The following is a 56,514-nucleotide window of genomic DNA, read 5'->3' on the forward strand; positions in this document are numbered from 1 at the left end:
CGGCCGTCCGCGGACGGCCGGGTCCCGCGGGGACCGGGGACGGGCGTGCGAGCCTGGGACCCGGCGCGGCAGGGACCGGAGGGACGGCGAGGTGGACGTGCGGTGACCCCGCTCCCCCCCGGGGTGGACCCGGCGGGCCCCGACGGCACGACGTTCACGGACGCGGTCCTGCTGGCCGGCCTGCCGGTGCAGTCGTCGGCGTCGCTGTGGGACCTGGCCACCGACGCGCTGGTCGTCGACGCCACCACCACGTGCGCCGAGCTCGACGGGCGGCTGCGCACCGGCGCACCGCACGAGCACTCCAGCGTCGTGGTCCTCGACCGGGCCAGCGGAGCCGTGGGCTCCGTGCAGCGGCAGCGCTTCGAGCACGCCCTCAGCGGGCCGTTCGGCTTCGGCCGCGCCCTGCTGGCCCGCCGCACGGTGGCCCAGGTGACCGACTTCGACACCCGCGTCGTGCCCGGCGACGCCACGGTGGGGACCGCGCTGGAGGTCGTCCTGGAGCGCCCGCGCGAGCGCCGGGCCGACGACCTCGTCCTGCGCCGCGGGGACGGCTGGCGGGTGCTGCCGGTCGCGGTCCTCATGGAGGCGGCCGCCGGCCGGATGGCCTGGCACGCCAGCCGCGACCCGCTGACCGGGCTGGTCAACCGGGGCGCCTTCTTCAGCCACCTGGAGCGGATCGTCGCCTCCGTGCCGCCCGCGGACGCGGGTGCGGACGCGGGTGCGGACGCGGACGCCGGCAGCCGGGTCGGCGTCGTCTTCGTCGACCTCGACCGGCTGAAGACCGTCAACGACACCCTCGGGCACGCCGCCGGCGACGCGCTCATCCGCTCGGTCGCCCGCAGGCTGCTCGACGCGGCGCGCCCCCAGGACGTCGTCGCCCGCCTGGGCGGTGACGAGTTCGCCATCGCCTGCCTGGTGCCCGGCCGCGACGACGAGCAGGCCGCGCGGGCGCTGCACGCCCTCGCCGAGCGGCACCTGGAGGCCGTGCGCCGCGACGACGGCGAGCTGGACCCGCGCGCCCGCAGCACCGCCAGCATCGGCGCGGCGCTGTCGGTGCGCCTGCCCCGGCGGATCCGCGCCGACACCCTGGTGCGCGAGGCGGACACGGCGATGTACGCGGCCAAGCAGGCCGGCGGGGACCGCATCAGCACGGTGTCCGCCGTCGGCGACGGCCCCGGCGCCGCCGCGGGCACCCGCGCACCGCTGTCGCTGCAGCAGGCGCTGGCGGAGGGCGAGCTGGTCCTGCACTACCAGCCGATCGTCGACGCGCGCACCCGCGACCTGCTCACCGTCGAGGCGCTCGTGCGCTGGCAGCACCCCGCCCGCGGCCTGCTCGGCGCCGGGGACGTGCTGGCGGCCGCGCGGGCCGAGCACCTGGAGGTCGCGCTGGACCGGTGGGTCCTGGGCACGGCGCTGGGCCAGCTCGCCCGCTGGCTGCCGCTGCGCAGGCGGGGCGCCGGGGTGCCGCCGCTGGTGAACGTCAACCTCTCGCCCGCCAGCCTGGGCACCCCCGACCTGGCCGAGCGGGTGCTGGCGCAGGTGCGCGCCGCGGGCTGCACCCCCGGGCAGCTGCGCCTGGAGCTGCCCGAGACGGCGTCGCTGTCCACGCTGGAGTGCGCGGTCCCGCAGCTGAACGCGCTCGCGCGGGCGGGGGTCGCCCTCGTCGTCGACGACATGGGTGCGGGCGCCTCCAGCCTGCGCAACCTGTCGACGATCCCGGTGGCGGGCATGAAGATCGACCGGTCCTTCGTGGCGGGCGTGCTCACCCGCGGCGGTGACCGCGCCGTGGTGCAGATGCTCACCAACCTGGCGGTCGGCCTGGGGCTGCGGGTGACGGCCGAGGGCGTGGAGACCGCCGCCCAGGCGGAGGAGCTGCGCCGCCTGGGGGTGAGCGCGCTGCAGGGGTTCCACGTCGGCCGACCGGTGCCGGCCGAGGCGGTGGTGGCCGGGGTCCCGGCACCGCGCGCGGGCGAGCGCCGCTGACCCGGCAGCCCGGCCGGACACCTCTTGGCACTCCGGCGCCGGAAGTGCTAAAAGCGGAGTAGCCGGCGCTCCTGCTGCGCGGCAACACCTTTCGGCCTGATCGCTGGAGGATGCCCATGACGCTCTCCGACGTCCCCGTCGTCCCGCGCCCCGCTCCCGCCCCGCGGGACGCCCTGCGCATCGCCGTCGTCGCCCCGCCCTGGTTCGCACTGCCCCCCCGCGGCTACGGCGGCATCGAGTCCGTCGTCGCCGACCTCGTCGACTCCCTCGCCGCCCGCGGCCACGAGGTGACGCTCGTGGGGTCCGGGACGCACCGCACCCGGGCCGCCCGGTTCGTGCAGGTCTTCGCCGAACCCCCGTCGGCGCGGGTGGGCGAGTCCGCGCCGGAGGTGCTGCACGCAGCCGCGGCCGCCGAGGCGCTGGAGGGCCTGGAGGTCGACGTGGTGCACGACCACAGCCTCGCCGGGCCCCTGCTGGCCCGCGGGCGCGGGACGCCCACCGTCATGACGATGCACGGCCCCGTCGACGGCGAGCACGGCGAGTACGTCCGCCGCCTCGGCGACAGCGTCGACGTCGTCGCCATCTCCGACGCCCAGCGCCGGCTGAACCCCGGCCTCAACTGGGTCGGGCGCGTGCACAACGCCGTCGACGTCTCCAGCTTCCCCTTCCGCGCGGACAAGGGCGACCACCTGCTGTGGCTGGGGCGGATGAACCCCGAGAAGGGGCCGCACCTGGCCGTCGACGCCGCGCGCGCATCGGGTCAGCGCATCGTCCTGGCCGGCAAGTGCAGCGAACCCGGGGAGAAGCGGTACTTCGAGCAGGCCGTGCGCCACCGCCTCGGCCCGGACGCGGAGTACGTCGGCGAGGCCGACGCGGCCCTGAAGCGGGAACTGCTCGCCGGTGCCCGCGCCCTGGTGTTCCCCGTCCAGTGGGAGGAACCCTTCGGCATGGTGATGATCGAGGCGATGGCCTGCGGCACACCGGTCGTCGCGCTGCAGCGCGGGAGCGTCCCGGAGGTCGTCGCGCACGGCCGCAGCGGTCTGGTCGTCCGCACGCCCGAGGAGCTGCCGGCCGCGCTGCGCCTGGCCGCCGACCTGGACCCGGCCGCCTGCCGCGCGCACGCGCAGCAGCACTTCGACCTGCCGGTGATGGCCGAGGGCTACGAGCGGGTGTTCCGCATGATCGTCGAAGGCGGGCGCGGTGTCGAGGCCCTCACCCGCTCGACCGGGCGGGAGGCGACGGCATGAGCACCGGGCTGCCGGGCACCGGGGTCCCCGGGGCGGGCGCCCCGGTCGCGGAACCGCTCACCGGTGGTGACGTCACCCTCGTCGAGGGCGCCTCCTTCTGCGTGAGCGACGCCGCCGGCGACATGCACCCGCACCGCCCGCACGGGGTGTTCTTCCGCGACACCCGCGTCGTCTCGGGGTGGCAGCTGCTGCTGGACGACGAACCCCTGCAACCGCTGAGCGCCCACCTGCCCGAACCGTTCTCCGCCGTCTTCACCACCCGGGCCGCGCCGCGGCCCGGGCTGGCCGACGGCACGCTCGTCGTCGAGCGGCGGCGGATGGCGGCCGACGGCCTGCGCGAGGACGTCGTCGTGCGCAACTACGGGCTGGAACCCGCCGGGATCGGCCTGCAGCTGGTCGTCGAGGCGGACTTCGCCGACCTGTTCGACGTCAAGGAAGGCCGTGCGGGCCGCCGCACCGTCACCCAGCGCACCCCGCGCGGGGAGGACCTCGTCCTCACCGTCGCCCACGGCGGCCGCGGCCGCGGTGTGCGGGTGCGCGGCCAGGGCGCCACCGCGCTGCCGGGGGCGCTGCTGTGGCGGGCGGTCGTCCCCGCCCACGGCGAGTGGCGCACGACGATCGAGGTGCTGCCCTCCACCGAGGACGGGGAGGTCGGGACGTCCTTCCCGCTGGACCGCCCGCTGGAGTCCACCGCTCCCGCGCAGCGGCTGCGCGAGCGCCGCCGCGCCAGCCCGGACGTCACCTGCGACGACCCCGTCCTCGCCCAGGCGCTGCGGCGCAGCGTGCTCGACCTGGGCGCCCTGCGCATCGCCGACCCCCGGCGCCCCGGCGCCGACGTCGTCGCGGCGGGAGCGCCCTGGTTCATGGCGCTCTTCGGCCGCGACTCGCTGCTGACGAGCTGGCTGGCCCTGCCCTTCGACCCGGGCCTGGCGCTGGGCACGCTGCAGACCCTCGCGGACCACCAGGGCCGGCGCGTGGACCCCATGAGCGAGGAGGAACCGGGCAAGGTCCTGCACGAGGTGCGCCTGGGGGTGGACGCCGACCGGGCCCTGGGCGGCAGCAGCGTCTACTACGGCAGCGTCGACGCGACCCCGCTGTTCGTCGTCGTCCTCGACGCGCTCGCCCGCTGGGGGGCTCCCCTGGAGGAGGTGCGGGCGCTGCTGCCGGCGGCCGACCGGGCGCTGGAGTGGGTCCGCGAGCACGGCGACCTCGACGGCGACGGGTTCGTGGAGTACCGGCGCAAGACCGACCGCGGGCTGCTCAACCAGGGCTGGAAGGACTCCGGCGACGCCGTCTCCTTCGCCGACGGCCGGCTCGCCGAGGGACCGATCGCCCTCGTGGAGGTGCAGGCGTACGTGTACGGCGCCTACCGGGCCCGTGCGCACCTGGCCCGCCTCGTGGGCGACGAGGGCGCGGCGACGCGCTGGGAGCAGCTCGCCGAGCGGCTGCGCCGCGACGTCGACGAGGCGTTCTGGATGCCCGGGCGCGGTTGCTACGCCCTCGCCCTCGACGGGCGCAAGCGGCAGGTCGACGCCCTGGCCTCCAACCAGGGGCACTGCCTGTGGACGGGGCTGGCCGACCCCGGGAAGGCGGCCCAGGTCGCCGAGCACCTGCTGTCCCCGGCGATGTTCACCGGGTGGGGCGTGCGCACCCTGGCCTCGACCGAGGGCCGCTACAACCCCGTGAGCTACCACAACGGCTCGGTGTGGCCGCACGACAACGCCCTCATCGCGAGCGGGCTCGCGCGGTACGGGTTCACCGAGGCCACGCAGCGGATCGCGACGGGGCTGCTCGGCGCGGCGGCGGCGACCGGTGGGCGCCTGCCGGAGCTGTTCTGCGGCTTCGAGCGGGGCGAGGCGCCCGCTCCCGTGCCCTACCCGACGTCCTGCTCGCCGCAGGCGTGGGCGGCGGCCACCCCGATCGGGCTGCTCACGGCGCTGCTGCGCCTGGACGTCTGCCTGCCGCACGGGCGCTGCAGCACCGACCCCGCGCTGCCGGCGCACTGGGGCCGCGTGCGGCTGTCCGGGCTCGGCTGGGGCGAGGAGGGCGTCGCCGTCGACAGCGCGGCACCGGGCCCGCGCCCGCTGTCCGCCGTCGCGGGCTAGCGGCCACCGTCCCGGCGGCGGCGCCCCGCACGGGGCGCCGCTGACCCGGACGGGTGGCCGGGTCTGCCCGCCGGCCGCCGGCGCGGGGAGCATGGCCGTTCCGCAGGTGCCCGGCGCGAAGGAGCGGTCATGAGCACGGTCGACGAGGACGTCCCGCGAACCCCGCCGGGCACCCGGCCGGGCGCCCTGGCGGACGCGGAGGTCGCGGCGGTCTTCCGCAGCGTCCAGCGGCTGCACGAGCTGCTGGCGGAGCTGCGCCCGGACCTGCTGCCGCGCCTCGACGGCGCCCGCTCCGACGCCTTCGCGGCGGTGGGCGGCGGCCTCGCCGCGATCCACGGGATCCACGCGGTCCACGCGACCCGCGGACCCGGCTGACGCGGGGACCGGGGGCGAGCCCCCCGGGGGGTGAGCGCGGGGGCACTGGCGGGCCGGGGTGACGGGGTGCAGCATCATCGTCACGACCGACCGCCGCCGGAAGAGGAGCCATGACGCACCCGCGCGCAGGACAGCACGCCGAACCCTCGGACCTCATCGACGTCGCGCACGTCGTCACCGCCTACTACGCGACGCAGCCCGACCCCGGCGAGGTCGCCCAGCGGGTGTCGTTCGGCACGTCCGGGCACCGCGGCTCCAGCCTGGACGCGGCGTTCAACGAGCAGCACATCCTCGCCACGACCCAGGCGATCGTCGACCACCGCCGCGAGCAGGGCTACGACGGGCCGCTGTTCCTGGGGCGCGACACCCACGCCCTGTCCGAGCCCGCGTGGACCTCCGCGCTGGAGGTCCTCGCGGCCAACGACGTCACCGTGCTCGTCGACGACCGCGACAGCTGGACGCCCACGCCGGCCGTCTCGCACGCGATCCTGCGCGCCAACCGCGAGGGCTCGGGAGCGGGGTCGCGGATCCGCACGAGCGGTCCCGGCCTGGCCGACGGCATCGTCGTCACCCCCTCGCACAACCCCCCGCGCGACGGCGGTTTCAAGTACAACCCGCCGAACGGCGGGCCGGCCGACACCGACGCCACCGGCTGGATCGCGCAGCGGGCCAACTCCTACCTGGAGTCCGGCCTGGACGGCGTGCGGCGCGTGCCGTTCGCGAGGGCCCGCGCCGCCGCGCAGGGCTACGACTTCCTGGGCACCTACGTCGACGACCTGCCGAACGTCCTGGACATCGACGCGATCCGCTCGGCCGGGGTGCGCATCGGCGCCGACCCGCTGGGCGGGGCGAGCGTGGAGTTCTGGCAGGAGATCGCCGAGCGGCACCGCCTCGACCTCACCGTCGTCAACCCCCTCGTGGACCCGACGTGGCGGTTCATGACGCTGGACTGGGACGGCAAGATCCGCATGGACTGCTCCTCGCCGTCGGCGATGCACTCCCTCATCGACCGGCGCTCGGAGTTCCAGGTCGCCACCGGCAACGACGCCGACTCCGACCGGCACGGCATCGTGACGCCGGACTACGGCCTGATGAACCCCAACCACTACCTCGCGGTGGCGATCCAGTACCTGTTCGGCACCCGCGAGGGCTGGCCGTCCGGTGCCGCGATCGGCAAGACCCTGGTGTCCAGCTCGATGATCGACCGGGTCGCGGCGAAGCTGGGCCGCGAGCTGCTGGAGGTCCCCGTCGGGTTCAAGTGGTTCGTGCCGGGCCTGCTCGACGCCTCCGTCGGCTTCGGCGGCGAGGAGAGCGCCGGCGCCTCGTTCCTGCGCCGCGACGGCTCGGTGTGGAGCACCGACAAGGACGGCATCCTGCTGGCGCTGCTGGCCTCGGAGATCATCGCCACCACCGGCCGCACCCCCAGCGAGCACTACGGCGACCTGGTCGCCGAGTTCGGCCGCCCGCAGTACAAGCGCAGCGACGCGGCCGCCACGCGCGAGCAGAAGGCGACGCTGGCGAAGCTGTCGGCCGACCAGGTCACCGCGGACTCGTTCGCCGGTGAGCGGATCGTCGCCAAGCTCACCGAGGCCCCCGGCAACGGCGCGAAGATCGGCGGTCTGAAGGTCGTCACCGAGAACGCCTGGTTCGCCGCCCGCCCCTCCGGCACCGAGGACGTCTACAAGATCTACGCCGAGTCGTTCAAGGGCTCCGACCACCTGCGCCAGGTCCAGGCCGAGGCGCAGGAGCTCGTCGACGGGGTCCTCGCGGGTTCGTGACGGTGGCGTCGTGACGAGGATCGACCAGTGGACGTGGGCGGTGCGGTTGTTCAAGAGCCGTTCCGTGGCGGCCGCCGCGGTCAAGGCGGGGCACGTCCGCCTCAACGGCGAGCGCGCCAAACCCGCCACGACCGTCCACGAGGGCGACGAGGTCCGCATCCGGGCCGAGGGCTACGAGAAGGTGTTCGAGGTGGTGCGCCTGCTGGACAAGCGGGTGGGCGCACCGCTGGCCCGGGAGGCCTACGTGGACAACTCCCCGCCACCACCGCCGAAGGACGAGTTCTTCGGGGCGTTCGGCACCCGCGACCGCGGCGCCGGGCGCCCCACCAAGCGCGACCGGCGCGAGATGGAGCGCCTGCGCGGGGGCCGGGCCCAGGACGCGCCGGCCGAGGACGGGTGGGGCTGAGACCCGGCCGGTGGCGCGCCGCGGCCGATGGGGGCACGGTGGGCGCGTGGACGGGACCGAGCGGGACGTGGCCGGGCGGGACGCGGCCGGGCAGGACGTGGCCGAGTACGACGTCGTCGTGGTGGGCGGTGGGCCGGCGGGGACGTCGGCCGCCGTCCGGGCGGCCGAGCTGGGGGCGCGCACCGCGCTGCTGGAGGGGCGCCGCACCGGCGGGACGTGCGTGAACACCGGGTGCGTGCCGACCCGGGTGCTGGCCAAGACCGCGCGCCTGGTGCGCGAGGTGCGCACCGCCGCCGAGCACGGCATCGCGGTGCCGCAGCAGACGATCGACTGGCCGGCCACCGTCGCCAGGGTCCGCGCCACCGTGGAGCGCGTGCAGGCCGCCAGGGCGGACGCCGAGCGCCTGGCCGACCTGGGCGTGGACCTCGTGCTGGAAGGGCCGGCCCGCTTCGTCGACCCGCACGTGCTGGAGCTGACCGGCAGCGGCCGCCGCGTGCGCGGGGAGAACGTCCTGCTCTGCGTGGGCGGGCGCTCGCGCCGCCTGCCGCTGCCGGGCGCGGAACTGGCGACCTACCCCGAGACGGTGCTGGACCTGCCCGCGCTGCCGCGGCGGCTGGCCGTGGTGGGGGCCGGGAACACCGGCGCCCAGCTCGTCACGGTGTTCCGGGCCCTGGGCAGCGAGGTGCTGCTGCTGGACCTGGCCCCGCGCGTGCTGCCCACCGCGGACGCCGACGTCTCGCACGCGGTGCACGCGGCGTTCGAGGAGCAGGGCGTGCGCGTGCGCACCGGGATCGAGGGCGTGGACTCCCTGGCGCGCCGCGCGGACGGTGCGCTCGACCTGGCGTGGCGCGAGGACGGCGGGCAGCGGGTGGAACCCTTCGACGCCGTCGTGCTCAGCGTCGGGTGGCCCGCGGCGGTGGAGGGCCTGGGGCTGGAGCGGGCGGGTGTCGAGACGGGCCGCTCGGGCATCGTCGTCGACGAGCACCTGCGCACGAGCGCACCGCACGTCTTCGCCGCCGGGGACGCCAACGGGCGGTCGATGCTCGTGCAGGCGGCGCACGCCGAGGCGGAGGTCGCCGCCGAGAACGCCGTGCTCGGCTCGCGCCGGCGCGCCCGGCACCTGCTGCTGCCCAGCGGCGGGTTCACCGACCCCGACTACGCCGGTGTCGGACTCACCGAGGAGCAGGCCCGCGCGCGCGACGCGCGGTGCCTGGTCAGCACCGTGCCGTTCGCGCAGATGGAGCGCCCCCTCATCGACGACCGGACGAGGGGTTTCCTCAAGCTCGTCGTGGACCGCCGCCGCGAGGTGGTCCTCGGCGCGCACGCCGTGGGCGAGGAGGCCGTCGAGGTCGTGCAGGCGGTGACGACCGCGATGGCCGCGGGGGTCGACGTGGCGACGCTGGCCCGGGTGGAGTTCGCGTACCCGACGTACAGCGCGGTCATCGGCGAGGCGGCCCGGCGGGTGCTCCAGGAGGTCCCGCAGCCGTGGCGGGGTTCCGCCGCCGCGCCCGACCCGGCCGCCCCCACCGCCGCCGGGGCGCGCTGACGGGGCGCGGGCACGGGGTTCAGCCCTTCGGCAGCTCCCGCAGCCAGGCCTCCACCTCGGCGAGGGTGAGGACGGGACCGTTCTCGCCGAAGGCGATGCGGGCGTCCTTCGCCCCCGGCTTCCCGCTGGTCAGCAGGTAGCCGGGGTGGCGCTTCGTGGGCGCCTCCAGCGTCCAGCCCTTGGCCCCGGCGGTGCGGCGCAGCGCCTCGAAGCGCGCCTGCTCGTCAGCCGACACGGGTGCACCCCTCGGGCGGGTGCTCGGCGGTGGCGATGACGGCCTCCAGCTGGTCGCGGGCGGCCGCGAGCTCGGCCAGCTGCCGGTCGATGCGGTCGCGCTCGGCGGCCAGGCGCCGGCGCAGCTCGGGGGTGGAGGTGCCCGTGTCGACGCACGGCAGCACCTCGGCGATCACCCGGCTGTTCAGGCCCGCGGCGTACAGCTGCTGGATGATCCGCACCCGCTGCACGGCGGACTCGTCGTAGCGGCGCTGCCCGCTGGGGCTGCGCCGGGCGGGCAGCAGCGACTGCTCCTCGTAGTAGCGCAGCGCCCGCACGCTCACCCCGGCCTGCGCGGCCACGTCCCCGATGCGCACTGCTCCCCCGTCCGGTGGGTCGTCCCCGCCGCCGACTTGCCTCTGACGTCGGCGTCAGGTCCTAGCGTACCCGCATGCAGATCACCGGAGCCACCGCGCTCGTCACCGGAGCCAACCGCGGCATCGGCCGCCACCTCGCCGCCCAGCTGCTCGAGCGCGGCGCGACCGTCTACGCGGCCGCCCGCCGCCCCGAGAGCGTCGACCTGCCGGGCGCGCGGGTGCTCGCCCTCGACATCACCGACCCCGAGGCGGTCGCGGCCGCCGCGGCCGCCGCCGGCGACGTCGACCTCCTCGTCAACAACGCCGGCATCTCCACCGGCGCCGGCCTGGCCACGGGCGACCTGGAGGGCGCCCGCCGCGAGATGGACGTGAACTTCTGGGGAACGCTGGGGATGGTGCGCGCCTTCGCACCCGTCCTCGCGGCCAACGGCGGCGGCGCGATCGTCAACGTCGCCTCGGCGCTGTCCTGGTTCGCCTTCCCCGGCGCCGGCGCGTACGCCGCCTCCAAGGCCGCCGTCTGGAACATGTCCAACGCCGTGCGCCTGGAGCTGGCCGGCCAGGGCACCCTGGTGACCTCCGTGCACCTGGGTGCCGCGGACACCGACATGATGGGCGACTACGACGGCCCCAAGACCGACCCGGCGGACGTCGCGCGCGCGGTGCTCGACGGGGTGGAGGCCGGCCGGATCGAGGTCGTCGTCGACGACTGGAGCGAGATGGTCAAGGCGAGCCTGGCCAAGGACCCCGCGGAGTTCTACGAGCGCCTCCTCGGCCGCTGAGCCGCGCGCCGGCGTGCGGGCCGCCCGGTGCACCCGCGGCGGCCCGCGCCCGGCCCGGTAGCGTACGACGGGCATCATCGGACCCCCGGAGCAGTTGGAGTCGGACATGAGCAACGCCCTGGGCGCCACCACGAGCGCCGGCCCCACCGTCTTCGTCGTCTACGGCGCCACCGGCGACCTCGCCAAGCGCCTGGTCATGCCCGGTTTCGCCGCCCTCGCCGCGGCCGGCCTGCTGCCCGAGCAGTGGGTCCTCATCGGCAGCGGCCGGCGCGCGATGCCCGACGACGACTACCGCGAGCACGTGCGCCGGGGCCTGCAGGAGTTCGGCAAGGTCGGCGACGACGTCGTCGAGGGCATCCTGCCGGGGCTGCGGTTCGCGGGCGGCGGCTTCACCTCCGACGACGCGGGCGAACTGCTCGACGCGATCGCCGCCGCGCGCTCGGAGATCGGCGAGGACGCGCAGCTCGTGCACTACCTCGCGCTGCCGCCGTCCACCTTCGAGGACTACACCCGCGCCATCGAGGCGCACGGCCTCGCCGAGGGTTCCCGCGTGGTCTACGAGAAGCCGTACGGCACCTCCCCGGAGTCCTTCGAGGAGCTCGACCGGCTCGTGCTGTCGGTGTTCGAGGAGGAGCAGGTCTTCCGCATCGACCACTTCCTCGGCAAGGAGGCGACCCAGCAGCTGCACGTGCTGCGCTTCGCCAACCGCATGTTCGAGCACCTGTGGAACAACCGCCACGTCGCCCAGGTGCAGATCGACGTGCCCGAGACCCTCGGCGTCGACGAGCGCGCGAAGTTCTACGACGAGACCGGCGCGACGCTGGACATGCTCGTCACCCACCTGCTGCAGGTCGCCGCCGAGGTCGCCCTCGACCCGCCGGCGCAGTGGACCTCCGACGGGCTGGCGCAGGCCCGCGAGGCGGTGCTGGCGAAGTTCCGCGCCATCGACCCCGCCGACGTCGTCCTGGGCCAGGGCAGCGGGTACCGGGAACTGCAGGACGTGCGGGAGGGTTCGGACACCGACACCTTCGTCGCCGCGCGCGTGTGGGTGGACACCGAGCGCTGGTCCGGGGTGCCGTTCGTGCTGCGCACCGGCAAGAAGATGGCCGAGTCCCACCAGCACGTGACGCTGGTGCTCAAGCCGGTGGAGAACAGCCCGCAGCAGGGCCACGGCGAACCCGAGACGATCACGTTCACCCTCAGCGGCAACGGGACCGTGTGGGCGGGGGTCACCGCCCGCCGCCCCGGCGTCTCCGACGACCTGGTGCCCGGCCGGCTCTCCCTGGACCTGGCGGACCTGCCCAACGCCGAGCCCCTGCCGCCGTACGCGGCGCTGCTGCGCGACGTCCTCATCGGCGACCGCGCGCTGTTCACGACCTCGAACGGGCTGCGCGACGCGTGGCGGGTGGCCAAGCCGCTGCTGGACCAGCGCCCCGAGCTGGTGACCTACGAACCGGGCACCTGGGGCCCGGAGCAGGCCGACCAGCTCGCGGCCCCCTACGGCTGGCTCACCGAGCACCGCGACCGCTGAGCCGGCGCTCCGGGAGGAGGCGGGCGCCGCTCGGCGAGACCGCGCCGTGGCGGCGGGTTACCGTCGAGGGGCCGGGTGCGACCAGCCGCCCGCCACCCCTCCTGGAGCCCCGTGGACCTCGACCACCCGTACCGCGACCCCCGCGACGGCGGCACCGCCCGCACCGCCGAGACCGCGGGGGCCCCGCCGGCACCGGAGGAGTTCGCTCCGGTGCACGGGACGGTCGACCTCACCACCTGCGACAGCGAACCCATCCACGTCCCGGGCGCGGTGCAGCCGCACGGCGTGCTGCTGGCCGTGGAGCGGGCCGGGCACCGGGTCGTCGTCGCCTCCGCGAACACCGCCCAGTTCCTCGGCCGGCCGCTGGAGCAGGTGCTCGGGCGGACGCTGGCCGACCTGCTGGGGCCGGAGCTGGCGGAGCAGGTGCGGGCCGCGGACGCGCTGGAGGACCTCGCCGAACCCCTGGTGGCCACCGTGCCCACCCCGGCCGGGCCCGTGCCCGTCGACGCGGTGCTGCACGTGTCCGGGGAGCGCCTCGTCGTCGAGCTGGAACCCGTCGGCCACGCGGCGGGTGCGGCGACGGTCTCCTACCGCTCCACGCGCGCCGCGGTGACGCGGCTGGCCGGCAGCACCGGCATCGACGGGCTGTGCGCGCGGCTGGCCCGCGAGGTGCGGCAGCTGACGGGCTTCGACCGGGTGATGGTCTACCGCTTCGACGCGCAGTGGAACGGCGAGGTCGTCGCCGAGGACCGCCGCGAGGACCTCAACGCCTTCCTGGGCCTGCACTACCCCGCCTCCGACATCCCCGCCCAGGCCCGCCGGCTCTACACCGTCAACTGGACCCGGCTGATCGCCGACGTGCACTACGCCCCCTCCCGGCTGCACCCGCTGCTCGACCCCGGCAGCGGGGCACCGCTGGACCTGTCGCACTCGGTGCTGCGCAGCGTCTCGCCCATCCACCTGGAGTACCTGCGCAACATGGGCGTCACCGCGTCCATGTCGGTCTCCCTGCTCGTCGAGGGGCGGTTGTGGGGGCTGATCGCCTGCCACCACTACTCCGGTGCGCACCGGCCCAGCCACGACGCGCGCTCGGCGGCGGAGTTCCTGGGCCAGACCGCCTCCCAGCTGGTGGGTGAGCGGGTGCGCTCGGCCGAGCGCGACCAGGCGCTGGCCGCCCAGGAGCTGCTGGGCGACATCGTCGCCACCGTCTCCGCCAGCGGGCGCGAACCGCTGGTCACCCTCGTCGAGGACGGGCGGCTGCTGCGCCTGCTGGACGCCGGCGGCGTCGCCCTGTGGACGGGGCACCGGCTGCTGACGCACGGCAGCGTGCCGCCGCGCGCGGCGCTGCAGCGCATCGCGACCCTGCTGGCCCGCGCCGACGGCGCACCGGTCTTCACCGACCACCTCGCCTCGCTGAGCCCGGCGCTGGCCGACGTGGCCGACCGGGCGGCGGGCGCGCTGCGGGTCGGCGTCGACGGCCAGGGCTGGCTGCTGTGGGTGCGCCCGGAGCAGCCCGAGGTCGTCGACTGGGGCGGCGACCCGCACAACGCGAAGATCGCCGAGGGCGAGGGCCCGGACGTGCGGATCAGCCCGCGCACGAGCTTCGAGAAGTGGCGCGAGGTCGTGCGCGGGCGCAGCGCCCCCTGGCGGCCCTGGCACGGCTCCGTCGCGGACCGGCTGCGCAGCCAGGTCACCGGCGTCATGCTCGGCCGCTCGCGCGACCAGATCGCGATCGCCGAGTCCCTGCAGCGCGCCGTCGTCCTCGACGAGGCACCGGTGGTGCCGGGGGTGGACGTCCTGGCCCGCTACCAGCCCGCCGAGGGCGGGCAGCTGGGCGGGGACTGGTGGGACGTGATGGCCCTCGAGGAGGGACGGGTGGCGCTGGTCGTCGGCGACGTCGCCGGCCACGGCGTGCACGCGGCGGCCGCGATGGCGCAGCTGCGCACGGCGCTGCGCGCCTACCTGCTGGAGGGGCACAGCCCCGCCTCGGCGCTGGACCGCCTGGACGCGCTCGTCGGCACGCTGCTGGGCAACCACATGGCCACCGCCCTCGTCGCGGTGGTGCACCCCGCCGCGGGTGGTGCCGGGGCGGTGGTGGAGCTGGCCAGCGCCGGGCACCCGCCGCCGCTGCTGGTGGACGCCACGGGGGCCCGCGCGCTGGAGGTCCCCCCGCGGCCGGTGCTCGGGCTGGGGTTCGGGCCGGGCTTCGGGCCGGTCACCGGGCTGGAGGCCGAGACGGTGCGGGTGCCGCTGCCGGCCGACGCGTTCCTGCTGCTCTACAGCGACGGCCTCGTCGAGCGCCGGGGCTCCGGCCTGGACGAGACGACCGCGACGCTGGCCAGGACCGCCGCGAGCGCGGCGGTCGACCTGCTGCCCGCGGGGGACATGTCCGGCGTCGCGGACCGGCTGCTCACCGCGGTCCCCGGCGGCGCCGGGGACGACACGACGCTGGTGCTGCTGCGGCTGCGCTGATCAGCGCGCGTCGCGGGTGCGGCGCTCCAGGTCGGGGGCGGCGGCGCCGACCACGACCTCCCCGGCCGGGACGGGCAGCGGCTGCGCCGCGGGCGCGGCGGCGGGCTGCGCGGTGGCCGGGGCGGGGAAGAGGGGCGTCACCGGGTGGTCGGGCTGCTCGAAGACCTCGACGATCCACACCCGGCCGTCCGCCGAGCGCACCGCGCCGAAGCCGACGACGCTGACCTGCGGGCGCAGGACGTTGTCGCGGTGCGCGGGCGAGGCCATGAAGGCGCCGTGCAGCTGCTCCGCGTCCGCGCCGACGCCGACGTTCTCGGCGTAGAAGCGGTAGCCCGTCAGCTGGTGCGCGAGGTCGGGGTTGTGCTGCAGGCGGCTGTCGCCGGCCATCCGGAACGCCCAGTCGGTGGCGACGCGGTTGGCCTCCTCGGTCAGCACGAGGGGAGCCAGCCCGGCGGAGGCGCGGGCGGCGTTGACGAGCTCGTAGGAGCGCCAGGCGGCGGCCCCGTCACCGGTGGTGGCGGGAGCCGCGTGCGCCGCTCCGGCCCCGCCGACGAGCGCGGCGGCAGCGGTGGCGACCGCGGCGAGGCCGAGGGCGCGGCGGGTGCGGGCAGGGCGGCGTGCGGTGTCCACGAGGACCTCCGGGCGGTGGGCGGCGGTGTGCGTTCCCCCACTGCCTCGGCCGTCAGCGGCCCCGCCTGTAGCCCGGACGGGTGATCGGGTGCGCCCGCCGGTGACCGCCCGTCAGCCCGTGAGGTCCAGGGAGTGGGCCGTGTGGTCGCGCTTGGCGCGCAGGTAGCCCGCGTTCGCGGCCGACAGGTGCACCCCCGTCGCCACCCGCCGGGCGACCTCGACGCCCAGGCGCTGCAGCTGCGCGGCCTTGTCGGGGTTGTTGCTCAGCAGGTCCACGCGGTGCGCGCCGAGGGCGGTGAGCATCTGCGCGGCGGCGGTGTAGTCGCGCTCGTCCTCGCCGCGACCCAGGGCCAGGTTCGCCTCGTAGGTGTCCAGCCCGGCGTCCTGCAGCGCGTAGGCGTCCAGCTTGGCGTACAGGCCGATGCCGCGGCCCTCCTGGCGCAGGTACAGCAGGAGGCCCCCGACGCCCGCGATGCGCTCGACGGCCTCGCGCAGCTGCGGCCCGCAGTCGCAGCGCTGGGAGCCGAAGACGTCCCCGGTGAGGCACTCGGAGTGCGGGCGCACCAGCGGCGCCGGCCCGCCGGCCGCGGAGCGCCGCAGCGCCCCCTCCCAGTCGCCCAGGCCCAGGGCCAGGTGCTCGCGGTCGTCGGCCAGGCCGGTGAAGGTGTGGACCTGGGCGGTGGTGGCGTAGCCGTCGGGGAAGCGCAGCGGGACGCTCACGCTGGTGCGGACGACGGCGGGGGGCAGGGCGGACACGGTGCTCCATTCGATGCGTGCTCGACGCGTCGATCGACACTAGGTCGCGGAACTTGAGCCGTCAAGGACCACGACGGGACGCGCAGGGCGTCCCGGAGTAGGTTCGGGGCGTGGAAGGTGCCGAACGACGTCCGCTCCGCACGATCAGCTACAACCTGCACGAGGGGCGCGCGACGACGGAGCTGGTGGACCTCGCGGTCGCGCACGACGCGGACGCGCTGTGCCTGCAGGAGTGCGACACGCTGCGCCTGCCGGAGACGGTGGGCCCGCTCGTCCTGGCCGGGGCGACCCAGCGCAACCGGCTGGGCCTGGCGCTGTACTACCGCCCCGACAGGCTGCACGCGCACGGGCACGAGATGCGCCCGCTGCGCCGCTCCATGCACGACCGGGTGCTCTCCCCGGCGCACGAGCGGCTGCTCGCGGTGCGCTTCGAGGACCTGGCCTCCGGCGGGGCGCTGCTCACCCTGGCCTCCATCCACACCGCACCGCTGTCGGCGACCAACGCGATGCGCCGCCACCAGATCACCGAGGCGCTGGGCGCCATCCGCTCCGCCGCGCACGGCAGCTCCTCGCTCGTGGTCGGGGACTTCAACTACCCCTGGTTCGCCAGCTCGCTGGCGCGGCGGCTGGGCGAGCAGGGCTACGAGCTGTCGCACAGCGACCTGCCCACCTACGTGCGCAAGAGGTTCCGCGGGCACTTCGACTTCGCGGTCTCCGAGGGCATGCACATCGAGTCGGTGACGACGCTGCAGCAGGCCGGTTCCGACCACCTGCCGGTGCTGGTGCAGTCGCAGGTGAGGGCCGGCGTCCCCGCCTGAACAGCGCGCGGGCCGGTTCCGGTCACCCGTCCGGCCGCTCCCGGCCGCCGCCGGCGGACCCGGAGGGCGGCAGGTGCCGCTCCTCTGGGCCGGTGTACTCCGACAGCGGCCGGATGAGGGCGTTGTCGGCGCGCTGCTCGACGACGTGGGCGCTCCAGCCGACGACGCGCGCGGCGACGAACAGCGGTGTGAAGACGTCGGTGTCGAAACCCAGCAGGTGGTAGGCGGGACCGGCGGGGTAGTCGAGGTTCGGCGCGATGCCCTTCGCGGCGCTCACCGCCTCCTCGAGCGCGTCGTAGAGGTCGAGGAGGTCCTCGCGGCCGCGCGCGGTCGCCAGCCGGCGCAGCGCCTCGTGCATGGTCGGGACCCGCGAGTCGCCGGAGCGGTACACGCGGTGCCCGAAACCCATGACCTTGCGGTGCTCGGCGAGGGCGCGCTCCAGCCAGGCGCGGGCCCGCCGCGCGGCGCCCTCGCCGGGCCCGATCTCCTGGAAGACCTGCCAGACGGCCTCGTTCGCGCCGCCGTGCAGCGGTCCCTTGAGCGCGCCGACGGCCGCGGTCACCGCCGAGTGCAGGTCCGAGAGCGTGGAGGTGACGACGCGCGCGGTGAACGTCGAGGCGTTGAAGGAGTGCTCGGCGTACAGGACGAGGGAGGTCTCCAGCGTGCGGACGGCGACCTCGTCGGGTTCGGTGCCGAGGGTGGTCCACAGCAGGTTCGCGGCGTAGCCGAGGTCGTCGCGCGCCGGGACCGGGTCCAGGCCCCGGCGGCGGCGCTGGACGCGCGCGAGCACCGCGGGCAGCACGGCGAGCAACCGCTCGGCCTTGGCCAGCTCCGCCGCGGGCGAGCTGTCGCCGGCGGCGGGGTCGAGCGCGCCGAGGACGCTGACGGCGGTGCGCACGACGTCCATCGGGTGCGCGTGCGGCGGCAGGCCGTCGAGGACCCGCAGCAGCGCGGGGTCCGGTGCGCGACCGGCGCGCTCGCGGGCGCGGAAGGCCGCCAGTTCCGCCTCCCCGGGCAGTTCCCCGTGCCACAGCAGCCAGGCGACCTCCTCGAACGAGCAGCGCGCGGCGAGCTCCTGGACGGGGTAGCCCCGGTACAGCAGCGAGTTCGTGTCCGGGTCGACCTCGGAGACGGCCGTGGTGCCCGCGACGACGCCCGCCAGCCCCCGCGCGCTCACCGGTTCCCCTCCAGGCTGAAGTCGTGGATCCCGGAGTCGAACACCGAGTAGCCGGCGTAGTCCACGAGGTCGTACAGCTGCGCGCGGGTCTGCATCTCGGGGACCTTCGCCGCCAGCGTCCCCTCGGCGGCCAGCTCGCCCAGGGCGCGGTCGGCGGCCCCCATCGCCAGCCGCAGCAGCGAGACGGGGTGGATGACGATGCGCACCCCCGCCTCGCGCAGCTGCTCGTGGGTGAACAGGTCGCTGCGGCCGAACTCCGTCATGTTCGCCAGCACCGGCACGTCGAGGGCCGAGCAGACCGCCTCGAACTCGGCGAGGTCGGCCATCGCCTCGGCGAACACCGCGTCCGCGCCGGCGTCGGCGAGGGCCTGCGCGCGCCGCACCGCCGCCCGCAGCCCCTCCGGGCCGGGGACGGTGCCGCGCACGTCGGTGCGCGCCACGACGAGGAAGTCGCCGTCGCGGCGGGCGTCGACGGCCGCACGCACCCGCCGCAGCGCGGTCTCCTCGTCCACGACCGCCTTGCCCTCCAGGTGCCCGCAGCGCTTGGGGTTCACCTGGTCCTCCACGTGCAGGCCGGCGACGCCGGCGTCCTCCAGCAGCTGGACGGTGCGCGCCACGTTGAGGGGTTCGCCGAAACCGGTGTCGGCGTCGACGAGGACGGGCAGGTCGGTGGCGCGCGCGATCTGCGCCGAGCGCGAGGCGACCTCGGTCAGCGTCGTCAGGCCGATGTCCGGCAGCCCCAGGTCGGCCGACAGCACCGCCCCGGAGACGTAGACGCCCTCGAAGCCGTGCCGCTCGACGAGCTTGGCGGACAACGGGTTGAAGGCACCGGGGAACCGCAGCAGCCCGTCCCCGCGCAGGGCGGCGCGCAGACCCGCCCGCTTGGCGCTCGGCGTCGTCGTCGAGTTCAGCACGGCAGCTCCTCAGAAGAGTCCGGTCGGCGGTGGTGCGGTCTCGAGCAGCCCGGGCGCCGCGACGATCCCCAGTCCCCGCACGCCCGCGGCGTCCAGCTCCGGCAGCCGCCGGGCCAGGTCGGTGAACCGCCGGACCTCCCCGGCGGTCAGGACGCCGTCGGCGAGGGTCGCGAACTTGGCCTCGTACTGCACGCGGGTGAAGGGGTGCGCGCCCAGCGGGTGGGCGTCGGCGACGGCGATCTCATCGACCACCGCGGAACCGTCGGCCAGGGTGGCGACGACGCGGGCGCCGAACGCCTTCTGCGCCGGGTCGGTGGCGTGGTAGCGCGCCGTCCACGCCGGGTCCTCCACGGTGGAGACCTTGCGCCACAGCGCGACGGTGTCGGGCCGACGGGCGCGCTCGGGGGCGTAGGAGTCGACGTGGTGCCAGCCGCCGTCCTGCAGCGCGACGGCGAAGACGTACGGCACGGAGTGGTCGAGGGTCTCCCGGCTGGCGCCGGGGTCGTACTTCTGCGGGTCGCCGGAACCGGAACCGATGACGACGTGGGTGTGGTGGGAGGTGTGCAGGACGATCGAGGTCACGTTCGCGGGGTCGCGCAGTTCCGGGTGCTCGCGGTGCAGGCGGCGGGCGAGGTCGATGAGCGCCTGCGCCTGGTACTCGGCGGAGTGCTCCTTGGTGTAGGTGTCCAGGATCGCGCGGCGGGGTTCGCCGGGTTCCGGCAGCGGGACCCGGTAGACGGCGTCCGGGCCGTCGAGCAGCCAGGCGACCACCCCGTCCTCGCCCTCCCAGACCGGTGCCGGGCTGGTCTGCCCGCGCACCGCCCGGTCCACGGCCTCGACGGCGACCTTGCCGGCGAAGGCGGGGGCGTACGCCTTCCACGTCGAGATCGCGCCCTTGCGCGACTGCCGCGTCGCAGTCGTGGTGTGCAGCGCCTGGCCGATCGCCTGGTACGTCGTCTCGACGGGCAGGCGCAGCATCGCGCCGATCCCGGCCGCCACCGCCGGGCCGAGGTGGGCGACGTGGTCGATCTTGTGCGCGTGCAGGCAGATCGCCCGCACGAGGTCGACCTGCACCTCGTAGGCCGTGACGATCCCGCGCAGCAGGGCGGCGCCGTCGAGGCCGAGGTGCTGGGCGACGGCCACCAGCGCGGGGACGTTGTCGCCGGGGTGGGAGTAGTCCGCGGCCAGGAAGGTGTCGTGGAAGTCCAGCTCGCGCACGGCGACGCCGCCGGCCCAGGCCGCCCACTCCGGCGAGGTGAGCGCGTCCGTGCCGACGACGCGGGCCCCGGCCCCGCCGCGCGAGGGCGGGTGCGCCAGCGCCTGCGCGCGGGCGGCGACGACGGGCGGGCGCAGCAGCGCGGCCGCGGCCACGGCCGCGTCGTCCAGCACCCGGTTGACGACCATCCCGGCGACGTCGTCGTCGACGGGCACGTCCTCGGCGGCGAGCTCGGCCAGCTGCCAGGCGAGCTCGCCCTCGCGCGGGAAGCGCTCGTCGCTGCGGTGGACGCGGACCTCGTGCAGCCTCACGCCCCCACCTCCTCGCGCTGCGGCTGCTCGCCGACGCGGGCGCCGAAGTGGGTGCGGCTGCGGTGCAGGTGCACGTGGACGGCGTGCGCGGCGAGGTCGGCGTCCCCGGCGGCGATCGCCTCGGCGATCAGCTGGTGCTCGGCGGCGGCCGCGCGCAGCCGCGCGGGGTCGTGGCGGGCCAGCCGGCGGATGCGGACCAGGTGCGTGCGCACGGAGTCCAGCGCCTGCTGCAGCCACGGGTTGGCGACGGCGGCGTCGACGGCGGCGTCGAACTCCGCGCTCAAGGCGTAGTAGCGGTCCAGCCCGGCCTCGGAGTCCAGCAGCCGCGGGGCGGCGGCGAAGGCGAGCGCGAACCGCTCGAAGGTGCCGGCGTCGCGGCGGACGGCCGCCAGCCGGGCCGCCTTGACCTCCAGGGCCTCGCGCAGGTCGTAGAGGTGGTCCAGCCCCTCCACGTCCAGCGGGGCGACGACGAGGCCGCGCCCGGCCAGGGGGCGGGCCAGGCCCTCGGCGACGAGCCGGGCGAAGGCCTCGCGCACGGGGGTGCGGGAGACCCCCAGCCGCTGGCTCTGGTCGACCTCCGCGAGGACCGCGCCGGGGGCGAGCACCCCGTCCAGGACGTCCTCGCGCAACCGGGCGTAGGCGCGCTCGCCCGCCCGGACGTGACCGCTGCGCCGCGACTGTGCATGCACAGGCCGACTCTGGACCCGTCAGGGTGCCCCGTCAAGCACGCTGTGCATGCACAGCGGGGGTCACCGGCGCCGTCCACATGCCGACGAGGGCGTCGACGAGGCCGTCGGCGCACTCGGCCCAGCTGGCGCGCGCCGGCACGCCGCCCTCCGCCAGCACCGTCTCGCGCTGGGCGAAGACGTGGACGGTGAGCAGCCGCGCCATGTCGCCGCGCTCGGCCAGCACCTCGGGCGGCAGCTCGGGCAGGCACGCCCGGAACCCGGCGACGACGGCGCGCAGGGCCGGGGAGCGCAGCGCGTGCTCGACGACGAGGGCGTGCCGGCGCGGGTCGGTGGCCAGCTGCGCCGACAGCCGGGCGTACCAGGTGGGGTTGCCCAGGCCCTCCAGGTGCTCGGCCGTCGGGCGCACCAGGCAGCCGGCCCAGTCGCGGATCCCGGTGGACCCCTGCACCTCGGCGAGCATGCGCGCGCGGATCCGCTCCACCGGCGCGGAGTGCCGCTCGACGATCGCCGCCACGAGGTCGGCCGCGGTGCCGAAGTGGTACCCGACGGCGGCGTTGTTGCCCTGCCCCGCGGCCGCGCTGATCCGGCGGTGGGAGACGTTGTCGAGGCCGTGCTCGGCGAACAGGCGCTCGGCCGCCTCGATGATCGCCGTCCTCGTCGCTTCGCCCCGGCCCACGCCGCCCCCCTCGCTCGCCCGCTCCCCGCGCCGACCATGCTCCCGCGCCCACCGGGTCGGAGGCAGCAGCGGGGTCGGGGGCGGGGTCGGGGGCGGGGTCGGGGGCGGGGTCAGGAGCGGCAGGCGCGCCAGACGCGGTCGGCGGTCATCGGCAGCTCGCGCAGGCGCACGCCGACGGCGTCGCGGACGGCGTTGGCCAGCGCGGGGGCGACCGGGTTGTAGGGCGCCTCGCTCATCGACTTCGCCCCCAGCGGGCCGATGGTGTCGCAGGTGTCGGCGAACAGGACCTCCGTCTCGGGGACGTCGTCCAGGCGCGGGACGTAGTACTCGCGCAGCGTCGTCTCCGCGCCCGCCCCGTCGGCCCCGGCCCGCACCTGCTCGAAGAGGGCGGAACCGATGCCCTGCGCCACCCCGCCCTCGACCTGCCCGCGCAGCTGCACGGGGTTCAGGACGGTGCCCGCGTCGACGGCGTGCACCGAGCGCAGGATCCGCACCTGCCCGGAGTCCACGTCCACCGCGACCCGGAAGCCCTGGACGTCGAAGGCCACCGACCGCAGCGCCGCGTCGTCGTCGCCGTCCGCGCAGGGACCGGAGCCGGTGCGGCGCAGGCACTCGGCGTGGACGTCGGCCAGCGGGACCGACGCACCGCCGCGGCTCACCCCCTCCGGGCCGAGGACCACCTCGTGCGGCTGCGCGCCGAGCAGCTGCGCGCCGACCTCGCGCACCCGGTGGGCCAGGCGCTCGCAGGCCACCAGCAGCGCCTTGCCGGCGACGACCGAACCCGCCGAGCCGAACGCCCCGGTGTCGTGGCGGACCGCGTCGGTGTCGGACTGGCGCAACCGGATCCGCTCCGCGCTCGTGGCCAGCGCCTGGACGCCGATCTGCGTGAGGACGGTCGTCGTGCCGTTGCCGAACTCCGCGGTGCCCACCGACAGCTCCCACGTCCCGTCGGCCAGCAGGCGCGCGCGGGCGTCCGCGAAGTGCCCGCGCGGCGGGGTCGTGGCGATCATCGACAGCGCCATCCCGGTGCCCACCCGCCAGGAGGGCCCGGTCGGGGCGGGTTCCCCGCCGCGGCCGAGGGCCTCCTGCACGAGGTCCAGGCACTGGTCGAGGCCGTAGCTGCCGTAGCGCAACCCGTCGTCGCCCTCGGAACCGTCCTGCGGCAGCGAGGTGACGACGAACGGGTCGCCGGGGACGACGACGTTGCGCCGGCGCAGCTCGAACGGGTCCATCCCCAGCTCGCGGGCGAGGTCGTCCAGCGCCGACTCGATCGCGAACACCACCTGCCCCAGCCCGTAGCCGCGGAAGGCCCCCGACGGCTGGGTGTGCGTGTAGGCGGCGCGCGCGTCGACCCTCTTGTTCGGCACCCGGTAGGTCGCCACCGACTCGTGGCAGCCGTGGAACATCACCCCCGGGGAGTGGTTGCCGTAGGCGCCGGCGTCCACGAGGACGTCCACCGCCAGCGCGGTCAGCACCCCGTCCCGGCCCGCGCCCAGCCGCACCGCCACCCGGAACGGGTGCCGCGTCGGCAGCGCCGACAGCGCCTCGGCGCGGGTGGTCTCGTACTGCACGGCCCGGCCGGTGCGCAGCGTCGCCAGCGCCACGAGGTCCTCGACGAGCATCTCCTGCTTGCCGCCGAAGCCCCCGCCGACGCGGGGGGCGAGCACCCGCACCCGCTCGCGGTCCAGGCCGAGCACGCGCGCCAGCTCGTCGCGCACGAGGAAGGGCACCTGGGTGCTGCTGCGCACGACGAGGCGGCCGTCGTCGTCCAGCCAGGAGACCGCGGAGTGCGTCTCCAGCGCGACGTGCGAGACGCGCGCGGTGCGGTAGGTGCCGCCGGCGGTGAACTCCGCCCGCGCCAGCGCCTCCTCCACGTCGCCGACCTCGCCGTGCAGCTCGGCGACGAGGTTGCGCCGCGGGTCGGCGATGCGCGAGGCGGCGGCGTCCTTGTCGCCGTGCACCAGCGGCGCACCGGGTTCCAGCGCGGCCTCGGCGTCGAGCACCGCGGGCAGCTGCTGGAACTCCACGGCGACCAGCTCCAGCGCCCGCTCGGCCAGCGCGCGGGTCTCGGCGACGGCCACCGCCACCCGCTGGCCGCGGTGGCGCACCACGGGGTCCAGCACCAGCGTGTCGTCGGGGTCGTCGAGGCGGTTCTCGTGGCGGCCGGTGGAGAACAGCACGCGGGGGACGTCCTCGTGGGTGAGGACGAGGTGCACACCGGGCAGGGCCCGCGCCGCGGCCGCGTCGACCGCCGTGATCCGCGCGTGCGCGTGCGGGCTGCGCAGGACGGCCAGGTGCAGCGGGGCGGTCGGCGGCACCGCGCCGCCGGAGGGGTCGCCGGTGAGGTCGAGCGCGTACGGCTCGGCGCCGGTGACCACGCGCCGCGCCGCCGGGGCGGCCACCCGCTCCCCCACCGCGCCGCTGCCGGGCAGGGGTTCCACCGCGTCGGCGGTGACGGCGTCCCGGATCGAGCGGTAGCCGGTGCAGCGGCACAGGTTCCCCTTGAGGTGCTCGCCCAGGTCCGCGCGCTGGTCGTCGTCGAGGGTGGAGGCGGTGACGACCATCCCGGCGGTGCAGAAACCGCACTGGAAGCCCGCGGCGTCGACGAACCGCTGCTGCAGCGGGCTGAGCCGCTCCGGGGTCCCCAGCCCCGCGACGGTGGTGATCTCGCGGTCGGCGGCGCGCAGCGCCGGGTACAGGCAGGAGTGCACCGGGGAGCCCTCGACGAGGACGGTGCAGGCGCCGCAGTCGCCGGAGTCGCAGCCCTTCTTGACCTCCACGTGCGAGGCCTCGCGCAGCAGGGTGCGCAGGCACTGCCCGGCCCGGGGCTCCACCTCGCGGGCGGTGCCGTTGACGACCAGCTTCACGACAGCTCCTCCACGACCTCGGCGGCGAACCGCAGGGTGCCCGCGCGGCGCCAGTCGAGGTCGCCGTGCACGTCCTCGAACCAGCCGGGCCCGTCCTCGACGGCCGCCTCCAGCTGCGCGACCAGCTCGGCGGCGGCCGGCACCGCGGCGTGCCGCAGCACCAGCGGCCGCGGGGTGGAGGCGGTGACGGTGAGCGTGAAGCCCCCGTCCTCGTCGCGGCGGCCGACGACGAGGGCGGCCGAGCGCCCCAGCCGGGCCCGCGACAGGCGCCGGAACGCCGTCGTCGCCCGCAGCGCCCGCACCGGCAGCCGCACCGCGCGCAGCACCTCCCCCGGCGCGAGGGCGGTGCGGCCGTCGCCGGTGACGAGCTCGGCGACCGGCACCCGGCGCACCCCGCCCCCCTGCGGCCACAGCTCCGCGACGCCGTCGAGGGCGCTGGTCAGCGACGTCATCGCCCCGGCCGGCAGCGCCGTGCAGACGTTGCCGCCCACGGTGGCGACCGCGCGGACCTTGAAGGAGGCCAGCAGCGCGCGCGTGCACTGGCGGAACAGCGGCCGCGCCGCCCAGTCCGCTGCGAACGGCACGTCGGCGAGCGCGCCGATCGGGCACGTCGCGGCGATCCGCAGGCCCTGCTCGTCCACTTCGAACGGCTCCCACCCGAGCGCGGTGAGGTCGACGAGGGTGCGCAGGTGCGGCTGCGGCACCGAGAACAGCCAGGTGCCGCCGGCCAGGAGCGCGGTGTCGCCGGCGCCGCGGTGGGCACCGGCGAGGGCCGCGCGGTCGCGGACGGGGAGGATGGTCTCGACCGTGGTCAGGTCCACGGCGTCCCCCCGGCCTGCGAGGAGGTCCTGTGCGGGTGTCCGACCTCGCGCGCGCGGGGCTGGGGCTGCGGCTGCTCACCGCGCCCGACCGCGCGCTGGACCGCCCGGTGACGGGCACCACGACCATCGACCTGCGCGAGCCGGGCCGCTACGTGGCCGTCGGGCACCTGGTGCTCACCGGTCTGGCGTGGCGGCGCGGGGCGGCCGACAGCGAGGCGTTCGTCGCCTCGGTGGACGCCGCGGGCGGCTGCGCCCTCGCCGTCGGCGAGGGGCTGCTGGGGCGGGTGCCCGACGACGTCGTGCGGGCCGCGCGGCGCCTCGGGCTGCCGGTGTTCGCGGTGCCCGCGGACGTCGCCTTCCACCGCGTCAGCGCGCACGTGGACGCCGCACTGGGCGCTGGCGGCGACGTCGCGCAGCGGCTGCTGGCCGGGGCGGCGGCCGGCCGGCCGCTGCCGGAGCTGGCCGACGGCCTGGGCGGGGTGCGGGTGCTCTCGCCGACCGGCCGGGTGCTGGCCGGGCCGCGGCTGGAGGAGGACGAGCTGGACGCGCTGTTCGCCACCGGCGCCCCGGGCCGCCGGGTGGGGCCCGGACCGGACGGCTGGTGGCTGGTGCCGGGCGCGGACCCGGCCGAGGCGCTGCTGACGGCCTTCGCGGGGATCGTCGCCCTGCACCGGCAGGTGCCGCAGCCGGTCGCCGCACCCGCCGGCGAGGTCGTCGCCGTCGCGGTGGACGACCCGGCGCTGCTGGGGCTGGTCGCCGACGCGGTGGGCGACCTCCCGCACGAGGTCGTCCACGAGGCCGGCCGGGAACCCGCCGGCGGGGGCGGGGCGGCGCACGTGCTCGCGCAGGCCGCCGCGCTGGAGGTCCTGGAGCACCGGTTGCGGCGCACCGCGGCCGTCCTGGACGGGCGCCGGCTCGTGGTGGGCGTCAGCCGGCCCGGCGGGGACCGCGACGACGCGCTGGCGGGCGCCCGGCGCGCGCTGCGCACCGCCCGCGCCCTCGACGGGCCCGTCGTCGTCGAGCACGACCGCGACACCGGCGACGTGCTGGACCTGCTGCGCGCGGTGCCGCTGCCGCAGCGCCGCGAGTTCGCCCGCGGGGTGCTCGCCGGGGTGCTGGAGGACGAGGAGCTGCTGACGACGCTGCGCACCCACCTGGCGGGCGGCTCCTCGCCCACGCGCACCGCGAGCGCGCTGCACGTGCACCAGAACACCGTGCGCTACCGGCTGTCCAGGGTGGAGGCGCTGCTGGGCCGGGACCTGCGCGACGTCGACGACCTGGTCGACCTGCGGGTCGCGCTGCGGCTGCTCGACGGCTGAGCGCGGTGCGGCGGGCAGGTCAGTAGTCGACACGGCCCACGCTCGCCAGCCAGGCGTCGAAGGGCGCCGGGGACCCCTCGTCGCGCTGCTGCTCCACGCGCAGCGCCCACTGCGAGCGCGGGGTGTCGAACAGCTCGTAGAACGTGCGGTCGTCGAAACCCCCGCGGGCGGCGTCGTCGCGGTCCGCCGCGTAGACGACGCGCTCCACCCGCGCCCACAGCGCCGACGCCATGCACATCGGGCAGGGTTCGCAGCTGGAGTACAGCGTCGCCCCCGCCAGGCTGAAGGTCCCCAGCGCCCGGCAGGCGGCGCGGATCGCCTGCACCTCCGCGTGCGCCGTCGGGTCGTTGTCGCGGGTCACCCGGTTCTGCCCGGTCGCCAGCACCGCGCCGTCGCGCACGAGCACCGCGCCGAACGGGCCGCCGCCGTCGGCGACGTTGCGGGTGGCGAGCCCGACGGCCCGGTCCAGGAACAGCGCGTCCTGCGCGGAACCGGTCACCGCTGCCACGCCAGCGGTGCCGCCGGGACGTCGTCGCGGGCGACGACGGCCTGGATGAGCCCGTACGGGCGGTCGTCGGCGTGGAAGACCTCACCGGCGTTCTCCACCCCGAACCGGGCGGTGTCGTAGAGGAAGTGGTGCTTGTTCGGCGCGGCCAGCCGCACCTCCACGACACCGGGCACCGCCTCGACCGCGGCCTTGCCCATGTGCCACAGCGTCTGCTGCAGGGCCAGGGAGTGCAGCGTCGCGAACTGCGCGATGAACGCGGCCCGCACCGCGTCGTAGGCGGCGTCGACGTCGAAGCCGTCGGACAGGCAGGTCTCGTCGTAGCGCCACTGCGCCACCAGCGAGGTCGCCATCACGCGGTCCCCGGTGGGTTCCAGCGTCGTGTACCCGTCGACGAGGAAGTCCCTGAACTCCGAGCCCGTCGACTTCAGCAGGGTGAGGTCCTTCAGCCCCGCCACCACGTGCACCTGCTGCTGCGCGCCCGTCCCGTCGACCGTCACGGCAGCCGTGCGGACCTCGCCGCCGGAACGGGTCCAGGTGTGGTCGTGCTCGGCGCCGTCGACGACGGCCCGCGTCCACAGGTGGGAGTCGACGTCGATGCGCGCGCAGGACACCGGTTCCACGTCGTCGACGAAGTGGCGCGCGAGGTCGAGGGCGTACCCCTCGACGGTGGCGATCCCCTTCTCCTTGGCGTAGGAGTAGATGGTGTTCTTCTGCGTGTCCGTGGGCAGGACCTTCGACTGGTCGCCCGCGAGGTAGGCGTCGGCGAAGTCGCCGCGCAGCGTCGAGGTGACGTTGAGGTCGAAGATCTCGTGCCGCGCGGCATCGCGCTGGAACCGCACCACGCGGTTCTCGGCCTTCCCGTACTGGTGGCCCGCCAGGACGATCGCCACGGCTCTCAGCTCCCTCGGTAGGTCGAGTAGGCGAACGGGGACAGCAGCAGGGGGACGTGCAGGTGCGCCGGGCCCCCGGACCCGGCGGGCGCGACGGTGAAGGCCACGACGACCTCCGGGTAGAACGCCTCCCGGCCGGCGGCGGTGAACCACTCGCCCGTGGCGAACAGCAACCGGTAGGTGCCCGGCGGCAGGTCCTCGGCGAGGCGGGCACGGCCGTCGCCGTCGGTGGCGGCGGTGGCGACGGCGGTCCCCGCGGAGTCCGCGAGCACCAGCGCCAGACCGGCCGCCGGAACCCCCGCGACGGCGTCCAGGACGTGGGTGGACAGGCTCGTCACGCCGCCTCCCCCGCCAGCGCGCGCAGCAGCCGCAACCGGGTGATGGCGGCCAGTTCGCGGCGCAGCACGGCGCGCTCGGCGGCGGGGTCGTTGCCCAGCCGGGAACGCAGCACGCCCAGCAGCTCGTCGGCGCTGCGGCCGGACGCGCACACCAGGTACACGTGCCCGAACCGCGCCTCGTACTCCCGGTTCCCCTCGGCCAGGGCGGCCAGGACCGCCTCGTCGGCGGCCAGCGCGGCGGACTGCTCGCGGCGGGAGTCGGCGCTCGCGGAGCGCTCGCCGATGCGCGGGTGCGCGGCCAGCGCGGTGTCGACGTCGTCCTCGGAGGTGGCCGCCAGTTCCTGCTCGGCCGCGGCGAGCAGCGCCTCGCCGGTGCCGAAGGGGCGCCGGGCCGCCACGCGGGCCGCCCACGCGGGGGCGTCGCAGCAGGAGCGCAGCAGCCGCTCGAACCGCTCGTCGTCCATCGCGTCCAGTTCCACGGGCGCTCCCCTCTCGTCCCGGCCAGTCTGGCCGGGGGCCGGCGCGGTGCGCAGCCACCGAACCTCCGAACGTCGGCGGCCCGGGCGGCGGGTGCGTTGGCGGAACCTCCAGCGCACCCGCCGCCGGGGCCCGCCGCGGAAACGCCGCCGAAACGCGGCGGGTCCGCCGGTGCGCGCGGTGGGAGCGCGGGTCCGCGTGGTGGGATCGCGGGGTGCGCGCGGTAGGGATCGTCCTGGCGGCCGGCGAGGGCCGGCGGATGGGTGCGCCCAAGGCGCTGCTGCGCCGCCCCGACGGCACGGGCTGGGCCGCGCACGCGGCCGCCGTCGCACGCGCCGGCGGCTGCGCCGACGTGCTCGTGACGCTCGGCCCGCGGGCCGGGCAGGTGCGCCCCGGCCTGCCGGGCGGGGTGGTGGCCCTCGACGTGCCGGACTGGCGCACCGGCCGGGCGGCGGGCCTGGCGCGCGCGCTGCGGCACCCGCTCGCGGCGGACGCCGACGCCGTCCTCGTCACCCTCGTCGACCTGCCGGACGTGGGCGCCGGGGACGTGCGGGCGGTGCTGGCCGCCGGCGCCGCCGGCGGACCGGGTGCGCTGGTGCGCGCCGTCCACGACGGCCGCGGCGGGCACCCGGTGCTCGTCGGCCGCGCGCACCTGCCGCGCGCCCTGGAGCTGGCCGGCGCCGGCCGCGGGTTGCGGGAGCTGCTGGCGGGCCCGGGGGTGCGCACCGTCGAGGTCGCCGGAGCCGTGCGCGACGCCGACGTCCCCGCCGACCTGCCTCCCGGCACGCTCCTGCCGCCGCCCGTCCCCGGTCGGTGATCGTCCTCCAGGCGCGGGCGCCTGGAGGGAGATCACGAACCGGGGGCGCGGGCCAGCCGGTCGCGGCCGGCGCGCTTGGCGGCGTACAGGGCCGAGTCGGCGCTGGCGTAGAGGTCGCGCGCGGCCCGGGCGTCGCCCGGCACCGCCGCCAGCCCGGCGCTGATCGAGAGCGGCACCAGCTGCCCGCCGGGCAGCACGAGCGGCGCCTCGCGGACGGCCTCGACGAAGCGCTCGGCCCGCTGCACGGCGACCGCGGGCGGGCAGTCGGGCATGAGCACGGCCAGCTCGTCACCGCCCATGCGCGCCACCACGTCGCGCTCGCGGCAGTGGGCGGCGAGCAGCCCGGCGACGTGGGCGAGGGCGGCGTCCCCGCCGAGGTGGCCGTAGGTGTCGTTGACGCACTTGAAGCGGTCGATGTCGACGACGACGAGCGCGGCCGGCGAGCCGGCGGTGGCCACCCGCTCGGTGGCGGCGTCGAGGACGCGGCGGGTGACCAGCCCGGTGAGGGGGTCGGTGCGCGCCTGCCGGCGCAGCTGCTCCACGAGGCGGTCCTGCTTCCACGCGCCGCGCGCCAGGGTGCCGGCCACGAGCACCAGCAGCGTGGTCGTGTAGGCGAAGGTCGTCACGGCCTCCTCGCGCGGCAGCAGCGTCCCCGCCACGACGGCGTCCGCGGCGATGGTCGCGGCGGTCACGACGACCGTGCCGCCCGCGCGCAGCTGGCTGGCGGCCCAGATGACGGGCACCGTGAAGAACACCCGACCGGTCAGCCCGGCGTCGCGGGAGACCAGGTCCAGCCACAGCACGGTGGCGGTCCCGCTGAGGGGGGCCAGCACCACCAGCGGGGCGGTGACGACGACGGGCAGCAGGAGCAGCGCCGCGGACAGGGCGAGGAGGGAGCCGGTGGCGACCAGCTCCGGCCAGCGCAGCTCACCGGTGGCGAACCAGGTGGAGCCGACGCACGTCACGGACGTCGCCAGCAGCGCCACCGCGGCCCACGCGCGGGCCGAGCGCGGGTTGCGGGCCCCGAGCGAGGCCAGCGCGGAGCGCCACCAGGGGGTTCGCGGAGGGGGGCGCACACTCGGTCATCGGGTGGCGGGAGGAGGACCTCGAGCGGGCGGAAGGGTGACGCTGCACGCCGAGGCGCGGCGAGGCGCGGCCGGAACGCCCGCGGCCGGCGGGCGGGCCGGCGCGGGGTCAGCGCAGGTGGCCGGTGCTCACCGAGCGCAGGTGGCCGGTGCTCACCGAGCGCAGGTGGCCGTCGGCCGTCACGGTGACGGTCTTGGCGGTGCTCTTCGCGGTGGTGCTCGTCCCGGTCTTCGCGGCCGAGGCGGCCGAGGCGGCCGGGGCGAGGGAGGCGCCGCCCGCGAGCAGGGCGCCGGCGACGAGGGCGGCGGCGGCGAAGCGAGGCATGGACACGGCGTTGCTCCTGTGCGTCAACGGATGTCGAGACCCGGCGTCACCGACACCCCAGGCATCGGCGCCGTCCGGGCCACCCTTGAGCACCGAGCGGGTGCACCGCCGCACGCCGCGTCGACCGCACCACCCGGGAGGTCACCCGGGAGGGCTCACCCCGGGGCGTCAGCCGGGGCGTCGAACACCAGCCGCATCTCCACCTCGGAGCGCGCCGGGTCGAGGGCGTAGGGCACCCGCGCACCCGTGTCGCGGAAGCCGCGGCGCTCGTAGAAGGCCCGCGCCCGGGCGTTGTCCTCGTGCACGTGCAGGCGGACGCCGTCCGCACCGCGGGCCTGCGCCCAGTCCAGCACGGCGGTCAGCAGCCGGTCCGCCGTCCCCGCGCCCCGCTGGGAGGCGTCGACGAAGACGGAGACGAGGAAGACCCCGCGCTCGGGGTCGGTGAAGGCGCCCATCGTGCCGACCCAGCGCCCGCTCGCCTCCTCGACGGCGACCACCGTCGTGCTGCCCGGCAGCGTCGTGCGCCGGGCGCGGGCGCGCCACTCGGCCTCGTCGTGGGCGCGGGCCCGCTCCAGGGTCTCCATGAACGCGATCGGGGTGTCGGCGAGCATCCGCAGCCTCAGCTCCCGGACGCGCTCCCAGTCGTCCTCGGACACCGTGCGCAGCACCACTCCCACCCCGGCAGCCTAGAGGTGGCGATCACCGGTACCGCGTGCCACTCTCGCGGTGTTTCCTCGACGCGGAGGGCGGAGCGGTGGACACCTCGACACCAGTGGCGGCACAGGCGGATCAGCTCCAGGTCACGGAGGGCGGACGGCCCCTGGAGGTGGTGCGCGGCACCCGGGCGGCGGACCTCGACCTGCGGCGGACCGTGCTGTGGTGGAGGGGCTTCGAGGACCAGGTGGTCTCCCGGCAGCAGGAGCTGCACGGCATCGGGGCGGACGTGGTGCTCGCCGCGCAGGCCGCCGACACCGCGCTGCAGGAGTCCCCGCCGCGGCTGGCGGGCGAGGTCTTCGGCGCGGTCGCCGAGGGGTTCTCGACGGTGCCCGGCGAGGTGCCCCGGCTGCTGGTCCCCTGGTTCGGCGAGCTGGCCCGCTCGATCGGGCGCGAGGTGAGCACCCGCGCGCTCGCCGACGCGGCGGGGGCGGGCGTCACCGCGGTGCAGCGCGCCGGCGCGCCCCCGGCGGGGACGCCCTCGCTGCTGGACGCGCTGGTCCCGGCCGCCGAGGCGCTGGTGGGTGCGGAGGCGGCGGGCGTCCCGGCCGTCGCGGCCCTGCACGCGGCCTACCGCGCGGCGGCGGACGGCACCCGGCGCACCGTCGACGGCGGGGCGGTGGACCCCGGAGCGCTCCTGGTCGCCTGGTTCTTCGAGCGGGGGACGGTGGTCTGACCCCGCCCGGGGGCGGCCCGAAGGTACTTGCACTTTGAAGGACTCGCGTGTACGTTCGACGAGTCAGTTGAAGCTGCAAACATCTTCGGAGGTCACGATGGGCTGGTTCGGCAGGAACAAGGACGTCAGCGGCACCACGGCGCTCGCCCCGGCCGCGGCGGGCCCGCTGCCCGCCGTCCCCGGCTACCTGGCCGGCAGCTGGACGATCGACGCCTCGCACTCGGAGGTGTCCTTCACCGTGCGGCACATGGCCGTCAGCAAGGTCCGCGGCCGCCTGGGCAGCGTCTCGGGCGAGATCGTCACCGCCGAGGACCCCGCGAACTCCAAGGTGCTCGCCGAGGTCGACGTCACCTCCATCACGACCTTCAACGAGCAGCGCGACGCCCACGTCAAGAGCGGCGACTTCTTCGAGGTCGAGACCCACCCCACCGCGCGGTTCACCTCCACCGCGCTGCGCCACGACGGCGAGGACTTCCTCCTCGAGGGCGACCTCACCCTCAAGGGCGTCACCCGCCCCGTCACCCTGGCCCTGGAGGTCTCCGGCTTCGGCCCCGACGCCTACGGCGGCACCCGCGTCGGCTTCTCGGCCAAGGGCCAGATCAACCGCCGCGACTTCGGCGTCGAGTTCGACGCCCGCCTGGACAACGGCGGCCTCGTCGTCTCCGACAAGGTCGACCTCGAGCTCGACATCGAGGCCGTCCTCAACGCCTGAGGCGCCCCAGCACCGTCGCGAGCATCGGTCCGCGCGGGGAGCTCGCCATGAGGGCGAGGTCCGCCGCCGGGCCGCTCGCGCCGTCCAGGAAACCCAGCACCCGCTGCACGGGGTTGCGCCGGAACAGCTCCACGAAGAAGCGCGCGCCGTCGATGCGGCCCGTGGCCAGCGCCTCCAGGACCAGCGAGTCCATGAGCAGGTGGCGGCGGCCGTGGGCGGGCGGCAGCACCAGCGGACCGCCCCGCACCGCCTGCGCGGCCAGCGCGTCCGCCTGCCGCTGCAGGGCGCTGAACGCGTACCCCGTCGACGGGCGCACCGACCCGGAGGCCGCGCCCCAGCGCAGCACCCCCGCCCGCGGGTCCGGCGGGAAGCGCGCGTCCGTCATCGGGATGACGCCGCGCTCCTCGGCGAGCACCTCGTGCGCGCCGATCCCGCTGCGCCGCAGGTACTCCTCCAGCCGCTCGGCGTACCGCTCCGGGGTCAGCAGCCGCGCGGAGAACTCCGTGTACTCCACCAGCGCCTCGGTCGGCGACGTCGGCAGCACGTACCCGAACGCGACCCCGCCCGCCGGTTGCGGGGTGCGGAAGTCCATGAGCGTCGCCGTCCGGGCGTCGAACACCGGCTGCTCCGCGCGGATCCGCCGGCCCAGGAAGTGCTGCAGCAGCAGCGTCCGCCCGCTCGCCGGGACCGGCACCGGGCGCGTGTCGACGACCTGCGCGCCGGTGCGCCGCGCCAGCGCCGCCGCGTCCTCGACGACGACCTCGTGCACCGGCACGCCCGCGCGCTCCAGGCGCTCGCGCACCGCCTCCTCCACGTCGACCGAGCGCAGCATCCGGTAGCGCCAGCCCCCCAGGTCGGCCAGGACCACCTGCCCGTCCGCGCCGACCACGCGCACCCGCGACCAGCGCGCGACCACCAGCGGCCCGAACGGCCCGGGGCCACCGGGCGGTCCCCACGTGCACCAGGTGCGCTCCTGGGTGCGCTGCGCCGCACCGCGCGGGGCCTCGAACACCTCCAGCGCGACCTCCGTGCCGGCCAGCCGCCAGGCCAGGCTGCCGCCCGCCGCGCCGAGCCCGACGATCGCGATCGGCCGGGTCCGGCGCGGGCCCCTAGGGTTCGGCACGGCAGGTTTCCGCTCGGGAAGGGGACGACGTGAAGCTCATCACCGGGTTCAAGGACTTCATCCTCCGGGGCAACGTCATCGACCTGGCCGTGGCCGTGGTCATCGGCGCGGCGTTCACGGGGATCATCACGTCCATCGTGGACAACCTCATCACCCCGCTCATCGCGGCGATCGGCGGGGCGCCCGACACCGACAACCTGTGGATCGTCACGCTCAACAACGCCGAGTTCCGCTTCGGCGCGATCCTCGGCGCCGTCGTCAACTTCCTCATCGTCGCCGCGGTCGTCTACTTCGTCATCATCACGCCGGTGAACCGCCTGCTGGCGCTGCGCAAGCGCGGCGAGGTCGCGAGCCGCAGGCGCCCGCCGAGGACGTGCTGCTGCTCACCGAGATCCGCGACCTGCTGGCCCAGCGCTCCGGCGGGACGACGCCCACGCTGGAGCGCCGCGACGGCTGAGGCCGGTCAGCCGTCGGTGTCGCGCTCGGCGCCGGCGGCGTCCTCGGGGTTGATCTCCACGCCGGCGATCGGGTTCCCCGCGCCGGTGCCGTCGGCGGCCTCGTCGGCCAGGCCGAACGTGTCGCCGGCCGCCGGGGCGGGGCTGGGGACCGGGCCCCCGTCGGAGGCGCGGGCGTTCTCGCGGCTGCCGGACTCCTGGACGCGGCGGACCTCGGCGTTGTCGCGCGGGTCGACGACGCCGCCCTCGGCGCTGGTGGGTTCGGTGCTCACGCAGCCCACCTCACACCTCGCGGGCCTCCTGCGCCACCCCACCGCCCGCCGGCCCACCCACCGGCCCACCCGCGGGCCCGCCCGGCAGCCCGCCCGTGGCCAGCTCCAGCCAGCGCTGCACCTGCCCGGGCGGCATCGGGCGGGCGTGCAGGTAGCCCTGCGACTCGTCGACGTCGAGGCGGCCCAGGACGTCGCGGGTCGCGGCGTCCTCCACGCCCTCGGCCACCACCCGCAGGCCCAGCCGGTGCGCGAGCGCCACGGTGGCCTCCACGATCTGCGCGGTGCGCGGCTCGTGCAGCACCCGCACGGTGAACGCGCGGTCCAGCTTCAGCTCCGTGGCCGGCAGGTCCGTCAGGTACGCCAGCGAGGAGTACCCCGTCCCGTAGTCGTCGATGCTCAGCTGCACCCCCCGCCGAGTCAGCCCGCGCGTGACCTCCAGCGCCAGGTCGGGATCGGCCATGAGGGTCGTCTCGGTGACCTCCAGCACCAGCCTGCCGGGGGCCAGGCCGCTGCGGGCGAGCACGTCGTCGACGATGCGCAGCAGGTCCGGGTGCGCCAGCGTCGAGGCCGACAGGTTCACCGACACCCGCAGCGGCAGGCCGCCGTGCGCCCACAGCGCCGCGTCCGCGGTCGCCCGGTGCAGCAGGTGCACGGTCAGCTCGTCCATGAGGCCCTGCTCCTCGGCGAGCTCGAGGAAGGTCACCGGCGGCAGCAGGCCCCGCACCGGGTGCTCCCAGCGCACCAGCGCCTCCACCCCCACCACGCGGCCCGTGAGCACGTCCACCTGCGGCTGGTAGTGCACGACGAGCTCGCGGCGCAGCCGCTGCTCACCGGCGCCCACGAGCGCCTTGAGGTCGGCGGCCAGCGCGGCGCGGTCGCGGGAGCGGGCGTCGACGTCGGAGTCGTAGACGCCGACCCCGCCCCCGGCCGTCTTCGCCGCGTACATGGCGGTGTCGGCCTGGCGCAGCAGCCGGTCGGGGTCGACGGCCCCCGCCGGCAGCGAGCGCACGCCGATGCTCAGCCCGATGTCGACGTGCCGCACGACGGCCTCGTGCACCTCGCGGCCCACGGCGGTGGCGCCCTCGTCGTCGCAGCCGGGCAGCAGCACCGCGAACTCGTCACCGCCCAGCCGGGCGAACACCGCGTCCGCGGGCAGCGCGCGGGCGGCCGCCGCCACCACGCGGCGCAGCAGGGCGTCGCCCGCGTGGTGGCCCTGGCGGTCGTTGACCTCCTTGAAGCGGTCGATGTCGATGAGCAGCAGCCCGGTGGTGCGCCGCTGCCGGGTCGCCGCGACGAGGTGCTGCAGCAGCGCCCGGCGGTTGGCCAGCCCGGTGAGCTCGTCGGTCAGCGCCTCCCGGCGCGAGACCGCCAGCTGCGCCAGCTCGCGCAGCAGGTGCACCACGCGCACGCTCACCCCCAGCGTCGCCGCGAGGGCGTACGCCGTCGGTCCCCACCCGTCGCGGGGCACGGCGGTGGCCGCCAGGACGCCCACCGCCAGCGCCAGCACGACGAAGGAGCCGACGGCCGGCGCCTGGCTGGAGGCCGGCACCGCCGCCGACCGCACCGGCCGGACCGAGCAGGCCGCCACGACGAGCGCGGCCAGCGTCCACGCCGCCTGCAGCCGCACGCCGTCCGAGGCGCCGCCGCGCAGGCAGACCGACACCACCAGCAGCGCCGCCAGCGAGCACTGCACCGCCCACGCGCGGCGGTCGCGGGCCAGCCCGCCGATGGCGGCGACGGTGGCGGCCGTGCCCAGCAGCAGCACGAGGGCACCGACGTCCAGCAGCCACAGCTGCTCGCGCCAGTCCGGCCAGGGCGCGGGCAGGAAGCCGCTCCGGCGCTGCAGCAGCACCCCGGCCGCGGTGATGGCCAGGACGGCGCTGACGCCGTTGAGCCAGTCCCCGGGGTCGGAGACGTAGGTGCGGAAGCGGTTCCAGCGCACCAGGCCCTGGTAGGCCAGGGGTGCGGCGGCCAGCGCGGCCACCGCCGGCGGCACCGCCGAGGACGACCCCGTCACCAGCGCGGCCAGCGGGGCCAGGCCCAGCACCGCGACCGCCGCGGCCCACCACCGCCACACCCCGTCGTCGCCGCCGCGGCGCAGCGCACCGGCCACGACGGCGACCGCCACCAGGTGGGCGAGCAGCAGCAGCACCGGCGCGGCCCCCCGCGCCGCGGGCAGCAGCGCGGCCCCGGCGAGCAGCGTCCCTGCGGCGACGGCTGCCTCGCGCCGTCGCGGCGCGGCCGGGGAGAGGGTCACCCCGGGGAGGTCGGCGGCGCCGGCGCGGCGCTGGATCCCCCGATCGGGTCGTCCAGCAGGCGCGTCACGCGCAGCCCGCGCACCCGGTTCAGCGCCGCCGCGACCTCGTGGCGGCGCGGCACCGCCACGTCCGCCTCCGCCCCGCCCAGCCAGCCCGTCACGGCGCCGGCCAGGTCCGCCTCCAGCAGGTCCAGCACCCGCGCCAGCGCGCGGCGGCCGTCGAGGTGGCCGGCGGCGACCGCGTGGGCCAGGGCGTGCCCGGCCCCGGCGACCTGTCCGGCGTCGGTGAACTGGCGCACCGCCCGCACGTCGACCTCGTGCTCGCCCAGGCGCAGCGCGTCCGTGCCGAGGGCCGCGACGCGCCGGCGCCCCCGCGCGTGCGCGTCCACGCCGACCGGGTCCGGCACGCGGTCCCGCACGGGCGGGAAGCGGCCCGCCTCCGCGACGCGCCCGCTCGGGCGGCGCGCCACCTCCCGGGCCCGCTCGCTGACGTCGCTGCAGCGGAAGGACTCCATCAGCAGGACCCGGTCGGCGACGTCGAGGAAGTCGCCGCTGGCCCCCACGACGAGCACCGTGGAGACGCCGTGGTCCTCGGCCAGCGGGCGCACGAGGTCCACGAACGGGTTGAGCGGCTCGGACGCCTTGGCCACCAGCTGCTGCATCCGCGCGTCGCGGACCATGAGGTTCGTCGCCGCGGTGTCCTCGTCCAGGAGCAGCAGCCGGCTGCCCGCCTCCAGCGCCTCCACGGTCGCCGCCGCCTGGGAGGTGGAGCCGGAGGCGTCCGCGGTGGTGAACGCGCGCGGGTCCAGCCCGCCGGGCAGCCCCGTGACGAACGCGCCGACGTCGACGCCGGTGACGGCCCGGCCGTCCTCGGCGCGCACGGCCGCGGCGTCGGCGCGGGTGACGACCAGCTCGCGGCCGTCGCCGGGGACGTGGTCGTGCACCCCGGCCTCCAGGGCGCGCAGCAGCGTGGACTTGCCGTGGAAGCCGCCGCCGACGACCACCGTCACCCCCGTCGGCACGCCCATCCCCGTCGTCGGCCCGCGGTGCGGCAGCTCCACGGTGGTGCGCAGCGAGGGCGGGGAGGAGAACGGCACCGCGTCCAGGGCGGGGCGGTCGTCGACGCCGCTGCGCCGCGGGAGCACCGCGCCGTCGGCGACGAAGGCGACCAGACCGAGCCCGGGCAGCCGGCGGCGCAGGGCGTCGGCGTCCTCGACGGCGTCGGCGAACGCCCGCGCTGCGTCGAGGTCGCAGCCCAGCACCCGCTCGCGCAGCAGCCGCGGCAGCCTCGCGGTCAGGTCCTCGGCGGCGCGCCGGCCGTCCAGGCGCCGGCGCGGACCGGGCAGCGGGTAGCCGAGGCGCAGCACGAGCGAGCCGTCGGCGGACACCTCGCAGCTGCTGCGCTGCAGCACCTCCTGCCCGCCCGCGTCGATCCGGAACGGGCCGGCCGCGGCGGCCGCGGCGCGGGCCAGGAAGCCCGCCACCGCCCGGCGGCGGACCGCGCCGTCCAGGCCGAGGGCGGCGAAGGGGGTGCCCGTGCAGCGCACCTCCCAGCGCGCGGGCGGCGCGAACGGGTCGGCCTGCGGCTGCCGCAGCAGCACCTCGCAGCGGCCGGCGGGGTCGTCGAGCAGGGGCCAGGGGCGCCCCGACAGGGAGCGGTGGCGGGCGTAGGGGGCGCCGTCGAGGTCCTCCAGCGCCCGCCGCAGCCCGGACGCACCCGCTCGCGCGCTCAGGCGAGGACCTCCGCCAGCGAGCGCGCGGGGTGCCCGGTGAGGTCGGGGACGGTGCTGCTGACGACGTCCAGCTCACCGCTCGCGATGGCCGTGTAGGTGCTCACCCAGCCGTCGAGCACCCAGCGCGGCTCCCCGGAGGGGGCCCGCGAGGCGTAGGCCTCCTCGACGCCCTCCTCCACGTAGCGCACCTGCTCGCCGCGCACGGCGGACAGCTGCTCGGCGACCTCGGCCAGCGTCAGCGCCCGCGGACCGGTGACGTCGTAGGTGCGCCCGGAGTGCGCCTCGTCCAGCAGCGCCGCGACGGCGACCTCGGCGACGTCGGCGCGGGCCACCGGTGCGAGCCGCCCGCTGCCCGCGGGGCCGCGCAGCGCGCCGTCGACGACGAAGTCGGGGAGGACGTCGGCGTAGAAGGAGTTGCGCAGGAACGTCGTCTCCATCCGCGAGGCGGTGAGCAGCTCCTCGGTGGCGGCGTGGTCGCGGCCGAAGGTGAACGTGCAGTCCGGGGCGGCGGCCAGGAAGGACGTGTAGACGACGCGCCGCACGCCCGCGGCCGCGGCGGCCTCCACGACCGAGCGGTGCTGCGAGCGTCGGTCGGCGTGCTCGGCGGCGGAGACGAGCAGCAGCACGTCCACGCCGTCGAAGGCGTGCCGCAGCGCCCCGGTGTCGCCGTAGGCCGCCGGGCGCACGTCGGCGCCCGGCAGGTCGGGGGCGCGGGCGGGGTCGCGCACGACGAGGCGCTGCGCGAGCCCCGCCGAGGACAGGGCGCGCGCCACGCGCCCGCCGACGTGCCCGGTGGCGCCGGTGACGGCGACGAGCCCGCTCACGGCAGGACCACCGCGACGGCGGCGGCCTCGTCCTCGCCCCAGCTCGCCGTGAGGCGGGCACCCGCGGGCAGCGCCGGCGCGGCCGGACCCGTCAGCACCCGCGGCAGCACGATCGTGGCGAGCGGGGTGCGCACCGTCGTCACCGCGCCCTCGGTGCTCACGCCCTCGACCGCGGTGATCGCGCCGGCCTCGGCCGCGTCCCCGTCGCCGCTCGCCCAGCCGTTCTTCGGCGCCGGCTCCAGCCGGCCGTCGACGGCCCGCTGCAGGTCCGCCTCGCGGCCGCCGGTGACGGCGGCGCGGTGCGCCGCGTCCGCCCACACCGGGTCGCCGGCGGCGTCGTGGACCCAGCGCCGCCCCAGGACCGAGTGCTCCAGCGTCGTGACGAGGAAGTCCTCGGCGCCCTCCAGCGGCGCGGCGCGGTAGGTCAGCGGCACGTTGAGCAGCGGCCCGTCGCCGGCGCGCACGAGGAAGGTCTCCACGCCGACCTCGCCGGCGGGGTCGTCGAAGCGGAACGTCGCGACGACCCGCAGCGCCTCCCCGCCCGCCAGGCCGCTCCAGGGCAGCGTGGGCAGCCAGGAGGTGAGCAGTTCGAGCTTGGTGGGCCGCAGCTCGGCCTGGTGCAGGACAGCCATGGCGCGACGCTACTGGCAGCGACTCGCCCGCCGGGGCTACCGGGGCGGCTGCCCGTAGACGCGGCCGACGGGCAGCCGCACCACGCGGCGGCGCTCGCGCACCATCGCCGCGCGGTAGTCGTCCCAGTCGGGGTGCTCGCCGGCCAGCGCGCGGTAGAGGTCGACGAGCTCGTCGACGGCCTCGTCGTGCGGGTCGGCCGCGACCGCCGACAGGACCGCGTCGCCCTCGACGACGGCCCAGCTCCAGAAGTCCTCCGAGGTCACGTGCAGGCCGGCCCGCGGGTCCCGCTCGAGGTTGCGGGCCTTGGCGCGGTCGGCGGTGACGGAGACGCGCACCAGCCGGCGCTGCGGGTCGTAGTGGTGGGTGACGTTGGACAGCTGCGGGCGCCCGTCGCGCTTGATCGTCACGAGGACGCTGCGGGTGGTGGCGGCGAGCAGGTCCAGCAGCTGCTGCTCGCGCTCGGGGAGGTCCTGCCCGGGGAGGTCCTGCTCGGAGGGGCTCATGCCCGCTGCAGCCGTCGGGGGCCGCGGATGCTTCCCGGGAACGGCGGAGGCCCCGGTCGATTCGACCGGGGCCTCCGCCACTGTGCGCGAGGGGGGAGTTGAACCCCCACGCCCTTTCGGGCACACGGACCTGAACCGTGCGCGTCTGCCTATTCCGCCACTCGCGCAGACATGAAGACCTTAGCAGCTCCGGCGGGGTCCTCACGCCACCTCCCCGCCGGCTCCCCCCGATCGCCACGCGCGCACCGCAGGCGCCGGGTGCCCGCCCGGCTACCATGCCGAGGGCTGGAGCATCGTCGGACGATCTCGGGAGGGGGGCCGGCGTGGGAGTCCTGGACCGCTTCGAGCGCGGCGTCGAACGCGCCGTCAGCGGCGTGTTCGCGCGCGCCTTCCGCAGCGAGGTGCAGCCGGTGGAGGTCGCCAGCGCCCTGCGCCGCGAGCTCGACGACCGCGCGGCCGTCCTCTCGCGCGGGCGCACGCTCGTGCCCAACAGCTTCATCGTGGAGCTCGGCCCCACCGACCACGACAAGATCGCCTCCTGGCAGGACACCCTCGCCGACGAGCTGGTCGCGGCCGTCACCCAGCACGCCGACAAGCAGCGCTACTCCTTCGTGGGGCCGGTGCGCGTCGACTTCCACGAGGCCGACGACCTGGAGACGGGCGTCTTCCGCGTGCTGTCCTCCACCGTCAAGGGCCGCACCGCCCCGGCCACCCCCCGCACCTCGACGGCGGGGCGCCCCCGCCTGGACGTGGACGGGCGCGGCCACGTGCTCACCGAGGCGGTCACCGTCATCGGCCGCGGCTCCGACGCCGACGTCGTCCTCGACGACCCGGGCGTCTCCCGCCGCCACGCCGAGGTGCGGGTCGGCGCGCAGGGCGCGCGGCTGAGCGACCTCAGCTCCACCAACGGCACCTTCGTCGACGGCGAGCGGGTGTCCTCCGTCGACCTGCACGACGGCGCGACGATCACCGTGGGCCGCACGAAGCTGGTCTTCCGCTCCGCCCGCCGCGACGAGGGCTGGACCTGACCCCTTGAGCGGGACGACCTCGTGAGCGAACTGACCCTGACCGTGCTGCGGCTCGGGCTCCTCCTCGTGCTCTGGCTCTTCGTGCTGGCCGTCGTCGGCGTGCTGCGCGCGGACCTGCTGGGCACCCGCGTCACGGCCCGGCGCACCGAGCGCGCCAGGCCGCGCACCCCCCGGCCCGAGCAGCCCGAGCAGGCGCCCCGGCCGCGGCGCGCCACGCTCGTGGTCACCGAGGGCTCGCTGCGCGGGACGACCCTGGCGCTGGGCCAGGCCGCCGTCCTCATCGGCCGCGGCGCGGACTGCACCCTGGTCCTCGACGACGAGTACGCCTCCACCCGGCACGTGCGCATCACCCCGAACCCGGCCGGGGACGGCTGGGTCGTGGAGGACCTGCAGTCCACCAACGGCACCTTCCTCGGCCGCGACCGCCTGACCACCCCCGCACCCTTCGAGCCCGGCACGCCGCTGCGCATCGGCAAGACCGTGCTCGAGCTCCGGAGGTAGTCCGTGGCCATCGCGCTCCGCTACGCCGCGCGCTCCGACGTCGGCCTGGGCCGCTCGTCCAACCAGGACTCCGGCTACGCCGGCCCGCACCTGCTCGTCGTGGCCGACGGCATGGGCGGGCACGCCGGCGGCGACGTGGCCAGCTCGCTGGCCGTGGGCGAGCTGTCCGTGCTCGACGGCGAGTCGCACGGCAGCGACGACGCCGCCCAGCACCTGCACGAGGCCCTGGAGGCCGCCAACGAGCAGCTGCGCCGGCGCGTGGAGGAGGAGCCCGAGCTGGCCGGCATGGGCACGACCGTCACGGCGGTCCTGCGCGCCGGCTCCCGGCTGGTGCTGGCCCACATCGGCGACTCGCGCGGGTACCTGCTGCGCGAGGGGCGGCTGACCCAGCTCACCAAGGACCACAGCTACGTGCAGTCGCTCATCGACGACGGCCGCATCAGCGCCGAGGAGGCCGAGCGCCACCCGCAGCGCTCGGTGATCATGCGCGTGCTCACCGGCCGCTCCGACGACGACGCCGACGTCTCGGTGCGCGAGGCGCGCCCGGGCGACCGCTACCTGCTCTGCAGCGACGGCCTGTCCGGCGTCGTCAGCCACGACACCCTCGCCGAGACCCTCGGCGCCGGCCTGGACCCGGACGCCACGTGCGAGCGGCTCGTGGAGCTGGCGCTGCGCGGCGGGGGCCCGGACAACATCTCCTGCGTCGTCGCCGACGTCGTCGAGCTCGGCGGCGGCCCGCCGCCGTCCACGACGCCGCAGGTCGTCGGCGCGGCCGCCTTCCACCGCCCCCGCCGCTCCAGCGCAGCCGGCACCCCCGCCGCCCGCGCCGCCGCCCTGCGCTCCGCGCCGGAGGAGTCCGGCGACGACGCGGAGGACGACCACCCCGGCTCCTCCCCGCTGGGCGAGCGCGAGCGCCGGCGCCGCCGCCGGCGGTGGATCGCCGGTCCGGTGCTGCTGGTGCTGCTGCTCGTCGCGGGCGGCTGGGGCGGCTGGCGGTGGAGCCAGCAGCAGTACTTCGTCGGCGTCGACGCCGAGCGGGTCGCGGTGTACCGGGGGCTCACCCAGGACATCGGGCCGCTGCGGATGTCGCACGTGCTCGAGCGCAGCGACGTCGCGGTCGCGGACCTGCCGACGACGTACGCCGACGAGGTGCAGGCGCGCATGACCGCCTCCAGCCTGGCCGGTGCGCGCAGCACCGTGGAGCACCTGCGGGAGATCGCCGAGGCCTGCCGGGCGGCGGCCGCGCCGACCACCCCGGCGCCGAGCGCCCCGACGCCCTCGACCGCCCCCGCCCCGGCCGCGCCCGCGGGCACGACGGCCGCACCGGTGGCCGCCACCACGAGCGGTCCCGCGAGCACCCCCGCGAGCAGCCCGACCCCCACCCCGACCGTGACGCCCGAGGACTGCGGAGGTGTGGGCTGATGGCCACCGTGCTGCCCGTCTACCCGACCACGCGGCGCAACGTGGAGCTGCTGCTCGTCGTCTTCGCCGTCGTCATCGCCGGCGGGGCCTGGGCCGTCACCGGCCTGACCCTCGACGGCGCGCTGCCGCCGAACCTGTTCGCCTACGCCGGGGGGCTGGGCGGGCTCGCGATCGCGCTGCACCTGGTGCTGCGCTGGCGGGCCAAGCACGCCGACCCGCTGCTGCTGCCGGTGGCCACGCTGCTCAACGGCCTCGGGCTGGTGATGATCCACCGCCTCGACGAGGCGCTGGACGGCGGCGCGGCGCCGCGGCAGTTCGTCTGGTCGGCGCTGGGCATCGTCGCGGCCGGCGCGGTGCTGGTGCTGCTGCGCGACCACCGGATCCTGCGCCGCTACACGTGGACGGCGGCCGTGGCCGGGCTGGTGCTGCTGCTGCTGCCGATGCTGCCGGGCCTGGGCCGCACGGTGAACGGCGCGCGCATCTGGATCGGCGTCGGCCCGTTCTCCTTCCAGCCCGGTGAGCTGGCGAAGATCGCGCTGGCGGTGTTCTTCGCCGGCTACCTCGTCGTGCACCGCGACGCCCTGAGCCTGACCGGCCGCAAGGTCCTCTTCCTGCAGCTGCCGCGGGCCCGCGACCTCGGCCCGATCCTGCTGGCGTGGGTGGCCAGCGTCGGCGTGCTCGTGCTGCAGCGCGACCTGGGCACCTCGCTGCTCTTCTTCGGCCTGTTCGTCGCCGTGCTCTACGTGTCCACCGAGCGGGTCAGCTGGATCGTGCTGGGCCTGCTGATGTTCGCCGCGGGCGCCGTCTTCGCCTGGTCGACGATGGGCCACGTGCAGCAGCGCGTGGACATCTGGCTGCACCCGTTCACCGCGGAGAACCGCAGCGGCAGCAGCTACCAGCTGGTCCAGGGCCTGTACGGGATGGCCAACGGCGGCCTGCTGGGCACCGGCCTGGGCGAGGGGCGCCCGCAGACCGTCCCGTACGCCAACTCCGACTTCATCTACTCCTCCCTGGGCGAGGAGCTGGGCCTGGTCGGGCTGTTCGCGGTCCTCGTCCTGTACGCGGTGCTCGTCGAGCGCGGCCTGCGCACGGCGATCGGCGTGCGCGACGGCTTCGGCAAGCTGCTGGCGGCGGGGCTGGCGTTCTCGGTGACGCTGCAGGTCTTCGTCGTCGTCGGCGGCGTCACCCGGGTGATCCCGCTGACGGGGCTGACGACGCCGTTCCTGGCGGCGGGCGGCTCCTCGCTGGTGTCCAACTGGATCGTCGTCGCGCTGCTGCTGCGCATCTCCGACCTGGCCCGCCGCCCGGCCGCGGAGGTCCGCAACGGACCCGGCGACGACACCGGCGTCACGCAGGCGGTGAGGATCGGGTGAACCGCCCCCTGCGCCGGCTGGCCCTGGTGATGGCCTTCCTCTTCTTCGCGCTGTTCGCCTCGACGACGTGGATCCAGTTCCTGCGCGCCGACCGGCTCAACGCGATGCCCGGCAACAGCCGGCAGCTGTACGCGGAGTTCGGCCGCGAGCGCGGCGCGATCCTCGTCGCGGGCGGGGCCTCCATCGCCTCCAGCGCCGAGGTCGACGACCCCTACGAGTACCAGCGCCAGTACGCCGCGGGGCCGCTGTACGCCCCCGTCACCGGGTACTACTCGCTGCGCTACGGCACGAGCGGCATCGAGCGCTCCGAGAACGACGTGCTCTCCGGCACGGCCGACGAGCTGTTCTACCGGCAGCTGTCGGACCTGCTCACCGGCGAGCAGCCGCGCGGGGCCTCGGTGCAGCTGACGATCGAGCCGAAGGTGCAGCAGGCGGCGTGGGACGCGCTGGCCGGGCGCAAGGGCGCCGTCGTCGCGCTCGACCCCGCGACGGGCGACGTGCTGGCGATGGTCTCCAGCCCCAGCTACGACCCGAACGCGCTCGCCAGCCACGACGGCGACGCGCAGCAGCAGGCGTGGACGGCGCTCAACGGCGACGAGGACGAGCCGCTCGTCAACCGCGCGACCCAGTCGCTGTACCCGCCGGGCTCGACGTTCAAGCTCATCACCTCCGCGGCGGCGCTGGAGAGCGGCGACTACACCGCGGACACGCTGGTGCCCGGCCCGCAGGAGCTGGACCTGCCGCAGACCCAGAACACCCTGAGGAACGACGAGGGCACCGCCTGCGGGCCGAACGACCAGGTGTCGCTGGCGGACGCGCTGCGGATCTCCTGCAACACCTCGTTCGGCTCCCTGGGGCTGACCCTGGGCGCGGACGCGCTGGCCGAGCAGGCCGAGAAGTTCGGGTTCGGGCAGTCGCTGTCGATCCCGACGCCGGTGGCCACCAGCGACTACCCCGTCGGCGACGCCGTGGCGGGGCCGCTGCTGGCCTACTCGGCGATCGGGCAGGGCAGCGACGTGGCCACCCCGCTGCAGGTGGCGATGATCTCCGCGGCCATCGCCAACGACGGGGTGCTCATGAAGCCCAACCTCATCGCGAGGGTGCGCGACGCCGCCTCGCTCGACGTCGTCGAGGAGCCGTCGCCGCAGGAGCTGGGCCGGGCCGTCAGCTCGGGCACCGCCTCCACGCTGCAGGACATGATGCGCCTGGTCGTGGAGTCCGGGACGGGCACGCGGGCGAGGATCGACGGGGTCGACGTGGGCGGCAAGACCGGGACCGCGCAGCACGGCGCCGGGTTGCCGCCGTACGCGTGGTTCACCTCGTGGGCCGACGACGGGGACCGCCAGGTCGCCGTCGCCGTGGTGATCGAGGACGGCGGCTCGACCGAGAGCGCGTACGGCGGGCGGCTGTCGGCACCGGTGGCCAAGACGGTGATGGAGGCGGCGCTCGATGGCTGAGCAGGGACGGGGAGAGCAGTGACGGACGCATCGACCGGCACCGGGCAGGCGTCGCCACGCCTGCTCGGCGGGCGCTACGAGGTCGGCGGCCTGCTCGGCCGCGGCGGGATGGCCGAGGTCCACGTCGCCCGCGACACCCGCCTCGGGCGCACCGTGGCGGTCAAGCTGCTGCGCTCCGACCTCGCGCGCGACCCCTCCTTCCAGGCGCGCTTCCGCCGCGAGGCGCAGGCCGCCGCGGGGCTGAACCACCCCTCGATCGTCGCGGTCTACGACACCGGCGCCGAGCAGACCACCGAACCCGGCGGCGGGCGCGTGGAGCTGCCGTGGATCGTCATGGAGTACGTCGAGGGCCGCACGCTGCGCGACATGCTGCGCACCGACCACCCGCTGGCGCTCGACGAGGCGCTGTCGATCACCGAGGGCGTGCTCGGGGCGCTGGAGTACTCGCACCGGATGGGCATCGTCCACCGCGACATCAAGCCCGCCAACGTCATGATCACACCGGCGGGCGAGGTGAAGGTCATGGACTTCGGCATCGCCCGCGCGGTCAGCGACTCCTCGGCCACCCTCACCCAGACCTCCGCCGTCATGGGCACCGCGCAGTACCTGTCCCCCGAGCAGGCGCGCGGCGAGCAGGTCGACTCCCGCAGCGACCTGTACTCCACCGGCTGCCTGCTCTACGAGATCCTCACCGGGCGTCCGCCGTTCACCGGCGACGCCCCGGTGGCCGTCGCCTACCAGCACGTCTCCGAGCAGCCGCGGCCGCCGTCGGCGCTGGCCCCGAACATCCCGCCGGCCGTCGACCACGTCGTGCTCATGGCGCTGAGCAAGGACCGCGAGCACCGCTACCAGACCGCCGCCGACTTCGCCGACGACCTGCGCCGCGCGGTCGAGGGCCGTCCGCTGCGCGGGGCCAGCTTCGCCGCGGCCGCCGGCGCGACGACGGCCTTCGCCCCCGCCCCGCCGACCGCGGCGACGACCGTCACCCCGCCGGTGAGCACCCCGCCGGCCACGCCGCTGACGGGCACGCTGCCGCGGGTGGACGACGACGTCGTGCCCGCCGAGCCCCCGGCGCGCAAGCGCTGGCCGTGGGTGCTGCTCATCGTCGCGCTCGTCCTGGGCATCGCCGGCGCCGGCTACGCCCTGACGCGCGGCGGCGGCGGCGACCCGGGCTCGAGCGCGACGGCCTCGCCGACGGCCGTGGACGTGCCCGACGTCGTCGGCCGCACCCAGGAGGAGGCGAACGCCGAGCTGACAGCCGCCCAGCTGGTGCCGGCGTTCGTGCCGGCCGCCGACGACACCGTGCCCGCCGGGCAGGTCGTGAGCACCGACCCGCAGCCCGGCGCCTCTGCCGCGATCGGCAGCACCGTGACGGTCACCGTCTCCAGCGGCCCGGCGGCCGTGCAGGTGCCCGACGTCAGCGGGCAGACCCAGCAGGAGGCGCGGCAGGCGCTGACCGGGGCCGGGTTCACCGTCGGCGACGTCGTGGAGACCGACGCCGACCCGAGCGCCGACGCCGGCACCGTGGTCTCCACCGACCCCGCGGCGGGCACGTCCGCGCAGCGGGGCACGGCGATCACGCTCAACGTGGCCAGCGGGCAGGTGCAGGTCCCCGACGTCACCGGGACGAGCCTGGCGGAGGCGCAGCAGACGCTCAACGGCCTGCGGCTGACGACGAACACCTCCACCGGCGCCCCCGGTTCCGGCGAGCCCGGCACGGTGGTCAGCCAGAGCATCACCGCGGGCACGTCGGTGGACGTCGGCACCTCCGTCGACCTCGTCGTCGCGCCGGAGCAGACGGAGACGGCCTCGCCGACGACGTCGCCGACCTCCTCGCCGAGCGGCTCGCCGAGCGGCTCGCCGACCGCCTCGGAGACCGGGGAGCCCTCCGAGGAGGAGACGGCCAACCCCTCGGGCGCCCCCGCACCCCGCGACGGCCGCGACACCCGCGACACCCGCGACACCCGGAACGAGGAGGAGGAGGACCAGTGACCCGGATCCTGCAGCTGTCCGACACCCACCTGATGGCCGACGGCGGCCTGCACGCCGGTCTGGTCGACACGACGGCCCTGTTGCGGCAGGTGCTCGCCGGGCTGGAGGGCATCGGCGAGCTGGACGCCGTCGTCGTCTCCGGCGACGTCTCCGACGACGGCACCGCCGCCTCCTACGAGAGCGCCCGCGACCTCGTCGGCGCCTTCGCCGCCGCCCGCGGCGCCGGCACGGTGGTGTGGGCGATGGGCAACCACGACGAGCGCGAGGGGTTCACGCAGGTGCTCGGCCCGACCCGCTCGGTGCACGACCTGGACGGCCTGCGCATCGTCGTCCTGGACTCCTCGGTGCCCGGCAAGGGCTACGGCCACCTGGACGCCGGGCAGCTGGGCTGGTTGCGCGAGCAGCTCGCCCCGCCCGCCCCGCGCGGCTCCCTCGTCGTCGTGCACCACTCGCCGCTGCCGGCGCCGACCGTGCTGCACGAGGGCGTCGCGCTGGACGACCCGGCGGACCTGCTGGCCGCGCTGGAGGGCACCGACGTCCGCGCCGTGCTCAGCGGCCACTACCACCACCCCTACGCGGCGACGCTGCCCTCGGGCACGGCGGCCTTCGTCGCCCCGGGCGTGGCCAACCGCAACGACGTGCTCGTGGCGCGCGGGCGCGAGCGCGTCGTGCGCGGCAGCGGCGCCCTCCTCCTGGACGTCGACGACGCGGGGGTGCGCGGGACCTTCCTCACCGTCGCCACGCCCGGCGACGGCGAGGAGCTGTTCGTGCTCGACGAGGAGACCGTGACGAGGATCGTCGCGGAGGTGGGCCTGCCGGCCGCAGCGCCCTAGCCGCGCGCGGGCGCCACCTGCGCGAGCAGCCCCAGCAGCGCGCGGTCCGCCCCGTGCGGGGCGAGCACGCACGCGCCCACCGGCAGCTCCCCCACCCGCCCCCAGGGCAGGCCGAGGGCCGGCACGCCCGCCTGCGAGGCCAGCGTGGACAGCTGCAGGGTGCCGGCCCGGGCGGTCTCGAACTCCTGCGGCGACGCGTCGGCGCGCGGAGCCGGGGTGGCGGTGCTCGGCAGGCACAGCCAGCCGAGCCGCAGCAGGGCGGCCAGGTGCTCGCGGGTGGCGGCCGTCGTGGCGCGGGCCGCCGCCAGGGCGGTGGCGTCGACGGCGGCCCCGGCGCGGAACCTGGCCTCCACCGGGGCGGACAGCGCGCCGGGCTGGGCCTCGACGAAGCCGCCGTGCGCGGCCCACGCCTCGGCGGCCTGCACCGTGCGGAAGGCGGCCGTCCAGGCGGCCACCTGCGCGGCGGTGAAGTCCTCGGCGACCTCGTCCACGTCCACCAGGGGCAGACCGGTCTGCACGGCGAGCGCGGTGGTCGCGGCCTCGACGGCGAGGGCGGTCGCGGGGTGGGCCAGGGCGAGCAGCGCGCGGCTGCGCAGCAGCGCGGTGGGCTGCCCGGTGGCGGGCGTCCCGGCCGGCAGCAGGACACCGGCCGCGGCGGCCAGCAGCGCCGGGTCGCGGGCCAGCAGGCCGACCGTGTCGAAGGAGGGTGCCAGCGGCAGGACCCCGGTGGTGTCGACGGCGCCGTGGGTGGGGCGCCAGGCGTAGAGGGCGCTGAAGGAGCCGGGCACCCGCAGCGAGCCGGCGGTGTCGGTGCCCAGGGCCAGGTCGGCGGCGCCGGCGGCGAGGGCGGCGGCCGGTCCCGACGTGGAGCCGCCGGGCACCCGACCGGGGGCGGCGGTGTTGCGGGGGGTGCCGTAGTGGGCGTTGGCGCCCATGAGGGAGAACGCCAGCTCGTCGGTCTGGGCGATGCCGGCGACCTCCGCGCCCGCGTCGAGCAGGGCCTGCAGCGCGGGTGCGCAGGCGTCCTCCACGGGTGCGGCCTCCAGCCAGCGCGGCACCCCGCCGCCGATGCGCTGGCCGGCGACCGCGACGTTGTCCTTGACCGCGATCCGCACCCCGGCGAGCGGCCCCGCGCCGCTGCCGGTGAGCAGCGCCTCGCCGTCCCCGCCGACGCGCCAGGTGGCCGGCCCGGTCGTGACGTCCTCGTGGGCGTAGCCGACGGGGACGGGCGAGGGGGCGCCGGACACGTGCGCGGCGGCGATCCGCCAGCCGCCGGGACCGCGCTGCCACACCTGGGTCTGCAGGCCGCGGCCGCCGTCGAGGCGCTCGGTCTCGCTGACGGTGACGGCGGCGTCGGGGCCGAGGGGGCGCAGGTGCACGCGGCGCAGCCAGCGGACGGGGGCGCCGCCGCGGCGGGTCCGGAAGGCGGAGATCTCGTCGTGGCCGACGACCGCCGTGCCGCCCTCGGCGCGCAGCGTGGCCGCCCCGGGCGCGAACAGCTCGTCCAGCACGGCGAGGTCGTCCTCGCGCAGGGCCCGCTCGTAGCGCGTGGACGCCCGCAGCAGCCCGGCCTCGTCGAAGGGGACCACCTCGGCGGGGGCCCCGGCGGGGACCTCGGCGGGACCGGTCGCGGTGGGCTCCGTCATGGGCGCACTGTCCCACGGCGGGGGTCGTCGCGGGGGCGGTGCAGGATCTGCCCGTGGACACGACGATCACGGGGCAGGACGTCAGCGCGGCGCGGGAGCGGATCCGCGGCAGGGTGCGCCGGACCCCGGTGCTGGAGGTGGGCGAGCCGGGGCGGCCGCGGTGGCTGAAGTGCGAGTTCCTCCAGCACACGGGGACCTTCAAGGCGCGCGGCGCCTTCAACCGGCTGCTGGTGGCCGCGCAGGAGGGCTCCCTGGACCCCGGGCGCGGGGTGGTGACGGCCTCCGGCGGCAACGCCGGGCTGGCGAACGCGCACGCGGCCGCGGCGCTGGGGGTGCCGGCGACGGTGTTCGTGCCGCTGACCGCTCCGGCGGTGAAGGTGGCGCGGCTGCGCGGGCTGGGTGCCGACGTGCGGCTGGTGGGGCGGCAGTACGCGGAGGCGTACGAGGCGGCCGTGGAGTTCTCCGCCGCCCGCGGGGCCGTCTTCGCCCACGCCTACGACCAGCCGGAGATCGCGGCGGGGGCGGGGACGCTGGCCCTGGAGGTGCTGGAGGACGTGCCGGACGTCGACACCGTCGTCGTCGCGGTCGGCGGCGGCGGGCTGTTCGCCGGGGTGGCCGTGGCGCTGGAGGGGCGGGCCCGCGTCGTCGCCGTCGAGCCGGAGGGCGCCCCCACGCTGCACCGGGCGCTGGCCGCCGGGGGGCCCGTGGACGTCGAGGTGTCGGGCGTGGCCGCCGACTCCCTGGGGGCCCGGCGCGTGGGCGCCATCGCCTTCGACGTCGCCCGGCGCACCGCACCGGTGAGCGTGCTCGTCGACGACGCGCGGATCACGGCGGCGCGGGCGCAGCTGTGGGAGCGCTTCCGCGTCGCGGCCGAGCACGGTGCCGCCGCCGCGTGGGCCGGGCTGGGCGCGGGCGGGTACGAGCCCGCGCCGGACGAGCGGGTCGTCGTCGTGGTGTGCGGGGCGAACACCGACCCCTCGACGCTGTGAGGAGCGCGGCGGCGTCAGCGCGGGCGCGGCCCCCGCGAGAGCGCGAGCAGCACGGCCAGCGCGGCGGCGACCGGCGTCCACAGCACCCGCTCGACGGGCGAGGGCGAGGCGAGGTTCAGGAGGGTGCCCACGACCATGGTGCCGCTGGCGAGCGCCAGGACGCGGCGGCGGGCGCGGGCGGGGACCAGCGGGGTGGCGGTGGTCGCGGCGAGCAGGCCGTGGACGACCGCCGAGGTGGCGCTGGCCGCGCGCAGACCGGGCGGCAGGACGCCGAGGTTCGCCCCGCCCCAGGCCGCCCCGCCCCACGGGGCGCCCGCGGCCAGGGCCAGCTGGAAGGCGGCCACCACCCCGGTGAGGGCGGTCGCGGTGACGACGACGGGCCGGGCGGGTCGGAGGGTGACGTCGGCGGCGGGAGGCATGCCTGGAAGATAGGGTATCTACCAGATATGCTCAAGGGGTGGCGAGGACACCGCAGACGCAGCTGGCCGTGCTCGGCGCGCTCTCGATCGAGCCCATGACGGGCTACCGGCTGCGCGCGGAGATCGTGCAGACGCTCGGGCACTTCTGGCACGAGAGCTTCGGCCAGGTGTACCCGGCCCTGTCCGCGCTCCAGGCCGAGGGCCTGGTCGAGCGTGCGGAGGCGGGCGGCGGCTCCGGCACCCCGTTCCGCATCACCGCCGCCGGCCGGCGGCGGCTGCGCGAGCTGCTGGGCGAGCCGTTCCAGCAGCCGCCGCCGCGCGACCAGCTGCTGCTGCGCCTGTTCTTCGGCGACCAGGTCCCCGCCGACCTCGTGCGCCGCTGGCTGACCGAGGCGCTGACCGGGGCCGAGGAGGACCGCGCGCGCTACGAGCGGCTGCGCACCGAGCTGGAGGCGGAAGCGGCCGCGGAGGCGGCGGCGGGCGGCGCGAGGGGTGCGAGGTTCCGCCTCGTGACCGTGCTGGCCGGGCTGCACGGCGCGCAGGCCCGGGTGCGCTGGGCGCAGGAGGCGCTGGCGCTGCTGGAGGAGGGCGGGGCGCCCGCCGCCGGGCCCGCGGGGACGGCGTGAGCCCGGGGACGGCTCAGGACGGGGAGTGGGCGCCCCAGCGCTCCAGCGCCTCGGCCGTCAGGTAGCCGCTGCCCCGCACGTCGACGTCCACGCCCGCCGCGTCCAGCAGCGCCAGGACGTGGCGGCGCGCGTCGCCGATCGCGTCCATCGACGGGGCCTCCTCGCACGGCACCCCCGCCACGAGCACCGCCTCGTCCGCCGGTGCGGGCAGGCGCTCCGTCCACGTCCGCACCCCCTCGGCGGCCAGGACCGCGGCGCACTCGTCGAAGGTGCGCTCGGTGGGCACCAGCAGGACGGTGAGCAGCCCGCCGGCGAAGGGGGCGCGGGCGGGCTCGCCCCCGCGCAGTTCGATCTCCATGGTGCGCACCCTGGCACCCCGCGCCGACACCGCGCCGGGTTCTGCTGCGGTTGAGCGGAGGACCACCCGGCCGCGGGCGGCCGCGGTGTGAGCGCCCGCGCCGGCGGGCAGACTGGTGGCCGTCACCAGCCCGCCCACCCGTCCCGACCACGAGCAGTGGTCGGCTGGAGAGGAGTCGTCGATGGCGCGGCGGGCCTTCGCGCCTCGGCTGTCCTCGGTGCCGGCGGCCCGGCACTGGGTCCGGCAGAGCTGCTGCGCGCACTGCGCACCCGGAGTCGACCGGGCGCTGCTGGAGCTGCTGACCACCGAGGTGGTGGCCAACGCCGTCCTGCACGGCGCCGGTGAGGTCGTGGTGGAGCTGACCTGCACCGAGCGGCTGGTGCGGGTGGCGGTCAGCGACACCAGCCCGCTGCGGCCGCGGCTGCGCCGCGACGGCCCGGAGGTCGTCGGCGGGCACGGGGTGGCGCTGGTCGACGCCCTGGCCAGCCGCTGGGGCGTCCAGGCGCCCGCCGGCACGCCCGCGGGCACCGGCACCGACGCGGGCACCGACGCGGGCACCGACGCGGGCACCGACGCGGGCACGGGCAAGACCGTGTGGTTCGAGCTGATCGGTGGCGCGCGAGGAGGCGCCGGGTGACCGGGTGGAGGCGCGCGCGCTCAGGAGGCGGCGGAGGCCCCGCTGCCCAGCCGCGCGCCCGCCGCGAGCACGGCGGCCGGCAGCTCGGCGGCGGGCACCGCCCGGGCGAAGTACCAGCCCTGCGCGGCCGCGCAGCCGGCGGCGCGCAGCTGCTCGGCCTGGTGCGCCTCCTCCACGCCCTCCGCCACGACCGACGCGCCCAGCGCGTCGGCCAGGGACAGCACGGCCAGCACCAGCGCGTGGTCGCGCGGGGAGCGGGACATCCCGGCGACGAAGGCGCGGTCCACCTTCACGACGTCGAAGGGCAGGTCCTGCAGCTGCGAGAGCGAGGCGTACCCGGTGCCGAAGTCGTCCAGCAGCAGGCTGACGCCCAGGGCGTGCAGGCGGCGCAGCACCTGCGGGGCGGTGCCGCCCCGCACGACGGCGGTCTCGGTCAGCTCCAGGCCGATGTCGGCGCCGCTCAGGGCGTGCCGGTCCAGCAGGTGCGCGACGCGCTCGGGCAGGGCGGGGGTGAGCTGGTGGGCGCTGACGTTGACGGCGACCCGGAAGCCCTCGCCGACCAGGCCGCGCTCGCGCCAGCCGGCCAGGTCGCTCAGCGCCCGCTGCAGCACCCAGTCGCCCAGCGCGGCCACGAGCCCGGCGTCCTCGGCGACGGGGACGAACTCGTCGGGTCCCACCGCGCCGAGCTCGGCGCTGCGCCAGCGCAGCAGCGCCTCGGCGCCGACGACGCGGCCGGCGCCCTCACCGCCGCGCCCGCCGGCGAGGGCGACGACCGGCTGGTAGTGCACCTCCAGCTCCCCGCGCCGCACGGCCTGCTGCAGGCCCTGCTCCACCAGCAGCAGGCGCTGGGTGCGGGCGGCGAGGTCGGCGGAGAAGACCTCGAAGCCACCGGGGCCGCGGCGCTTGGACTCGTACATCGCGGCGTCGGCGTCGCGCAGCAGCGTGCGGGGCGTGGCGCCCCGGTCGGCGAGCGCGACGCCGACGCTGCCGCTGACGTGCAGGGCGCGCCCGCCGACGAGGACCGGCTCGGCCCACACCCGGCTGAAGCGGGCGGCCACCCGCGCGGGGTCCAGCGTGCCGCGGGGGTCCTCGCAGACGACGGCGAACTCGTCACCGCCCAGGCGCGCCAGGACGTCCTCGGGCCCCAGCACCGCCAGCACCCGGGGCACCACCTGCTGCAGCAGGGCGTCCCCGCTCTCGTGGCCGAAGGTGTCGTTGACGTGCTTGAAGCGGTCCAGGTCGATGAGCAGCACGGCCACCGTGCCGCCGCGGGCGGCGCGCCGGTCCAGGGCGGCGCGGACGGCGGCGTGCAGCAGGCGGCGGTTGGGCAGCCCGGTCAGCGGGTCCTGGGTGGCGCTGCGGCGCAGCCGGGTGGTCATCCGGGCGGTGAGCACGCTGGTGATGACCACCGTGGCGGCGAAGATGGCGATGCCGACCGCCTTCACGCCGGGGGCTCCGGGCACCGAGCAGGAGGCGACGACCAGGGCGGTGCACGTGACGGCGAGGTGCAGCCAGCGGGCGCGCGCGGAGGTGATGCCGGCGTAGGGGACGGTCCACAGCAGGAACAGCAGCATCGGGCCGCCCAGGCCCTCCGCCAGGGTGTGGACGACCGCGACGAGCACCTGCGCGGAGACGATGCACGCGTGCGAGAGGGCGGTCAGCGCCCGCGAGGACAGGCGCAGGAGGCTGACGAGCCCCATGCCCGCACCGGCGGCGACCGCGACGGCGGCGCAGGCCACCACGCCGGGGCGGGTCGTCCCCGGGAGGGCCACGACGGCGAAGAGCAGGGCCAGGACGCCGCCGAAGGCGTACTGCAGGCCGAGCACGCGGGCCAGGGTGCGGCGGGTGAAGACGTCGTCGGCCACCTCGCGGGCCACCAGCGGCG

General features: G+C 76.7%; 54 protein-coding genes, 1 tRNA gene and 1 pseudogene (1 of these 56 only partly in view). 26 read left to right on the top strand and 30 right to left on the bottom strand.

All coding sequences use genetic code 11. From position 1 onward, the window contains the following. Positions 1–102: 102 nt before the first annotated feature. The 7 genes from ACRYM2_RS02005 (at position 103) to ACRYM2_RS02035 (ending at position 9,440) form a co-directional block, all read left to right on the top strand. Positions 103–1,983 carry a putative bifunctional diguanylate cyclase/phosphodiesterase gene (locus ACRYM2_RS02005; protein ID WP_432519476.1) on the top strand — a complete coding sequence of 627 codons (1,881 nt, stop codon included), beginning with the start codon at positions 103–105 and terminating at the stop codon, positions 1,981–1,983. A 116-nt stretch (positions 1,984–2,099) separates the two neighbouring features. Next, positions 2,100–3,230, top strand: a complete 1,131-nt coding sequence (locus tag ACRYM2_RS02010) for a glycosyltransferase family 4 protein (protein ID WP_432519477.1) — start codon at positions 2,100–2,102, stop codon at positions 3,228–3,230. Beyond that, entirely contained in the window at positions 3,227–5,335 is a 2,109-nt protein-coding gene (locus ACRYM2_RS02015; protein WP_432519479.1) for an amylo-alpha-1,6-glucosidase, read from the top strand. Before ACRYM2_RS02010 ends, ACRYM2_RS02015 begins: the two co-directional genes overlap by 4 nt. Before the next feature lie 129 nt (positions 5,336–5,464). Continuing rightward, on the top strand, positions 5,465–5,710 hold the full coding sequence (locus ACRYM2_RS02020) for a hypothetical protein (protein ID WP_432519480.1): 246 nt from the start codon (positions 5,465–5,467) through the stop codon (positions 5,708–5,710). A gap of 110 nt (positions 5,711–5,820) precedes the next feature. Then, positions 5,821–7,488 (top strand): phosphoglucomutase (alpha-D-glucose-1,6-bisphosphate-dependent), encoded by a 1,668-nt coding sequence (gene pgm, locus ACRYM2_RS02025; RefSeq protein WP_432519481.1) that lies wholly within the window; start codon positions 5,821–5,823, stop codon positions 7,486–7,488. Between the two features lie 10 nt (positions 7,489–7,498). Continuing rightward, positions 7,499–7,894, top strand: a complete 396-nt coding sequence (locus ACRYM2_RS02030) for an RNA-binding S4 domain-containing protein (RefSeq protein ID WP_432519482.1) — start codon at positions 7,499–7,501, stop codon at positions 7,892–7,894. 46 nt (positions 7,895–7,940) lie between these two features. Continuing rightward, positions 7,941–9,440: a dihydrolipoyl dehydrogenase family protein gene (locus ACRYM2_RS02035; RefSeq protein ID WP_432519483.1), complete on the top strand. Its 1,500-nt coding sequence runs from the start codon at positions 7,941–7,943 to the stop codon at positions 9,438–9,440. A 19-nt stretch (positions 9,441–9,459) separates the two neighbouring features. Here the strand turns inward: ACRYM2_RS02035 and ACRYM2_RS02040 are convergent, their stop codons facing one another. Both ACRYM2_RS02040 and ACRYM2_RS02045 read right to left on the bottom strand, forming a co-directional pair. Next, positions 9,460–9,675: a hypothetical protein gene (locus tag ACRYM2_RS02040; RefSeq protein WP_432519484.1), complete on the bottom strand. Its 216-nt coding sequence runs from the start codon at positions 9,673–9,675 to the stop codon at positions 9,460–9,462. Continuing rightward, a complete protein-coding gene (locus ACRYM2_RS02045) occupies positions 9,665–10,030 on the bottom strand; it encodes a MerR family transcriptional regulator (protein WP_432519485.1) in 366 nt (121 codons plus the stop codon). The genes ACRYM2_RS02040 and ACRYM2_RS02045 overlap by 11 nt, the downstream gene beginning before the upstream one ends. A 74-nt stretch (positions 10,031–10,104) precedes the next feature. Here ACRYM2_RS02045 and ACRYM2_RS02050 point away from each other — a divergent pair, with 74 nt between their 5' ends. The 3 genes from ACRYM2_RS02050 (at position 10,105) to ACRYM2_RS02060 (ending at position 14,812) form a co-directional block, all read left to right on the top strand. Next, positions 10,105–10,809 carry an SDR family oxidoreductase gene (locus tag ACRYM2_RS02050; RefSeq protein ID WP_432519487.1) on the top strand — a complete coding sequence of 235 codons (705 nt, stop codon included), beginning with the start codon at positions 10,105–10,107 and terminating at the stop codon, positions 10,807–10,809. Positions 10,810–10,915: 106 nt separating this feature from the next. Then, positions 10,916–12,340, top strand: coding sequence for a glucose-6-phosphate dehydrogenase (locus ACRYM2_RS02055; RefSeq protein WP_432519489.1), 1,425 nt, complete (start codon positions 10,916–10,918; stop codon positions 12,338–12,340). Positions 12,341–12,451: 111 nt separating this feature from the next. Further along, positions 12,452–14,812, top strand: a complete 2,361-nt coding sequence (locus ACRYM2_RS02060; RefSeq protein WP_432519490.1) for a SpoIIE family protein phosphatase — start codon at positions 12,452–12,454, stop codon at positions 14,810–14,812. Here the strand turns inward: ACRYM2_RS02060 and ACRYM2_RS02065 are convergent, their stop codons facing one another. Together ACRYM2_RS02065 and ACRYM2_RS02070 are read right to left on the bottom strand one after the other, a co-directional pair. Continuing rightward, positions 14,813–15,442, bottom strand: coding sequence for a CAP domain-containing protein (locus ACRYM2_RS02065; RefSeq protein ID WP_432519492.1), 630 nt, complete (start codon positions 15,440–15,442; stop codon positions 14,813–14,815). 111 nt (positions 15,443–15,553) lie between these two features. Beyond that, positions 15,554–16,189, bottom strand: coding sequence for a GTP cyclohydrolase II (locus ACRYM2_RS02070; protein ID WP_432519610.1), 636 nt, complete (start codon positions 16,187–16,189; stop codon positions 15,554–15,556). Between the two features lie 119 nt (positions 16,190–16,308). On the opposite strand from ACRYM2_RS02070, the gene ACRYM2_RS02075 reads away from it, so the two are divergent. Beyond that, positions 16,309–17,016, top strand: a complete 708-nt coding sequence (locus ACRYM2_RS02075) for an endonuclease/exonuclease/phosphatase family protein (RefSeq protein ID WP_432519493.1) — start codon at positions 16,309–16,311, stop codon at positions 17,014–17,016. A gap of 22 nt (positions 17,017–17,038) precedes the next feature. Here the strand turns inward: ACRYM2_RS02075 and ACRYM2_RS02080 are convergent, their stop codons facing one another. From ACRYM2_RS02080 to ACRYM2_RS02110, 7 genes are all read right to left on the bottom strand, one after another. Then, positions 17,039–18,193: a bifunctional 2-methylcitrate synthase/citrate synthase gene (locus ACRYM2_RS02080; protein WP_432519494.1), complete on the bottom strand. Its 1,155-nt coding sequence runs from the start codon at positions 18,191–18,193 to the stop codon at positions 17,039–17,041. Beyond that, positions 18,190–19,107, bottom strand: a complete 918-nt coding sequence (prpB, locus tag ACRYM2_RS02085) for a methylisocitrate lyase (protein WP_432519495.1) — start codon at positions 19,105–19,107, stop codon at positions 18,190–18,192. The genes ACRYM2_RS02080 and prpB overlap by 4 nt, the downstream gene beginning before the upstream one ends. A 9-nt stretch (positions 19,108–19,116) precedes the next feature. Beyond that, a complete protein-coding gene (locus ACRYM2_RS02090) occupies positions 19,117–20,634 on the bottom strand; it encodes an MmgE/PrpD family protein (RefSeq protein ID WP_432519496.1) in 1,518 nt (505 codons plus the stop codon). Beyond that, entirely contained in the window at positions 20,631–21,323 is a 693-nt protein-coding gene (locus ACRYM2_RS02095) for a GntR family transcriptional regulator (protein ID WP_432519497.1), read from the bottom strand. The genes ACRYM2_RS02090 and ACRYM2_RS02095 overlap by 4 nt, the downstream gene beginning before the upstream one ends. 31 nt (positions 21,324–21,354) lie before the next feature. Beyond that, positions 21,355–21,999: a TetR/AcrR family transcriptional regulator gene (locus ACRYM2_RS02100; RefSeq protein ID WP_432519499.1), complete on the bottom strand. Its 645-nt coding sequence runs from the start codon at positions 21,997–21,999 to the stop codon at positions 21,355–21,357. Positions 22,000–22,109: 110 nt separating this feature from the next. Beyond that, the gene (locus ACRYM2_RS02105) at positions 22,110–24,866 is read right to left on the bottom strand and encodes a molybdopterin-dependent oxidoreductase (RefSeq protein WP_432519500.1); all 2,757 of its coding nucleotides are present in this window, start codon (positions 24,864–24,866) and stop codon (positions 22,110–22,112) included. Continuing rightward, complete coding sequence (locus tag ACRYM2_RS02110; RefSeq protein WP_432519501.1) at positions 24,863–25,687, bottom strand: FAD binding domain-containing protein; 825 nt, start codon at positions 25,685–25,687, stop codon at positions 24,863–24,865. The genes ACRYM2_RS02105 and ACRYM2_RS02110 overlap by 4 nt, the downstream gene beginning before the upstream one ends. Before the next feature lie 35 nt (positions 25,688–25,722). Between ACRYM2_RS02110 and ACRYM2_RS02115 the strand changes: the two genes are divergently transcribed. Then, entirely contained in the window at positions 25,723–27,006 is a 1,284-nt protein-coding gene (locus tag ACRYM2_RS02115; RefSeq protein ID WP_432519502.1) for a PucR family transcriptional regulator, read from the top strand. Positions 27,007–27,025: 19 nt separating this feature from the next. On the opposite strand, the gene ACRYM2_RS02120 is transcribed toward ACRYM2_RS02115, so the two are convergent. The 4 genes from ACRYM2_RS02120 to uraD are packed head-to-tail and all read right to left on the bottom strand — an operon-like array spanning position 27,026 to position 29,206. Next, positions 27,026–27,514, bottom strand: a complete 489-nt coding sequence (locus ACRYM2_RS02120; protein WP_432519503.1) for a nucleoside deaminase — start codon at positions 27,512–27,514, stop codon at positions 27,026–27,028. Further along, positions 27,502–28,404 carry a factor-independent urate hydroxylase gene (gene pucL / locus ACRYM2_RS02125; protein ID WP_432519505.1) on the bottom strand — a complete coding sequence of 301 codons (903 nt, stop codon included), beginning with the start codon at positions 28,402–28,404 and terminating at the stop codon, positions 27,502–27,504. The genes ACRYM2_RS02120 and pucL overlap by 13 nt, the downstream gene beginning before the upstream one ends. Positions 28,405–28,409: 5 nt before the next feature. Next, the gene (gene uraH, locus ACRYM2_RS02130; RefSeq protein WP_432519507.1) at positions 28,410–28,742 is read right to left on the bottom strand and encodes a hydroxyisourate hydrolase; all 333 of its coding nucleotides are present in this window, start codon (positions 28,740–28,742) and stop codon (positions 28,410–28,412) included. After that, a complete protein-coding gene (gene uraD / locus ACRYM2_RS02135; RefSeq protein ID WP_432519612.1) occupies positions 28,739–29,206 on the bottom strand; it encodes a 2-oxo-4-hydroxy-4-carboxy-5-ureidoimidazoline decarboxylase in 468 nt (155 codons plus the stop codon). The genes uraH and uraD overlap by 4 nt, the downstream gene beginning before the upstream one ends. A gap of 227 nt (positions 29,207–29,433) precedes the next feature. On the opposite strand from uraD, the gene ACRYM2_RS02140 reads away from it, so the two are divergent. Next, complete coding sequence (locus tag ACRYM2_RS02140; RefSeq protein ID WP_432519509.1) at positions 29,434–30,036, top strand: nucleotidyltransferase family protein; 603 nt, start codon at positions 29,434–29,436, stop codon at positions 30,034–30,036. A gap of 32 nt (positions 30,037–30,068) precedes the next feature. Here the strand turns inward: ACRYM2_RS02140 and ACRYM2_RS02145 are convergent, their stop codons facing one another. The 3 genes from ACRYM2_RS02145 to ACRYM2_RS02155 all read right to left on the bottom strand — a co-directional run bounded on the left by ACRYM2_RS02145 (position 30,069) and on the right by ACRYM2_RS02155 (position 32,123). Further along, entirely contained in the window at positions 30,069–31,112 is a 1,044-nt protein-coding gene (locus ACRYM2_RS02145) for a GGDEF domain-containing protein (protein ID WP_432519511.1), read from the bottom strand. A 118-nt stretch (positions 31,113–31,230) separates the two neighbouring features. Continuing rightward, the gene (locus tag ACRYM2_RS02150; RefSeq protein WP_432519513.1) at positions 31,231–31,452 is read right to left on the bottom strand and encodes a hypothetical protein; all 222 of its coding nucleotides are present in this window, start codon (positions 31,450–31,452) and stop codon (positions 31,231–31,233) included. A 149-nt stretch (positions 31,453–31,601) separates the two neighbouring features. Then, positions 31,602–32,123, bottom strand: coding sequence for a GNAT family N-acetyltransferase (locus ACRYM2_RS02155; RefSeq protein WP_432519515.1), 522 nt, complete (start codon positions 32,121–32,123; stop codon positions 31,602–31,604). A gap of 152 nt (positions 32,124–32,275) precedes the next feature. Here ACRYM2_RS02155 and ACRYM2_RS02160 point away from each other — a divergent pair, with 152 nt between their 5' ends. After that, a complete protein-coding gene (locus ACRYM2_RS02160) occupies positions 32,276–32,836 on the top strand; it encodes a DAK2 domain-containing protein (RefSeq protein ID WP_432519517.1) in 561 nt (186 codons plus the stop codon). 67 nt (positions 32,837–32,903) lie between these two features. After that, complete coding sequence (locus ACRYM2_RS02165; RefSeq protein WP_432519519.1) at positions 32,904–33,548, top strand: YceI family protein; 645 nt, start codon at positions 32,904–32,906, stop codon at positions 33,546–33,548. On the opposite strand, the gene ACRYM2_RS02170 is transcribed toward ACRYM2_RS02165, so the two are convergent. Further along, complete coding sequence (locus ACRYM2_RS02170) at positions 33,538–34,671, bottom strand: lycopene cyclase family protein (protein WP_432519521.1); 1,134 nt, start codon at positions 34,669–34,671, stop codon at positions 33,538–33,540. The two genes, ACRYM2_RS02165 and ACRYM2_RS02170, sit on opposite strands and share 11 nt — an antisense overlap. 95 nt (positions 34,672–34,766) lie before the next feature. Here ACRYM2_RS02170 and ACRYM2_RS02175 point away from each other — a divergent pair. After that, positions 34,767–34,964: pseudogene (locus ACRYM2_RS02175) on the top strand (MscL family protein); the annotation flags it as partial. Between the two features lie 170 nt (positions 34,965–35,134). Here ACRYM2_RS02175 and ACRYM2_RS02180 read toward each other — a convergent pair. The 7 genes from ACRYM2_RS02180 to ACRYM2_RS02210 form a co-directional block, all read right to left on the bottom strand. After that, positions 35,135–35,398, bottom strand: coding sequence for a hypothetical protein (locus ACRYM2_RS02180; RefSeq protein WP_432519523.1), 264 nt, complete (start codon positions 35,396–35,398; stop codon positions 35,135–35,137). 10 nt (positions 35,399–35,408) lie between these two features. Further along, positions 35,409–37,655 carry a putative bifunctional diguanylate cyclase/phosphodiesterase gene (locus ACRYM2_RS02185; RefSeq protein ID WP_432519525.1) on the bottom strand — a complete coding sequence of 749 codons (2,247 nt, stop codon included), beginning with the start codon at positions 37,653–37,655 and terminating at the stop codon, positions 35,409–35,411. Continuing rightward, positions 37,652–39,388 (bottom strand): P-loop domain-containing protein, encoded by a 1,737-nt coding sequence (locus ACRYM2_RS02190; RefSeq protein WP_432519613.1) that lies wholly within the window; start codon positions 39,386–39,388, stop codon positions 37,652–37,654. Before ACRYM2_RS02190 ends, ACRYM2_RS02185 begins: the two co-directional genes overlap by 4 nt. Next, positions 39,385–40,212 carry an NAD(P)H-binding protein gene (locus tag ACRYM2_RS02195; protein ID WP_432519527.1) on the bottom strand — a complete coding sequence of 276 codons (828 nt, stop codon included), beginning with the start codon at positions 40,210–40,212 and terminating at the stop codon, positions 39,385–39,387. Before ACRYM2_RS02195 ends, ACRYM2_RS02190 begins: the two co-directional genes overlap by 4 nt. After that, the gene (locus tag ACRYM2_RS02200; protein WP_432519529.1) at positions 40,209–40,844 is read right to left on the bottom strand and encodes a CG0192-related protein; all 636 of its coding nucleotides are present in this window, start codon (positions 40,842–40,844) and stop codon (positions 40,209–40,211) included. Before ACRYM2_RS02200 ends, ACRYM2_RS02195 begins: the two co-directional genes overlap by 4 nt. 36 nt (positions 40,845–40,880) lie before the next feature. Continuing rightward, on the bottom strand, positions 40,881–41,348 hold the full coding sequence (locus tag ACRYM2_RS02205; RefSeq protein ID WP_432519531.1) for a PPOX class F420-dependent oxidoreductase: 468 nt from the start codon (positions 41,346–41,348) through the stop codon (positions 40,881–40,883). Positions 41,349–41,431: 83 nt separating this feature from the next. After that, a tRNA-Leu gene (locus ACRYM2_RS02210) sits at positions 41,432–41,515 on the bottom strand. 156 nt (positions 41,516–41,671) lie between these two features. On the opposite strand from ACRYM2_RS02210, the gene ACRYM2_RS02215 reads away from it, so the two are divergent. The 7 genes from ACRYM2_RS02215 to ACRYM2_RS02245 are packed head-to-tail and all read left to right on the top strand — an operon-like array spanning position 41,672 to position 49,954. After that, the gene (locus ACRYM2_RS02215; RefSeq protein WP_432519532.1) at positions 41,672–42,376 is read left to right on the top strand and encodes an FHA domain-containing protein; all 705 of its coding nucleotides are present in this window, start codon (positions 41,672–41,674) and stop codon (positions 42,374–42,376) included. A 21-nt stretch (positions 42,377–42,397) separates the two neighbouring features. Then, positions 42,398–42,877 (top strand): FHA domain-containing protein FhaB/FipA, encoded by a 480-nt coding sequence (locus ACRYM2_RS02220; RefSeq protein WP_432519533.1) that lies wholly within the window; start codon positions 42,398–42,400, stop codon positions 42,875–42,877. Positions 42,878–42,880: 3 nt separating this feature from the next. Beyond that, positions 42,881–44,299: a PP2C family protein-serine/threonine phosphatase gene (locus tag ACRYM2_RS02225; RefSeq protein ID WP_432519535.1), complete on the top strand. Its 1,419-nt coding sequence runs from the start codon at positions 42,881–42,883 to the stop codon at positions 44,297–44,299. Further along, positions 44,299–45,672 (top strand): FtsW/RodA/SpoVE family cell cycle protein, encoded by a 1,374-nt coding sequence (locus ACRYM2_RS02230; protein WP_432519536.1) that lies wholly within the window; start codon positions 44,299–44,301, stop codon positions 45,670–45,672. Before ACRYM2_RS02225 ends, ACRYM2_RS02230 begins: the two co-directional genes overlap by 1 nt. Then, entirely contained in the window at positions 45,669–47,129 is a 1,461-nt protein-coding gene (locus ACRYM2_RS02235; RefSeq protein ID WP_432519537.1) for a peptidoglycan D,D-transpeptidase FtsI family protein, read from the top strand. Before ACRYM2_RS02230 ends, ACRYM2_RS02235 begins: the two co-directional genes overlap by 4 nt. A gap of 18 nt (positions 47,130–47,147) precedes the next feature. After that, positions 47,148–49,121 (top strand): Stk1 family PASTA domain-containing Ser/Thr kinase, encoded by a 1,974-nt coding sequence (gene pknB, locus ACRYM2_RS02240; RefSeq protein ID WP_432519539.1) that lies wholly within the window; start codon positions 47,148–47,150, stop codon positions 49,119–49,121. Next, complete coding sequence (locus ACRYM2_RS02245) at positions 49,118–49,954, top strand: metallophosphoesterase (RefSeq protein WP_432519541.1); 837 nt, start codon at positions 49,118–49,120, stop codon at positions 49,952–49,954. The genes pknB and ACRYM2_RS02245 overlap by 4 nt, the downstream gene beginning before the upstream one ends. Here the strand turns inward: ACRYM2_RS02245 and ACRYM2_RS02250 are convergent. After that, on the bottom strand, positions 49,951–51,600 hold the full coding sequence (locus ACRYM2_RS02250; protein WP_432519543.1) for an AtzH-like domain-containing protein: 1,650 nt from the start codon (positions 51,598–51,600) through the stop codon (positions 49,951–49,953). The two genes, ACRYM2_RS02245 and ACRYM2_RS02250, sit on opposite strands and share 4 nt — an antisense overlap. A 53-nt stretch (positions 51,601–51,653) precedes the next feature. On the opposite strand from ACRYM2_RS02250, the gene ACRYM2_RS02255 reads away from it, so the two are divergent. Then, positions 51,654–52,589, top strand: coding sequence for a serine/threonine dehydratase (locus tag ACRYM2_RS02255; protein ID WP_432519544.1), 936 nt, complete (start codon positions 51,654–51,656; stop codon positions 52,587–52,589). A gap of 14 nt (positions 52,590–52,603) precedes the next feature. Here the strand turns inward: ACRYM2_RS02255 and ACRYM2_RS02260 are convergent, their stop codons facing one another. Continuing rightward, positions 52,604–53,008 carry a hypothetical protein gene (locus tag ACRYM2_RS02260; protein ID WP_432519545.1) on the bottom strand — a complete coding sequence of 135 codons (405 nt, stop codon included), beginning with the start codon at positions 53,006–53,008 and terminating at the stop codon, positions 52,604–52,606. 38 nt (positions 53,009–53,046) lie between these two features. Between ACRYM2_RS02260 and ACRYM2_RS02265 the strand changes: the two genes are divergently transcribed. After that, positions 53,047–53,634 carry a PadR family transcriptional regulator gene (locus tag ACRYM2_RS02265; RefSeq protein ID WP_432519546.1) on the top strand — a complete coding sequence of 196 codons (588 nt, stop codon included), beginning with the start codon at positions 53,047–53,049 and terminating at the stop codon, positions 53,632–53,634. 13 nt (positions 53,635–53,647) lie between these two features. Here ACRYM2_RS02265 and ACRYM2_RS02270 read toward each other — a convergent pair whose 3' ends face one another. Next, entirely contained in the window at positions 53,648–53,992 is a 345-nt protein-coding gene (locus ACRYM2_RS02270) for a hypothetical protein (RefSeq protein WP_432519548.1), read from the bottom strand. A gap of 115 nt (positions 53,993–54,107) precedes the next feature. Here ACRYM2_RS02270 and ACRYM2_RS02275 point away from each other — a divergent pair, with 115 nt between their 5' ends. Further along, on the top strand, positions 54,108–54,629 hold the full coding sequence (locus ACRYM2_RS02275; RefSeq protein ID WP_432519549.1) for an ATP-binding protein: 522 nt from the start codon (positions 54,108–54,110) through the stop codon (positions 54,627–54,629). 20 nt (positions 54,630–54,649) lie between these two features. Here ACRYM2_RS02275 and ACRYM2_RS02280 read toward each other — a convergent pair whose 3' ends face one another. After that, a protein-coding gene (locus tag ACRYM2_RS02280) for a putative bifunctional diguanylate cyclase/phosphodiesterase (RefSeq protein ID WP_432519551.1) crosses the window boundary here: on the bottom strand, positions 54,650–56,514 show its 3' portion. It continues 31 nt past the right edge of the window; the window shows 1,865 of its 1,896 coding nt (coding positions 32–1,896); its start codon lies beyond the right edge, outside the window; it ends in the stop codon at positions 54,650–54,652.

The organism is Kineococcus aridisoli (assembly GCF_050871885.1).
Classification (GTDB): Bacteria; Actinomycetota; Actinomycetes; order Actinomycetales; family Kineococcaceae; genus Kineococcus.

What these genes read in the sequence shown, in the direction of transcription:
- ACRYM2_RS02050 (WP_432519487.1), top strand. Translation starts at nt 10,105, where the DNA reads ATGCAGATCACCGGAGCCACCGCGCTCGTCACCGGAGCCAACCGCGGC.
- ACRYM2_RS02250 (WP_432519543.1), bottom strand. Translation starts at nt 51,600, where the DNA reads ATGACGGAGCCCACCGCGACCGGTCCCGCCGAGGTCCCCGCCGGGGCC.
- ACRYM2_RS02020 (WP_432519480.1), top strand. Translation starts at nt 5,465, where the DNA reads ATGAGCACGGTCGACGAGGACGTCCCGCGAACCCCGCCGGGCACCCGG.
- uraD (WP_432519612.1), bottom strand. Translation starts at nt 29,206, where the DNA reads ATGGACGACGAGCGGTTCGAGCGGCTGCTGCGCTCCTGCTGCGACGCC.
- ACRYM2_RS02205 (WP_432519531.1), bottom strand. Translation starts at nt 41,348, where the DNA reads ATGAGCCCCTCCGAGCAGGACCTCCCCGGGCAGGACCTCCCCGAGCGC.
- ACRYM2_RS02270 (WP_432519548.1), bottom strand. Translation starts at nt 53,992, where the DNA reads ATGGAGATCGAACTGCGCGGGGGCGAGCCCGCCCGCGCCCCCTTCGCC.
- pgm (WP_432519481.1), top strand. Translation starts at nt 5,821, where the DNA reads ATGACGCACCCGCGCGCAGGACAGCACGCCGAACCCTCGGACCTCATC.
- ACRYM2_RS02260 (WP_432519545.1), bottom strand. Translation starts at nt 53,008, where the DNA reads ATGCCTCCCGCCGCCGACGTCACCCTCCGACCCGCCCGGCCCGTCGTC.
- ACRYM2_RS02200 (WP_432519529.1), bottom strand. Translation starts at nt 40,844, where the DNA reads ATGGCTGTCCTGCACCAGGCCGAGCTGCGGCCCACCAAGCTCGAACTG.
- ACRYM2_RS02230 (WP_432519536.1), top strand. Translation starts at nt 44,299, where the DNA reads ATGGCCACCGTGCTGCCCGTCTACCCGACCACGCGGCGCAACGTGGAG.
- ACRYM2_RS02010 (WP_432519477.1), top strand. Translation starts at nt 2,100, where the DNA reads ATGACGCTCTCCGACGTCCCCGTCGTCCCGCGCCCCGCTCCCGCCCCG.
- ACRYM2_RS02055 (WP_432519489.1), top strand. Translation starts at nt 10,916, where the DNA reads ATGAGCAACGCCCTGGGCGCCACCACGAGCGCCGGCCCCACCGTCTTC.
- ACRYM2_RS02015 (WP_432519479.1), top strand. Translation starts at nt 3,227, where the DNA reads ATGAGCACCGGGCTGCCGGGCACCGGGGTCCCCGGGGCGGGCGCCCCG.